This is a genomic window from Mesorhizobium yinganensis, from assembly GCF_040081985.1.
Taxonomy (GTDB): Bacteria; Pseudomonadota; Alphaproteobacteria; order Rhizobiales; family Rhizobiaceae; genus Kumtagia; species Kumtagia yinganensis.
This window is the reverse complement of the sequence record NZ_JBEBMH010000012.1, coordinates 1-54,782: the sequence shown is the minus strand read 5'-3', so window position 1 is coordinate 54,782 and position 54,782 is coordinate 1. Positions and strand designations below refer to the sequence as shown.

The window sequence follows — 54,782 nt, the reverse complement described above, 5'->3', positions numbered from 1 at the left end:
TTGCGGCGGTCACAGCGGTCTCGATGGCGGCCTCGGTGCCGGACTGACGGCCATCATTGGCCTTCTCCGATTCCTGCGCGCCTTCGATGCCGCCGGTTTTCCGTAGTCTTTCGCCGATCTCGCGAAAAGCGCTGCGCTCGACATTGGACAGTCCCTTTTCCGCGACCGGAGGCCTGTGCTCCGCAAGACGGATGATCTTGTCGCTGGAGCGGCGATCCAGCTTTGGCGCAATATTCAGCGCCGGTACTTCGCCCTGGAACGGATCGGTACTCGGGAGTTCTTCGGCCTTGGGTTCCGCGGGCCGCTCGACGGCCCTCGCAGTCGGTTGTGGTTTCGGAGCGGGTTCGTCGGGTGGAGCCGCCGAGCCGTGCGGCAATCCGACGGCGTCGAGGTTGACCACGCTGTCGGCCATTCGCGCCACGCCGAAACCGCGAAAACCTTCGAAACTGCGGTCGCGCGAATAGATCGGCAGGGCGGCGAGATCGACGGGAACTTTGAGGTCGCTGCCGGCGATCGGCCACAACACCGAGCGCCCGGACCAAGTGTCGCGGCGGTCCAGCAGGCCTGCGATCTCACCTTGCGGATCGAGCTTGAGCGCGTTCGAAACCTCTGAAAAGGGTTTTCCGATGATGTCGTCCGCCATAGCGCCAACCGCGGCGAGGAATTCCGGCGACACCGCGCTGAAACGGCCTGCCGCATCGGTCTTCCAGACGAAGCGGAGTGGCGCCGCGTTGCGGTTGACGGTCACCGTTCTGGCGATGGCGGGCACATGCGGTGGCATGCCTGGTGCGTCTTCAGGCTCGATCGCTACCTGCTCCGAAGCCGCCTCCACCCCAGCCATGACATCGGCCGGGGGCTCGTTCTCGGCCAACGGTTCTTCGGGAATCGCGTCGGCCAACCCGGCCGACGATTCCGAGTTCGAGTAATCTGCGTCGGCTTCGACCCTCGATGCCGTCAAATCCTGGTGTTCGACAGCGGCGGGCTTCTCCGCTGGGGCAGGTATATCCTGCGGTCCCCAGACATCCTCGATCGAAGGGACGGGATGCTCGTCTCCGTCGCTAGCTGCCACGCTTTCTAGCGTCGGGAGTTCTGCCGCCCCGGCACTCGTCTCCAATCCGTCCACCGCCGGTGCAGCCGCAATGATCTGCTCTACGGCCTCTGGGGCCATGGCGCGTGATTCGGCAGCCGCGGCCGCTACCGGAACGCTCTCGCCCCCGGACTGTATCTCGGCAGAAACAGCTTCGCCCGCGCCGGGCTCCATGCCAATAGGCGCGCGCTCTGCCGCATCGGCCGCTTCCGGAGCTTCTTCGCCATCGGCCGCCTGGCCCTCATCGATCATCACCAGGAGATGCCGCGCCGGATTGTCGCGCAACCGGGCGATCCCCGCGGGAAGGCGCGACGACCCAGTCGAGATGATCTTCTTGACGAGGCGATCGGTCTCTCCGGCGACTTCCGTCACCAGATCGGCCAGCACCTGCCTGGAAACATGGCGTACAAAAAAATCCGGCGACGCCGCCTCGACCACGCCATCGCCGTCGAGGAACGCGACGAGATGGCCGGGTTCGGTGAAGCCGCCGATGGCGCGCGCCGCGATTTCGGTTTCCGGTGCACCGGCAAGGCCGGCCGGCACGGCCAGCATGATCGCATTCTCGCCGTCGGGCAGGGAAATCGCGCTTGCCGAAAACCCCATGGCGCGGCTGTCCAGCCCTTGCGCGAGCCGCACCGTGATGGCCCGGTCGCGCCCAATGGCGGGAAAGCCCTTCGTTGCCATGATCTGTCTGCGCGCGGCAAAGCCCAGCCCGCTTTCGGCACCGACGATCCGCTCTATGTCGGCATGGCCGAACACTGCTGCGCCCGGCCCGTTGGCCCACACCACCTCGGCAAGATCGGTCGACAGGATGACGATCGCGTCGCCCGCGGCGAAGCGCTCTCGCACGCCGTCGAGGACGGCGACGTCGATGAACGAATAGGCGGCCGATGGCATGTTGGACTTTTGCCCCTCCGCGGCGCGGAACCCCTGACAGTTAATGCATCGTTAATAAAAGTTGGGCGCTTCCACGTCCACTGCGCCGCTATGGGAAGCCCGAATTTCTGGGCATTTGGTTAATCCCAGACAGGTTTCAACCGGAATTTCGCTTTCTGCACAGAGGCTTATGCTGCGTCGCAATATTTATGTTGCAATGCAGCATAAATCGCGCTATATGGTGCTTACACATGAATGAGACGGCAACTTCAGTCGTCCCCGAAATAGGATGGAAAAATGTCCAAGACCGCAACCAAGCCTGCTGAATTTCTCCAGAACGTCGAATTCCCTGCCTTCGATGCCTCCAAGGCCACCGACCAGTTCCGCGCCTTCGCGGAGAAGGGCGTCGAGCAGTCGAAAGAAGCATACGCCAAGCTGAAGTCCGGCGCCGAGAGCACCCAGAAGGCCGTTGAGACCACTGTCGAGACCGCCAAGGCCGCCGGCAGCGACCTGTCGCTGAAGACCATCGCCGCGCTGCGCACCAATGCCGAGCTTGGCTTCTCGCATCTCGAAGCGCTGGTCGGCGTCAAGTCGATCTCCGAACTGATCGAGTTGCAGACCGCTTTCGTCCGCAAGGGCGTCGAGACCGCCGTGGCCCAGGCCAAGGACCTTCAGACCGCCAGCACCAAGGCTGCCGAGGACGTCTCGAAGCCGCTGAAGGACGTGTTCGAGAAGGCCTTCAAGGAAATCAAGGTCGCCTGATTTCAGGCGACTGAAGTTACCCGCGGGGCGGTTCCTCCTCCCTCTGCCCTGTGGGATTTGCCGCCAGTACCTCCTCCCTCTGGCGCGACATAGGAAAAGGCCGGCACCTCCTCGCGCCGGCCTTTTCTTTTGCGGCTTGAAATGCCGCGCATTTGCTCTTATGCACACCCCGCAAGCGACGCTTCCCTGTCGATGAGCCGGGAACGTTGCGGAATGCCTTCGCGCAGCATGTGCGGTTGTAGCTCAGATGGTTAGAGCGCCGGATTGTGGATCCGGAGGTCCTCGGTTCGATCCCGAGCAACCGTACCATTTTTTCGCGATGAATTTTCAGGGTATTGGCGAGGCTTTTCCGATTCAAGCCGCGCCTTGCTGTGGCCTGGTGCTCCTGCTTCCCTGGGAATCCCCGTTGGCTCCCGGCCATTCATGCGGCGCAACTGCGTCATGAACGAATAGTCGTTGGCACGGTGGCGGCCCGTGCCATGGTCCAGGATATCCTCTACGTTGTCACGAAAGCCAAGCGGCTATCGTCAGCAGCGCGCCGTATAGATCGTGCCGTCCGGACGCTGGTAACGACAGTAGCGAGCGCTCTGGGGGGTGGATGCCGTGCCGACAACCGCCCCGAGCAGGGCTCCCGCGCCGGCCCCAACGACGGTGCTGGCCGTGTTGCGTCCAATGGCCTGTCCGGCCAACGCTCCCGCGCCGGCCCCTATCAGCGCGCCCGTTCCTGCCCGCTGTTCCTGTTCGGTGGCAGCGCAGCCGGCAAGGGCGGCGGCAAACAAGCAGCACGCGATTCCACGTGTCATGGCGTTCATATCATAACTCCTTTTCGGTGTGGTGATAGGTCGTGGTGCTTATCTGATTGCCGGGCGATGGTGACAACTCCTGCTTGCGTAACATCATGCCAAGCGACCTAAAATCTTTTTGCGTCCCCATGCGAAAGACTCAAAGAGTGCAGAATCCAAAACTTTGTCTATCCGTCCCGAATTCAAGGGCAGGCACTGACTTTTCTTCACATTTCGACCGATGAGGATTTGATGTCACGCAGGGCATGTCGACATGGGGAGACCGGTGCGCCCTTCCGAAGGCGATAGGGCGCCGCCTGTTCGGGAGCTTCGGGCAGGTGAGTTTTTCGGCATCCGATGGCATGGACGCTTGATGCCGGCGCCATTTCTCTCCACATCGGTTGCGATGATGGACCGGGTACGAGATCAACGCTGGCTATTCACGTGGGGCTTGTCCGCCTCCGTTGCCCTGCATCTGCTAGCCGCGGCGTTTTTGATGTTCGAACTGCCGGAATCACTCCAGGCGGCGCAGCAAGAGCAGGCGATAAAGGTTGACCTCGTGCCACCGCCCAAACCGCCGGAACAGACCAAGGTTGAACCTCCGCCGCCTGCGCAAAAACCCAAGCCCGAGGAACCCCGGCAAGCCAAAGCCGAGACGCCGCCTGTGGCAAGCAAGGACACCGCGCCGCCTCCGCCTTCGCCTGCCTTGAGGCCGGTCGTCCAGTTCGGCGAAAAGGACGCCGGTCCACGCGAGGCTCTTGATGGCAACAGTGCGGAGGATGGTTCATCGGCGCCGTCGGCACCACGCAACCCGGACAAAGAGGAACTTGCCGAGCCGCCGATTGTGACCGCGGCCGGCGCGCCGAACAAGGTTCCACCGCCTGGGACGCCCGGCGCGAAGGCGCCCGAGGTCGCAAAGCCGGTTGAGGCGCAAGAAAACCCAAAACTTCAGAAGGCTAAGAAGCTGTTCTCGCGAAATGCAGGTGGCGATCTGATCGCGACAACTGCGATGGGTGAGATGCCCCGCAGTGCCAGAGCAGGTGAGTTGTGCGCGACGGAACTCCGCCAGCAGTTGCTGAATGCTTCGCCGCCCTATCTTCCTGAATTCGTGCCGCGCTATGGTCTCAAGGACGGTACGGTAATCGAGTACCGTAGGGCGGCCTTCCGTAGCGGCGGGCAATGGTACAATTTGAGCTTTCGTTGCGAGGTGGATTCGGACGCGATGACGGTTGTGTCCTTCGCCTTCGGTGTTGGGGACTTGGTCCCGCGCAGCGAATGGAAGCGACGCGGGCTGCCTACGCAGTAGCGACTGAGACGTGAACCGCCAGAACTTCAAGGGGAGCTACCCTTGAGTCTGCGACGTAGCAACGACTTTGTTCGCACGGGATAGTCCCTCGAATGTTTGAGGGGTCTGTTGAGTGCGGACCGGAAATCCGCTTAGAGTTCCAGGCATAAGGGACGAATAATGATGCGAGCGAAGATTCTGTTCGGCGGCCTGGTCTGCCTGGCGCTGACGGCCTGTCAGTCCGTTTTGGGATATGAAACCACTCCCGCCGATGAGGTAATCACGGCGGACGGCCTCTACCGGGTGTTCGAGCATCCGAAGCGGGATCGCATCATGGTGAAGCCGAGCCCTGCCGGAATCGTGTCGGCCATGCCGGGGTATCCCTCATACACCTCCGACGAGGCAGGCAGACAGGCGGTCGCCGCCCGACGCTATCTCGACGATACCGGGCGTTCAAAGTGCCCGATCATATTCGCCAGGGAGATCTCCGGGCCTCAGTTCGAATTCAGGTTCAACTGCCCGGACGCATAAGCGATCGGTCTTCCTCTGCGACCGGCAAGGCGCTGATCCTGGGCGCGTCCTGCTCTAAAATAGTGAGCCTTGCCCGCCTGGCGCGGGCTTCTTGTCGGAAGCCTTGGTCCGCGCCGGCCTTGGCGCCGGAGGCGCCGATGTCGCCACGGCGTGCGCTTCGCCGTCGGCAAAGCGCAGCGACAGGGCCGCACCGGCCGAAATCTCGGCAGCGCGCTTGATCACCGCTCCCTCGTGGTCGAGCACCAGCGCATAGCCGCGGTCGAGAATCGCCTTGTCCGATAGCTGCAGCGTCGAAAGCAGTCTGTCGGCCTGTGTGAGGCGGGCGCGGGTTCGTTCAATTCGGTAATCGATCGCCTTGTCATGGCGGCTGGCCAGCGCGGAAAACGCCTGCCGTGCCAGCGCGTTGCGGCGTGTGATCGGCGCCAGCGTGCTGCGCGCCGCGGTCCGGGAAAAGTCGATCCGCCGCTGGCGGATCTTGCTGCGGAATGCGGCGAAAGCGCGAGCGAAATCGCGTTCCAGATGTTTTCGCGTTTCGCCGATCCGTCGCGACAGCGTCGCCGGCGTCAAACGGATGGCGGCAAGCCGCGCCCGCTTGCGGTCGGTGCTCACCGTCAGCGCCCGGCCGAGACGGGTGGTCGCCTCGTCGAAATGGCGGCGCGGCAGCGCCAGGAGCTGGTCGGGCGAGGGCAGGGCGCGCGCGGCGGCCCTCAGCGCCGTGCGCTTGCGCTCGGTGGAGCGCGAAACACAGGCCCGCAGCCGCGCCCCGAGATTGGCGAGCCGCGCGGCGAGTTCGTCGCTCACCGGCACGGCGATCTCGGCCGCACCCGTTGGCGTCGGCGCACGCACATCGGCCGCGAGGTCGATCAGCGTCCAGTCGGTTTCATGCCCGACGGCCGATATGACCGGCAGATCGGAAGCGGCCACGGCGCGCGCCAGTGCCTCGTCGTTGAAGCCCCAAAGGTCTTCCAGGCTGCCACCGCCACGCGCCACGATGATCAGGTCCGGACGCGGGATCGGTCCGCCTTCCGGCAGTGCGTTGAAACCCCGCACGGCGGCGGTCACCTCCGCCGCGCAGGTGTCGCCTTGCACGCGCACCGGCCAGACGACGACATGCAGCGGGAACCGGTCTTTTATGCGGTGGACGATGTCGCGGATCACCGCGCCGGTCGGCGACGTTATCACGCCGATGACACGTGGCATGAAGGGCAGAAGTTGCTTGCGCGCCGGATCGAACAGGCCTTCCGCCGCCAGCTGCCGCTTGCGTTCCTCGAGCAGCGCCATCAGCGCGCCGGCGCCCGCCGGCTCAAGATTGTCGATGACGATCTGGTATTTGGACGAACCGGGATAGGTGGTCAGCTTGCCGGTGGCGATCACCTCCATCCCTTCCTCGGGACGGAATTTCAGCCGGTTCATCGTGCCTTTCCAGATCACGGCTTCCAGCCGGGCTCGATCATCCTTCAGGCTGAAATAGGCGTGGCCCGAGGAGTGCGGCCCGCGATAGCCGGAAATCTCGCCGCGCACCCGCACATGACCGAAATTGTCCTCGACCGTACGCTTCAGCGCGTTCGAGATTTCGCTGACCGTGAATTCGGCGGCATTGGTCTTTGATTCGCTCAGGAGGTCGTCCATGCCCACATGATCCGCCACAGGTGTTTCCGGTCAAGACCGGGGCCGACTACCAACCAGCTATTACCTGACCTGCTTTCTGCTTCTTGACCCTGGCGAAGGCCAGGGCCGCGAAGTCGAACGAGCCGCCTTCCTCCATGGTCGGCACGGAGAGGTTGCCGAGGCTGTCGGTGATGTGGCGCGCCAGCGCTTCGACCAGCGCCGGGTGGTCGGTGTGGCCGCGCATGATGCCGATCTTGGTCTCCGGCAGTGCTCCAAACCCGTCAGCCTCGCCGAGCACGCGCATACCGGGACGCAGCGAGCATTCAGCGAGCACTGAAACCGCCAATCCCGACAGCACGGCCGAGATGATGACGGTCGCAGAGAAGCTGCTGATCAGTATGCGATAGTCCCGTCCCATGTGTTCCAGCACATCCATTCCCGCCCGCCTCCAGATGCAGGTGGGCCGTCCGAAGGCCACCGGCAGCGGCGTCTGTTCATGCACGGTGTGGTGTAACGAAGTCACCCACAGCAGCGGTTCTCGCCGCACGATCTCCGATGGCGCGACCTCCTCATTGTGCGTCACCAGGGCAATGTCGAGATTGCCGCGCCGGATGTGTTCGCGCAGCCGTCCCGTGTCCTCGCAGATGACGGAAAGTTCCACCCGCGGGTTCGAGCGTGAAAACCGCGCCATGATTTCGGGCAGGAACGGCTCGGCGTAGTCGTCGGGCACGCCGATGCGGACATGGCCCTTGAGGCTGGTCTCGTCGAAGGCGGCAAGCGTCTCGCGGTTCAGCCGGATCATGCGGCGTGCGAAGGCGAGCAGTTTTTCGCCGTCTTCGGTCAGCCTGTTGGTGCGTCCGTCCTTCTCGAACAGCGGCTTGCCGATGCGCTCCTCGAGCCGCCGCATCTGCATGGACACGGCCGATTGCGTGCGATGCACTTCGTTTGCCGTGCGGGTGAAGCTGCCGGTGTCGGCGATGGTCACGAAGGTCTGCAGTTGATCGAGATCGAGCGGCGCTTGCATGACACCATCCATCATTCGTGTTGATGATAAACATTAAAAACATTCGTTGGATTAATCAATCGCATTTTGGAATTGTGAGTGTGTCCAAGCAAGTGATCGCAACAAGCCGGGCGGGAATGGGTTCCGCCGGATCGATTGCGCGCGGACAAAGGAGAACTGTCATGGCCGCCCTTGATTTTGCCACCGAGACCACGCGCACCGCACGGCGTCCGGTTACCCAGGCGATCGGATTCACCATGATTTCCCAACTTTACACCGCCTGGCGAAACCGCCGCGCCTTCTACCGTCTCGGCGAGATGACGGATTCCGAACTCCGCGATATCGGCCTTACCCGCGCCGACCTGCATGTCGCAGTGGCGGTGCCGTTTGGCGTCGACCCGACGACCCGGCTGCGCACGCTCGTCGAAGCGCGGAGCGAGTTGCTCTGAGCCATCGATGAACGCCCTTCAGCAGGCGCTCCCCCACCCCGGCGCCCCCTGCCGGATGCCTGCACATTGCCCGGTCCCAACGGACCGGGCTTTTTCTTTGCTGCCAGTTGCTTCCTACCGCCCCCGGTCCATGCCCTTCTTGAACTGCTCGAAGATCGACTCGACGCCCTTCTGGTAGTCGTCGCGCTGTTTCGCGCCTGTCTCGAACATGTTTCCAAAAATATCGTCATAGGGGTTTCTCGGCCGCCCGCTCGGATTGGTGCGCGGCTGCGGCGTCGGATCCGGCTCTTGCGGCGATGTCTGCGGGCCCTGTGCACCCCCCAGCATGTCCTGAAGAATCTTGCCCCAGGGATTGTCGCCTATCGGGTTGGGTGCCTGAGGCTGCGACCGCGGTTGTTGCTGGCCGCCACCAAGCATGCCTTCCAGCATTTTTCCGAATGGATTGTCCATCGGGTTGGGCGCCTGCCCAGGTTGCGGCTGCTGGGCGCCGCCGCCGAACATGTCGTGCAACACCTTTCCGAACGGATTGTCGAATGGATTCTGTGGATTCGGCGCCTGGCGCGGCTGCGCTGTTCCGCCGGCTAGCCCGTCGCCCTGGCGCATCATCTGCTCGATGATCTCGCCGAGCGGGTTGCCGCCGCCGAAACCGCCGGCTTGCGCGCCAAGCTGGTTGGTGGATTGCTTGAACAGCCCGCCCATGACCATCGAGGCGATGACGGGAAGCATCTGCTTCAGCACGTCCTGGCCGATGCCGGTGGCCTGCGCGGCCTGCGCCGCCACGGCCCGCGAAAGGTCCTTGGAGCCGAAGAGTTGGCCAAGGATGTCATTGCCTTCAGCCATGCCTTGCGGCGTGAACGCAGCCTGCGGATTGTCGAAATATTTGGCGTTCTGGCTGTTTGCCAGCGCACTCATGAAGTTTGCTATGCCGTAGGGGTCGGAGGTATTGCGTTTCAATCCCTGGCTGAAAGCCGGCATCAGGGCCTCGACCGCCTGCTGCGCCTGCTGCTGGGAGAGGCCGAACTGGCGGGCGAGCTGGTCGATACCCTGGCCGTTCTGCGATTGGTTGAGCATGTCGAACAGGTTGAACATGGTCGTCCTCCAAGGGTGTCGCCGGGGAGCCTAGATCGTTTCCGTGGGCGATTGAAGGGATATTCGATGCTGGCGGATCGCGGTGAGCCGGATTGCAACCTTTCAAGAAAACAGGCATGCCTCGCGGAAAGGTTGAGGATGGCCATGGAAGAAACAGCCGAATCCAAAAAATCCGCCCGCAAGCGCGCCGACGAAATCCGCTCGTTTCGCTGCAAGAACCTAATCGCCGTCCTTGAGCGCCCGACCGATATCAAGAACATCGGAACGGTGGTCCGCAACGTGAATGCGCTGGGCGTGGAGAAGGTCTATGTCGTCGATCCCAGCCATTCCCTCCCCGACGACTGGCAGGACTTGCGCGAGAGACGATCGATCTCGAAAACCTCCGTTTCGGCGGTAAAATGGACGTTCGTGAGGCGCTTCGACAGTACTGACGCTTGTTTCGATCACCTCGAGAAGAAAGGCTTCAAGTCGATCGTCACGTCACCCCACGTGAAAGGCAAAACGAGTATTTTCCTTCACGAAGGCGACTATGCCGCCCACACCAAACTTGCGGTCTGGTTCGGCAGCGAGGCAACCGGCATCAGCGATCGCGCGGTGGAAAGAAGCGAGATGTGCGTCTCCATTCCGATGTTCGGAATGATCGAGAGCCTGAACCTCGGGACAAGCTCGGGGATCGTTCTGTACGAAGTCGCAAAACAGAGGCGCGAATATCAAAGCAAATACAGGTGGCGCAATAAAAAGGGCAAGCGCTCGAACCCGTTGCCGACCGTAATAGCCCCGGCAGCCCTGACCGACCAAAATCCGGTGCCAGTCGACCAAAATTCGGGGGCGGCCGAGAGCGTCTCGAATTCGGCAACCGGCGGGTCCTAATACGCATACTCCAGGAACGCCGGCTCGATCGAGCCGCCCCAGCGGGTGTGATAGGCGCTGAGCATTTCTTCCGCGCTGGTGGTGCCGCGCGCCACCACCTCGTCCAGCGTCGACAGGAACGTGCTCTCGTCATAGCCGTCGCGGTTTTTCCGCCCTCGGCTCTTCAGCCCCGCGCGCGAGATGTCCAGCACCTCGCGGCTGATATCGCGCAGGCTTTGACCCCGGAAGGTGGCGGCGATGCCTTCGGCCGGCACGGCGGCGCGTAGAGCGCGCACCTCCTCGAAACTCCAGTTGTCGGTCAGTGTCTCGGCGGCGTCGAGGGCGGCCTCGTCATAGAGCAGCCCCACCCAGAAGGCCGGCAGCGCGCAGATGCGCCGCCACGGGCCGCCGTCGGCGCCGCGCATTTCCAGGAAACGCTTCAGCCTGACGTCGGGGAACAGCGTCGACAGATGGTTCGCCCAGTCGCCCATGGTCGGCACGCCGTCGGGGATAGAATTGTGCGCGGCTCCGTCCATGAACTGGCGGAACGTGATGTGCGTCATGTCGTGGTAGCGGCCGTCGCGGATGACGAAATACATCGGCACATCGAGCGCCCATTCGACATAGTCGGCGAATCCAAAAGTTTCCGAAAAACAGATCGGCAGCAGGCCGGAGCGCTGGTTGTCGGTGTCGGTCCAGATCTCGCCGCGCCAGGATTTCAAGCCGTTCGGCCGGCCTTCGGTGAAGGGCGAGTTGGCGAACAGCGCGGTGGCCAGCGGCTGCAGCTTCAGCGACACCTGCATCTTGCGGCGCATGTCGGCTTCGCTTTCAAAGTCGAGGTTCACCTGGATGGTGCAGGTGCGGTACATCATGTCGAGACCTTTTGTACCGACCTTGGGCATGTAGCGGGTCATGATCTCGTAGCGCGATTTCGGCATCTTTGGCGTTTCGGCCAGCGACCATTTCGGGCTGCCGCCGAGGCCGAGGAAGCGGATGCCGAGCGGCTCGGCGATCTCGCGCAATTGCGCAAGGTGCGCGTTGCCCTCGCGGCAGGTCTGGTGGATGGTCTCCAGCGGCGCGCCGGAAAGCTCGAACTGGCCGCCCGGCTCCAGGCTGATGGCGCCCTGGCCGGTCGGCTCGACCAGGCCGATAATGCGGCCCTCGTCCATGATGGGATCCCAGCCCAGCGTCTTCTGCATGCCTTCGAGAATGGCGCGGATGCCGCGTTCGCCGCCATAGGGCACCGGGCCGTGGCCGTCGACATAGAACGGGAATTTTTCGTGCTCGGTGCCGATCCGCCATTTGTCGCGCGGCTTGTTGCCTGCCGCGAGATAGCCGACCAGTTCGTCCTTGCCTTCGATCGGGCGGAAGTCCGTTGTGTCGCGGGCCATGGTGGTCTTCTCCGGCGGCCGAATGGCCGCGCGGCTTGATGGCCGATATTGCCATGGCCGATCAAGCGAAAAATCCTGACGCATTTGTCAGGAGAGTTGATGCGGGTGTTCCGCCGCCGGTTGCCATGACGGAAATCCTTTCCGTCCGCCAACTGCATGCCACCAGTCGGAACTGCTTCGCCGGTGCGCCCCGGCCCGATCCTGGGGTCGGAAACATGCAGTTCGGTAACGGCTTTGCTGTCGCTTGCTGATAAGTGCCCGCCGCCAGTCCAGAAAAACGGAAACATACTTCCCAAGTAGAGAATAAATAATCTGTAGAGAATAAGGCCCTTGCATTTTTACAAGATAGGTATTTCTATATTTGAAATAGTTTGGGAGGAGGCGATGGGTGTGGAGTTGAAAGAGGTCTGCATCATCACGGTACCGAACGATCCGCCCTATCACGACGGCAACGATGCCATCGAGCAAAGCCACAACATGAGCGGCCTTATTTTTCTCGACCCTGACTGGTGCGTGATGGTGGCGGACGAGAAGCGAGGGGTTCATCGGCTGCGGGTGGTGCGCGACGCAAAGGGCATTCCCCATTTCCTGTACGATGCTGCCCTCGATCTGGTCTTACCGTCCGAGACTTTTCTCCAAAATCACGGGATCGGCGTCGAAGATATCGACAAGCTGGAACTGGATCTGGAGGCAGTGGCGCGGAACGGAGACGACATCCTGTTCGTCGGCTCGCACGCCAACAAACGCAAGCGCGGCCAGGTCAATCCGGCTTCGCATCTGGTCGCTATCGCGTCAGTGTCGGACCTGCGGTCGAAATCCGAAGTGCCGGCACGATGGGCGAGCCTGGACGGGCTTTTTGGCGCGATCAATGTCCTTCGTGACCGGCTGAACAAGCAGTTGCAGTGCGGCGGCCTCAACATCGAGGGTGCGACCGTATTCGGGAAGAATCTGCTGATTGGCCTGCGAAGCCCCACCCACGGCACAGACGGTAATGATTCAGGCGCCTATGTCATCTCGACCTCTGTCGAAAAGCTCGTCGATGAGGACTTTTACGGCGCCACACTGCATGTCCTGCCGACGGACCGGCCTTTCATCGGCATAAGGTCGATGGAAACGGTCCGCGACGCCGTTTTGGTGATCACGGGAGATGCGGGCGTCCCTGGCCTGGTCGACAAGCAAGGCAATCCCAAGGTGCCGGAATGTGGCTCGAACCTAAACGAGGAGGACGCCGGCCGTCCGTTTCAGCTTCGTGTCTGGAAGCCTTCGACGGGAGACGCCTTTGAACCGGATCCGATCGTTACCTTCAAGCCGGTCGTGGAGGACGATGCCGAGGGCAAGCCCTCTCTGGCAAAACTCGAGGCCATCGCCGACGATCCGGGCAGCCCGGGCGCATTTTTCATTCTCTACGACGGCAGCAACAAAGTGCGCCATCTGATGGGTCTGGAACTGCCCTGATTCTCGGCTTTGCCGATGCGACGCTCCGGCATCGATCTGCAAAACGTGCGATGAGCGGGCGGCTCCAGTTGGCACCTGCCGAAAGCGGGGCTACTCTCCGAAGCCGGAGGCGGTCAGGGGATCGACGTGCGGATCACGGAAGAACAGCGCAGGGCCTGGGAGCGAGACACGGCCCAAAGTCCGTTCAACATGTGGCTCAACGCTGAAGTCGCCGGCCCGGACGGGAGCTTCGACCTGGCGCGCCTTCACTCCGTCGCGCGGCAATACGGCATCGACCGCGAGCAGGCCTATGCCCATCTCAATCCCGGCCAACAGCGGATGAGCATCGGCAACATGCTGCGCTCGCGGGTTCCCCGGTCGCTCTATGAGACGCCAGCCGTCACGGCTGAGGCAAGGGACTTTCGAGCGGCCGGCACAGAGCGGCATGAGATTATCCGGGAGGCGGGCGTCCGCGAGCTCTTATCCCTTCACGCCCAGATCCTTGACGAATTGAGAGACCGTCAGATCGTCAGGACGTCCAATTCTCCGTTGGGCGACTATGCGGAACTGTTGTTTGCCAGCGCCTTCGGGTGGCAATTGAACGACAATTCCTCCGCCGGGCACGACGCGGTCGATGCGCAGGGCGTGCGCTATCAGATAAAGGCCCGGCGGGTGACGCCCAAAAACCCCTCGCGGCAGCTCAGCGCCATTCGACGCCTCCCCGATCGGACATTCGATGTTCTTGCCTGCGTGCTGTTCGATGCTGGCTATCAGGTGTTCAAGGCGCTTCTGCTGCCTTACGAGGTCGTGCAGGCAAGAGCCAGGCATGTCGAGCACACGAATAGCTGGCGCTTCATGGCCGACGACAAGCTGTGGCTTGTCGCCGGCGCGCAGGACGTGACCACCGACATTGCGCGTGTTGCGGAAACGATCTGAAGGCGACATATAATTCCCGATGATCGCGTGAGTTCGGCATAGGATCAGGCGCCGCGCCGCCCATCTTGCCGGGCGTCTGCTCTTGTATTCGGCCGCTCCGCCAGCTAAATGCGAACCACCAGACCGGGCCCCTCTGACAGTCTTCCAGGCTGTGATGTCGGACTGGAAGTCCAACCGGGGTCTGGTGTTCGTGGAATTTAGCTGACGACAGCCTTTGAAGTTCGGCCGGAAGCGTGAAAACGCTCCCGGTGCTGTGGTTTGCCGCATTCTGCCATGCCGGCACCCCCATTTGAAAAATGGGTGCCAAATGATGGAATATTTTACGCCGGAAGCGCTGTCCGCGCTTCTCCAGGTCATCATGATCGACCTGGTGCTGGCCGGCGACAATGCGATCGTCATCGGCCTTGCCGCGGCCGGCCTGCCGAAGGAGCAGCGGGCCAAGGCGATCCTGATCGGTATTATCGCCGCCACCGTGCTGCGCATCGGCTTCGCAGCGGCCACCACGCAGCTTCTGCAGATCGTCGGCTTGCTGCTGGCGGGCGGCGTGCTCTTGCTCTGGGTCTGCTGGAAAATGTGGCGCGAATTGCGCACCACGCATGCCGAGGAGGTCGAAGGCGCCGAGGCGCTGGAAAACCGGGACATCAACCAGGACGGCACCGTCGCCGGCGGCGCGCCGAAAAAGACGTTCGCGCAGGCCGCCTGGCAGATCGTCATTGCCGACGTCTCGATGTCGCTCGACAACGTGCTGGCGGTGGCGGGTGCCGCGCGCGACCATCCCGGCATCCTGGTATTCGGCCTGATCCTGTCGATCGCGCTGATGGGCATCGCTGCCAGCTTCATCGCGCGCATCCTCCAGCGCCACCGTTGGATCGCCTATGTCGGCCTCGCCGTCATACTCTACGTGTCGCTCGAAATGATCTGGCGCGGCGGCCACGAAGTGCTGGCGGTGATGAATCCTTGATACCAATCCCATGCGGCGGCTCCGACCGGGGCCGCCGCAAAGCTACCAGTCCCCGATCGTCGCCTGCACCAGTGCCAGCGCGGCCACTCCCGCCGTATCGGCCCGCAGGATGCGGGGGCCGAGCGGGATGGCGGTGACGAAGGGCAGGGCGCGCAGCGTCTTGCGTTCGTCGTCGGAAAAGCCGCCCTCCGGACCGATCAGCAGCCCAAGTTTTTGCTCCGAAATCGCCCGCAACGCCGGCAGCGGGTTGTCGGTGGAAGCGTCTTCGTCGCAGAAGATAAGGCGGCGGTCCTTGTCCCAGCCTGCCAGCAGACGGTCCAATCTCAGTGCCTCTGCGACCTCAGGCACCGCCAGCACGCCGCATTGCTCAGCCGCCTCCACGGCGTTGGCCCGCAAGCGGTCGATGCCCGGTTTCGTCACCTGCGTGTGCTGGGTGATCACCGGCTGCAAAAGCCCGGCCCCCATCTCCACGGCCTTCTGCACGAGATAGTCGAGCCGCCCCTGCTTCAGCGGCGCGAAACAATAGACCAGGTCCGGCTTTTTCGGCTGCGGCCGCGTCTGCTCGACGGGTCTCAGCCACGCCGCCTTTTTCGACCGCGCCTCGACCGCCGCCCGCCATTCGCCGTCGCGGCCGTTGAAGACCAGAACCTCGCCCTCGGCCATGCGCAGCACGTTGAGCAAATAGTGGCTGTGTTGCTGTCCGGCCTCGAACGCTCCGCCGGCCACGAGGTCGGCTTCCACGAAAAGCCGCTGCATTTTGTAGTTCGCGCGCATGGCCGAGCAATGCGGCAGCGCGGCAGGCGGGTCAAGGGAGCGCGCGCAGGGACACCACGGCCTGTCTGCCGGCGTTCTCCGGTTTGGACTGATCTCCGGCGTCGTCGTCTTGCACGCCTTTCCCGAGGCCATCGATGGCGAGAACCATCAGGCTTACGGCTGCCTCTTGGGGCAGCCCAGCCTCCTGACGCAGATATCGCCAGTTGAAAAACCGCAGCGTCAGGCCGAGCATGGCGCGCTGCCGGTCGTCCAGGCCGACCCCAAGGGCCTCCTTCCATTCCGCGAACGGCTTGGCGAACCGCAGCCTGCTGATCTCGCGCGTCAGAGCATGGTGCTCGGCATCGCGCAGCACCCGCGCCATCAGCGACGCATGGCGTTCGTACCAGTCGTAGATCGCCCGGATTCCGACGGTCAGCCTTTCACGTCGCTCCTCGATCTGGTGCCAGGGCGCGGCGTCCGGCATCGGATCGTCCTCGGCGACCTGGCCGGAGCAGGCCATAAGCAGGCTCCGCTCGTTCGGGAAATGCGCGTAAAGCGTATGCCGCTGCACGCCGGCGCGCTCGGCCACCATGCTGAATGTCGTATGCGCCGGGCCGGCGCTGCTATGGAGTTCTACCGCGGCGTCGACGATGCGCCGTCTGGTGTCGGCCTGCTGTTCTGCTCGCTTTTTTAAGGTGTAGGTTCGTGTCATAGTGATTTCACTGCACAGGCATATGTATTCATATTGACAGCTACCTCTCCTTTCGCTACACGCCATCGTATTCTGAAATAGTGGTAGCTGTCCATCGATTCCACATGAGCCCGCAGCGACAAAAGGTCGTCGCGGGATTGGTTGCGTGAACCGCAATCATTGAAATCGCGGAGTAATTCGACCGGCGATCCGCCTTCGAGCGAAGGGCGACGCGTCGGCCTCGCTTGGACGGTTGGCCATCAGCGCAACACGCAAAGGGCAACTTACATGGCTTTTTACAGTGGTACCGACAAATCAGAGGCTATTCCCGGCACGGACAGTGCCGACACACTGTTCGGCAATGGCGGCAACGACACCATCGCCGGCGGTTTCGACGACGATTTCCTTGACGGCGGTGCGGACAACGACACCGTTAAGGGCGGATTCCAGGACGACAGCGTCTATGGCGGGGCCGGAAACGACACTCTGGAGGGCGGCTCTGGCGACGACTACCTGATCGGTGGAGAAGGAACCGACACCATCCAGGGCGATCTCGGTGACGATACCATCCTGCTGGTGGACCTCGCGGACGGGGCCGGCGACAAGATCAATGGCGGCGTCGGCTTCGACAGCATCAGCTTCAGCTTCGAGGATGCCGCGGCCGGCGTGACCTTTGTCGCGCCGGATACGGCAAAGACCACCACCCTGCTCGGCATGCAGATCGTCGACGTCGAGCGCTTCACGGTTACCGGGACCGCATTTGTCGACAAGCTGACCGGCGGCATGTGGAGCGACTACCTGTCCGGCGGCGCGGGCAATGACGTGCTGAAGGGCGGCGGCGGGGCCGACTGGCTGCTCGGCGAGGATGGCAACGACACGGCCTATGGCGAGAATGGCGATGACGGCCTTGTCGGCGGCATCGGCAATGACATTCTCTATGGCGGCAACGGCCGCGACAATCTGTTCGGCGAAGCCGGCAACGACCAGTTGAACGGCGACGCCGGCAACGACTTCATCAGCGGCGGAGATGGGATCGACACCGCCAACGGCGGCGCCGGCGACGACAACATCTCCGGCGGCAGCGGCGACGACAAGCTGGACGGTGGCACTGGCAACGACATGATCGAGGGCGGAGCCGGCAAGGACACGCTTATCGGCGGCGCCAACGACGATACGATCACTGTATCGATCGGCAGCGGCCCCGACACGGTCGACGGCGGCACGGGCATCGACCGGCTGATCATCAACGGGCTCTCTGGGACGTTCACCGCCAAGGCGGCTAACGTTCAGAACACCCTGTCCGACGGCACCACCTTGATCAACATCGAGGCCTATACGATCACCGGTTCGAGCGCCAAGGACACCTTTACCGCTGGCGCCGGTAACGACGTGATGTCGGCCTATTCGGGCAGCGACGCGCTCTACGGCGGCGACGGCAACGACATGCTCGACGGTGGCGAGGGCAACGACCTTCTCGACGGCGGCAATGGCGACGATGTGCTGATCACCGGCAAGGGCAAGGACAGCGTGCGCGCCGGGGCCGGCATCGACCAGGTCGTCATCGACCGCGCCTACAACTTCGACCAGAACCTCACCTTCGCCATTGACGGGCGTTTCGGCAGGCTGTCGGACGGCTCGGTGATCGCCGATGCGGAGATCTTCACCATCACCACGAGCACCGGCAACGACGTGCTCGATGGACGCGGCGCAAAGCAGGTGACGTTCACTTCAGGGCACGGAAACGACCAGCTCACCGGTAGCAATGGCGACGATGTGTTCGACGCGGGTTATGGCGACGATGTCGTGGTCGGCGGCGCCGGCAACGACCGCATCCTTGATGCCGCCGGCAACAACACAATCGACGCCGGCGACGGCATCGATACCGTTCAGGTCGAGGTCGACTTCTTCCACGCGACCGGCGACAAGAACACGATCAAGCTCGGCGCCGGCGATGACAGCGTCTTTCTCAACACCGCCAGCGGCAGCATCTACGGCGTCTACAGTGTCAATGGCGGCACCGGCACCGACCTTGCCTGGATCAACCGATCTGGCGCCAGCACCGACCTGACGTTTACGCTGTCGGCCAACGCGCTGCTGGTCAACGGCAATGTGCGGCTGATCGACTTCGAACGCGTCCACATCCAGTCCGGCAGAGGCAATGACACGCTGACCGGCGGCAATCTTGCCGACGAACTCAATGGTTATGACGGCAACGACAAGCTGACCGGGCTCGGCGGCGACGACGAACTGATCGGCTGGAACGGCAAGGACACGCTGCTCGGCGGCGACGGCAACGACATTTTGTGGGCGACCGGCGGCGTCTCCGACAAGGACCGCGACGTGCTTGACGGCGGCGCCGGCAATGACGAACTGCACATCAATGCCGGCGACACCGCCACCGGCGGGGCAGGCTCGGATCGGGTCTTCCTCGATCTTTCGGATGTGACCTCGGCGATCAAGTTCACCTTCTCGACGGGCACGACGACGGTCGATGCGACCACGTCGTTCTCAAGCGTGGAAGCCTTGGACTTCGTCGGCGGCACGGCCGGCGATACGGTCACCGGCGGCGCCGGCGCGGATGTGCTTGACGGGCGGGCCGGCAATGACGTGCTGAACGGCGGGTCCGGCAATGACCAACTGCTCGACGGCGAAGGCAGCGACAAGCTGTCCGGCGGCATCGGCGACGATTCGTTCACCCGCACCAGCGGCGTCGGAACGGATGTGTTCGACGGCGGCACCGGCGACGACACGCTGTACTTCAATTTTCTCTCGGGCATGTCGGTCCGCGTCGATCTCGCCGACAACAGCCTGAATTCCGGAATGGCGAAGGGGCTGACGCTCACCAGCATCGAGCGCGTTTTCGGCGGCAATGCCGACGACGATATCCGCGGCACTGACGCCAACGAAGGTTTGTACGGCAATGAGGGCGGCGACAGGCTTGACGGCCGCGGCGGCAACGATCTGCTGCGCGGCGGCAAGGGCTCGGACATGCTGACCGGCGGCGCCGGCAAGGACACGTTCGTCTTCGGCTGGGACGGCACCGACACCGGCGACCTGATCACCGATTTCACACGGGGCTCGGACCTGCTGATGATCGAGCGGGAAGGGTTCGGACTTGCCGACAATTATGCACTCAAGCTTGTGCTCGGGACCGGCACGGTTGCTACGACGGCAGGCGCGCAGCTCCTGTTCGAGACCGACACCGGCCGGCTCTGGTTCGATGCCGACGGTAATGGCGGCGACTTTGAAAGCACACTGGTTGCCAAGCTGACCGGCCTCAGCACGCTGAGCGTCAGCGACTTCGTCCTCGTCTGACAAAGGTTTCCGGGTGGCGATGGCCTCGCCGCTCCTGTTTAAGGGACAAACCCGCCGGGCGCCCGACGCTCCGGCGGGTTTCTGTTTTCAGCAGGTTCCGCGTGCCGCGCGTTGAACGGCCCGTGGCTTGCCCCCGCCCGGTATTAACCGTCGCCTTCCAGAATCTTGAACAGTGTTCAATTTCTATCTTGAACAATGTTCACGGTCGTGTAGGCTGCCTCTTGTGAACAGTGTTCATAGGGAGATCGAACATGTGGAAACAACTTGTCGCGCTTGCCCGGGGGCACACGCACGAAGCCGGACAGGGTATCGTTGACCGCAACGCGCTGGTCATCCTGCGCCAGCAGATCAGGGACTGTGCCGAGGCGATCGCCACGGCGCGCAAGGCGATCGCAAACGCGGTCGCCCAGAACAGCCAGGAAGCCCAGCAATATGAAAGGCTGGCGGCGCGGATCGATGATCTCGAAACCCGCACCATCGCCGCGCTGGAGCAGGGCAGGAACGAACTCGCCCGCGAGGCGGCCGAAACGATCGGTCTTCTCGAGGCGGAGAAGGGCGCTTCAGAGCAGGCGCAAAAGAACTTCGAGGTCGAGATTGCACGCCTGAAGCGCACCGTCACCGCATCGGAGAAACGCCTGCGCGACCTGCAACGCGGTCAGCGCATCGCCTCGGCGACCGACACGACGCAGCGGCTGCGCGAGACCGGCGCCGGCACGACGCTTTCGACGCTGCGCGACGCCGAGAAGACGCTGTCGCGGCTGCGCGCGCGCCAGACCCGGATCGAAGCGGCGGCGAGCGCGCTCGAGGAAATGGAGCAGAGCGGCGACCCCGGCGCGCTGAGCGAGAAACTGGCGGCCGCCGGCTGCGGCGCGCCGCTCAAAACCAGCGCCGACGCCGTGCTCGAACGGCTGTCGAAACGCATGAACGGCGCGCAGTGATGCCGCGCCGGACTGACTAAAACTTCCCCGAACCGTCTGACCCACTAAACCGAGAAGGATCGAAGAAATGTCTGTCAATTCTTATACGCCAAAAGACTCCGGCGCCTGGAAGAGCTTCACCATGCTGAGTTTCGGCGTCGCGGCCGCGATGATGGCGGGCGGCATCTACTTCCTCGAAGCCAGTTTTGCCGCCAAGGGGTTTTATGCGATGGCCGCGATCATGCTGGTGCACACCTCGGTCACCATCACCAAGACACTGCGCGACGCGGAAGAGGCCTCCCGCTTCATCAACCGCGTCGAGGACGCCAAGACCGAGCGCCTGCTGATGGATATTCAGCGCGGCGATGGCGCGTAAGCGGTCGCTTTCCGAGCAAGCCACAATAGGGGTTTCGCTGCGTTGTGGCGGGATTTGATTTTTCTTCAAGCAGGAAAGACCGAGGCGTCAATCGCCGCGAAAAATCAGCGATTGATGGACGCCTGCGCCAGCCATCGCGCCGTCGCCGACCGCCAGCGCGACATTGCCTGCTCCGCGCGCCGCGTCGCCGGCGGCGAACACGCCGGGCACGGTGGTTTCCTTGACAGCGTCGGTGCGGATGAACTGTCCCATCGGCCCGTCGTCGAACGCGCAGCCCAGTTTCTCCGCCAGTGTTCCGGTAGGGCGGGTGCGGGTCGCCGTGAACAGGCCGGCGACGGGCACCACGCGGCCGTCGGCAAGTTCGACGTCCGCCCTGTCGCCGGAGATTGCGACGACCTTTTCGCGTTCGACGGATACGCCGCGCCGTTTCAGGTCATCCATGCGGTCGTCGTCCAGCGGAAAGGCGTCGGTGACGAACAGCGTCGTTCTGCCCCAGTCGGGCAGCATCAGCGCATGGTGAAGGGAGGCGGGTGAGACGCCGAGCACGCCGATCGGCCCGTCGCCGAGTTCATAGCAATGGCAATAAGGGCAGTGGAACACGCTTCTGCCCCAGCGCTCGGCCAGGCCGGGAATATCGGGCAATTCGTCGGTGACGCCGCCCGCCAGCAGCAGCCGCCTGGTCTCGAACGCCTGTTCGTCGGCGATGGCGACGGAAAAAGCCTTGTCCGAGGATGTGGCGGAGAGGGCGATGCCATCGAGCCAGCGTACGGTCGGATAAGCCAGCAATTGGGCGCGGGCGTCGGCCACGATGTCGCCGGACGCCCGGCCGTCCTGGCCGAGAAAACCGTGCGAGGTTTTTGCAAAACGGTTGCGGCGCTGGCCGCCGTCTATGACAAGCAGCTTTCGCCGCGCCCGCGCCAACTGCAAGGCGGCGGAGAGACCGGCGTAACTGCCGCCGACTATGATCGCGTCGAACATCAAGCTCATTCCTCTTTTCGAATGCGATGGGCGGCGGTGTTGCGCCGGAAATCATCCGCCAGCGCCGCCAGCGTCACCGTGCCCAGGCGGCTGATCAGCAGCGCCTCGGCCTCGGCGAAGGCCGGGGTCAGCGCCCGGTTGACCGCCTGCTCGACCAGACAGGACGGGCTTTCGATATGCACCCCGATCGCCAGCAGGGTCGGCGCGCCCAGGGCATCGTAGATGTCCCTCAGCGTCACAGCCGACAGGTCGCAGGCGATCTCCCAGCCGCCGCCATGGCCCTTTTCGGAACGCACGAAACCGGCCTCGCGCAGGCCCGCCATGGTGCGCCGCACCACCACCGGGTTGGTGCCCATGCAGGTGGCGAGTTCGCCGGAGGTCATCGGCAGATCCTGTTCGGCCATATGCAGCAACGCGTGAAGGGTGGCCGAAAGCCGGCTGTCGTGTCTCATGTAACTTCATATGATACATGAAAAGATCGACGTCAAGCCGAAGAGTCGGGGCCGCCGGCCTATCCGCTCATGGCACCCCACGCCGGCTGATATCCGTGCCGAAGCGCGGCCACCGTCGCCAGCGGCGTGAGCAGGCGGGGCGTGCCGAGCCTTTCAAGCGTGCCGGCGTCGGCATAACCCTCGAACGACCAGCGCAACGCCCGCCCACCGCGGAGTGCGTATGCGACGCGATCGTGGAAAACCATCGTGCCGTCCGGCAATTCTGCGGCCTCTTCCGGGGTCAATTGCCTGGGGATACTGCCCGACGACACGCGCTGCCCATGCAGAACCGCGTCGATCTCGGTCACTTTCGGCCCCAAAAACCCGTTCCCGGCGGCGAAACAGTCGGAAAACTGTGCCGCCCGCTCGCGCCGGCAATAAAAGCAGGGGCGGTGGCCAGCGGCCAACGCCGTCACCTCGTCGAGGAAGAAAAGCTCCGTCCACCCGGCATTGCCGGACGGCGCGTTGCGCCCCATGACCTCGCGCTTGCGGCCCCGAAAATCGCATTCGCAGATCAGCCACGCCTTGGTCGTCCAGCGGCGCTTGAGCAACGTCTTCGTCTCCGGGTCGTGGATGACGCCACGGTTTCCCGTGAATTGCCCGCGGGCCGCCACGGCATGGATTTCGCCGAACGGGTCGACGCGGTTCTGCAGCGGCATGGCAAGGTTCCGTTCTGGTCTATTCATTCCGATCGGGTCGCATGATATCGAACGCCAGCAGGGTTGCATTCCGAAACAGGCGGGTGAGCAATGTCCGACCAGATTGAACCACTCTGCCGGAGACGGTTTGGGCCAAGGTCGAGGGCTGCGTCGAATGGCCGTACCGGCGGTACGGTCGAGACGAAGCCCGAAGGATTTGGCCCTAACCGGCCCGGCAGAGTGGTTCAATCTGGTCGGACATTGCTCTGATGCGGGTTCTTGTCATCCAGAATTACGACGGCAGCGGGTTGGGCCAGGTGGCGACCGCGCTCGATGAGGCACGCGCGGAGATTGACCTGCGCATGGCGCATCGTGGTGACGCGCTGCCGGAGAATTCCGACGGCTACGATGCCGCCGTCATCCTCGGAGGCGGCCAGAACGCGCTTGCCGACGACGAATACCCCTACATCCCTTCCTTGCTCGACCTGGCCCGCGATTTCTCGGGCAAGGACAAGGCGGTGCTGGGCATCTGCCTCGGCAGCCAGCTTCTGGCCCGCGCTTTCGGCGGCAAAAACCAGATCGGCGGCGCCAGCGAATTCGGTTGGTGCTCGGTCAGCCTGACCGACGAGGGCACGGCCGACCCGGTGCTGCGCCACGCGCCGCGCGACTTTTCGATTTTTCAGTGGCACGACGACACCTTCTCCATTCCCGACGGCGCATTGCATCTTGCTTCGAGCGGCGTGGCCAGCAGCCAGGCGTTCCGGGTCGGCCGCGCCACCTATGGCGTGCAGTTCCATTTCGAAGCCGACCGGAAATTGGTGCGCGAATGGAACGCTGCCTTCGCCAAAACCATCGCCGAGAATCAGCCGGACTGGCTGGGGCGTTTCGAGGCCGAGGCCGCCCGCCATGGTCCCGGCGCCGACGCGGCGGGACTGGCATTGGCGCGCGCCTGGGTCGCGGCGATCCCGGCGCCGCAAGCTTAGGTCGCCATGCCCGCGGGATGCCCGTGGCATAAACGTCACGCTCGCCGGTTACTCTTCAGCAAACGTTAACTTTACGGTCGATTTACCCGGCGTCTCAGCCTAGAAGGCGGCGCCTTCATGGAACCACGGAGCCGATTCCGCGCTTATTCCTGCGGATTGGAAACACAATCGTAACCGTGCGCCCGTAAGACTTTAAGAGAATTCAACCGAGATCACCGCTGTGCGTTCCGCGCTTCTTTCCTTTGCCATGCTTGTCGCCATCGTCCTGTTCGGGATGGGCGTCTATTCGGTCGATGCCGGCAGCCAGCAGGTTGTCGTCGACGGCTACGGCGTGGTCGCCGCCACCCACTAATCGACTGCCAAGCCCGGTACTGCCGGGCGGCACTCTCCAAAAATCAGGCCTGCGCGGTCATCAGGCGCTTTTCAGCGCCCTCGATCACCAGCGCTGTGAGCACCCCGGAACGCCATGCGCCGGTGTCGACATTGACTCGATTGGCCAACACTTCCGGCTCGCGTGTGATCGTATGGCCATGCACCACGACCTTCGGATGAAGGTTCGGATGGTGCAGGAACTCGTTCCTGATCCAGATCAGATCGTCTGATATCTGCCGGTCGAGCGGTATGCCCGGCCGGATACCGGCATGGCAGAAGAAGAAGTCGCCGAACGAAACGCTGAACCTGCGGGAGCGGATGAAACCGACATGCTCCGGCGGAACCGCCTGCACCAGGTCGGCGTGAAAGCGGTCGAGATCGCGAAAGAACCGTCCGAACCGCACATCGTACGACGCCGCGGTCTCGATGCCGCCGAACTGCATGAACAGAGACTCCTTCGACGGCGCCACCAGGAAATCCAGAAACCCGATATCGTGATTGCCGGCGAGCGTGATCATCCGCTCGTCGCGCCGGCGGGCGGCGATCAGGAAGGCCAGAACGCCACGCGATGCCGGGCCTCTGTCGACATAGTCGCCGAGATGGATGATACGCCAGTCCGCCGGCCGGTCACGCTCGATCTCGCCAGCGATGCGCTCATGCATTTTTTCGAGCAGATCCAGCCGGCCGTGCACGTCGCCGATGGCGTAAAGGCGGACGCCGTCCGGCCCGCGCGCGTCGAGATAATGGATTCCGTCAGTCATGCCGCTTCGTTTGCCACAAGATTATTCGGTGCGCGAGCCATGAGCGCCGGGCATCGGATCCTAATCGACGTCGCCGGAATTGACGGCTGCTCCGACTTTTCCGGCGTGCGCTGCCCGATCGAACAGCCGTATGCACGCGCTCATTTCCCGGCCCGTCTGTCGCCGTCGAGCCGCTGCCGCAGCCTTAGCCGGGAAACACGCTGCCATTCGCCGGTGCGCTCGGCCTGTGCCATTGCCTGTTCGATGAAGGTGATGTGGTCCATCGCGGCCTGCCGCGCCGCCGCCGGGTAGCCGCCAACCACCGCCGCGTGGATTGCCCGATGCTGGGCGAGCAGTTTTTCGCGCGCGTCGGCCATGGTGAAGACGATCAGCCGGTTCTCGAACACCCCGTCCGAAAGCAGTTTGTAGCAGGCGCGCAGCGTGTGCAGCAGCACGATGTTGTGCGCGCATTCGCCGATCGCATGGTGGAACTCGACGTCTATCTCCGCCTGCTCCGAAAAATCGCCGCGCTCGTGCGCCTGGGTCATCCGAGCCATGATGCCGTCCAACAGCGCGCGATCGTCGTCGGTGATGCGCCGCGCCGCATATTCGGCGGCGATACCCTCGATCTCGCGGCGGTATTCAAGATAGTCCACCCGCGCCCTGGAGTGGCTGACGATCAGTTCCGCGACCGGTGGGGCGAAGACCTGGCCGACGACATCCGCGACATGCGTGCCGCCGCCATGCCGGGTGACGATCAGCCCGCGCGCCTCGACCGCCTTCAGTGCATCGCGCAGGATCGGCCGCGACACCTCGAACTGCCGTGCCAACTCGCGTTCACCGGGCAGCCGGTCACCGCTGCGTAGCACACCTTCGAGGATCAGGCTCTCGATCTGCTGCACGACCTCGTCGGCGGTCCGCGAGTGTTCGATCCTTGAGAAAAGTTCGTTCAAGCGGCTGTATCCGGTGACTCCATCGACCATAGGAGGATGCTCCACAATTGGTCAAATAAATTATCCACTCAGGCTTTGGTGGCTCCGCCACCGCCGTCGGAGATCGGGATTGCCCCATTGGGGCCTGTCTACGGCAAGGCAATGTCGTGCAGCGGCAATCCTGATGCGGCGGGCTGTTTTTCAGTAGCTTGCTGGAGGGACATAGATTGGAACATGTCTATGTTGCAGCGCGAAAGAAATATTGTGCGGCGCGAAATAAATTCGCCATTGGCTTGAAGGTCTCGTGGGCCGATAAGGAAGAGGTTGTAGGCGCACGGAGCAAACATCGTGGCTGCCGAGCCAATTCGACTGAACCTAGTCCCGCCTGTTACCGGCACGGTGATGGGTTTCGCCGCCCATGAGGGCCGCCCCGGCGCTATCGGCGAGGTCCATGCGCGTCCCCATCCGCTGATCGAAAAACCGCGCGTCCTCATACAGTTGTCCTTCATGACCGAGGCCGGTGGCAGCGTCGATCACGCGGTGCTCTCCGAACTGTCGCGCCGGCTCGGCATCGCCGCGCCCGACAGGCAGGCCCGCCATCACGCCATGAGATGGGGCAGGGGCACGCTGCGCTGGGAGCGGCATACCGAATTCTCGACCTATCTGTGGGAGGGACCGCTTGGCGAGCGCATGAGCGAGGATTCACCCTTCGGCAACGGTTTTTCGCCGCCTGGAACGGTGGTCTCCGGCATCCGGCTGGAAATTCGCGACTGGATCCCTTCCAACCAGGCGCTGATTGATTCCTTCGATGCCGAGAGCCTTTGTTATTCGCTGGCCGAGAATGGTCTGGCCGCCATCGTCACCGATTTTCGCCAGGACGGCGACGGATTGACCCGCATCCTGGTGCTCGACCGGGGACTGACCGCGTCGCGTCGCGGCGCGCTGGCCCAGCGCCTGATCGAGATCGAGACCTATAGGACGCTTGCCATGCTTGGCCTGCCGCTGGCGCAGTCGCTGTCGGGGCGGCTGCGCCGGATAGAGGACCGGCTTGCCGAGATCACCGGCGCCATGCGCGCCGCCGATCGCCGGGACAGCCAGGCGCTTCTGGCCGAACTTACTGAACTTGCTGCGGAATTGGAAGCCGACGCCGCCGCCAGTCTCTACCGTTTTGGCGCCAGCCGCGCCTATGACGGTATCGTGCAGGAGCGTCTGGCGGCGCTCGGCGAAGAGACTGTCGCGGGTTATGACACCTGGGCGGGATTTTTGCAGCGGCGTGTCGCGCCTGCCATGCGCACCTGCCAGTCGGTGGAAGGACGGCAAACCGGTCTTTCGCAAAAACTTAGCCGCGCTACGACGCTGCTGCGCACCTGGGTCGACGTCGAGGTCGAAAAGCAGAACCGTGATCTGCTTGCCTCCATGAACAACCGCGCCCGGCTGCAACTGCGCCTGCAGCAGACGGTCGAGGGCCTGTCCGTCGCCGCTGTCTCCTATTATGTCGTCGGCTTGGTTGGTTATCTGGCCAAGGGCTTTTCCATTTTCGGCCTCGAGGTGAAGCCGGAACTGGTCACTGCGGCTTCGGTGCCGCTGGCGATCCTCGCCGTGTGGTGGGGTGTACGCCGAATCCGCCGCTCGCACCGCGAACAGGACGGCGCCGCAAAACACTAAGTCCTTGAGATAGCTTCTAGATCGCACCGCTTGCGATTGCTTGCCGTGCTCCCCAATTGCTGGTAAAAGATTTTTACCACTCGCTCGCCAGGGCCGCGCAAAATGTCCGGACTAGCCATGCCGACCCCCGATGCCGCGACGTTGCGGCGGCGTGCGGAGATCGTCGCCGATATCAGGCGGATCGTTCCCGGCGAGGGCGTGGTCGACACCGTCAACGAGATGCGCGCCTTCGAGAGCGACGGGTTGACCGCCTATCGGCAACTGCCGCTGGTGGTCGTGCTGCCCGAGACGACGAAGCAGGTCTCGAAAATCCTCAAATATTGCGACGAGCGCAACATCCGCGTCGTTCCCCGCGGCTCGGGCACCTCGCTCTCCGGCGGCGCGCTGCCGCTGGAGGATGCGGTGCTGCTGGTGATGAGCCGCTTCAACGAGATTCTGGAGATCGACTATCTCAATCGCGTCGCGGTGGTGCAGCCGGGCGTGACCAATCTCGGCATAACGCGCGCCGTCGAGGACGAAGGCTTTTACTACGCACCGGACCCGTCCTCGCAGATCGCCTGCTCGATTGGCGGCAATGTCGCGGAAAACTCCGGCGGCGTGCACTGCCTGAAATACGGGCTGACCGCCAACAATGTGCTCGGCATCGAGATGGTGCTGATGAGTGGCGAGGTGGTGCGTCTCGGCGGAAAACATCTGGATGCGGAAGGTTACGACCTGCTCGGCGTCATGACCGGCTCCGAGGGGCTGCTAGGCGTCGTCACCGAGGTGACCGTGCGTATTTTGAAGAAGCCGGAGACGGCGCGCGCGCTGCTGATCGGCTTTCCGACCAGCGAGCAGGGCGGCCAATGCGTCGCCGATATCATTGGCGCCGGCATCATCCCCGGCGGCATGGAGATGATGGACCGGCCGGCGATCCGCGCCGCCGAGGATTTTGTCCATGCCGGCTACCCGCTGGAATGCGAGGCGCTGCTGATCGTCGAACTGGACGGGCCGGGCGTCGAGGTCGACCACCTGATCGGCCGGGTCGAAGCCATCGCCCACAGCAACGGTTCCACCACGTGCCGCATCTCGACTTCGGATCAGGAACGGCTTTCCTTCTGGGCGGGCCGTAAGGCGGCGTTCCCGGCCGTCGGTCGCATCTCGCCGGATTATTACTGCATGGACGGCACCATTCCGCGCAAGGAACTGCCGCGCGTGCTGGCCGGCATGCGCGAGCTGTCGGAGCAATACGGCCTGCGGGTCGCCAACGTCTTCCACGCGGGCGACGGCAACCTCCATCCGCTGATCCTCTACGATGCCAACAAGCCCGGGGAACTGGAAAAGGCGGAAGGCTTTGGCGCCGACATATTGCGGCTCTGCGTAAAAGTCGGCGGCGTCTTGACCGGCGAACACGGCGTGGGCGTCGAAAAGCGCGACCTGATGCCCGAAATGTTCAACGAGATCGATCTCGACCAGCAGATGCGCGTCAAATGCGCCTTCGATCCCAACCACCTGCTCAACCCCGGAAAAGTGTTCCCGCAACTGCGCCGCTGCGCTGAACTCGGCCGGATGCACATTTCCGGCGGAAAATTGCCGTTCCCGGACATTCCGCGATTTTGAGGATGAGCAACGGTTGTCGCCAATGGGCCAAGCGCTGATGAGGCGTTCGCAGGACTTGGATTCCTCGTGCTCGCGAAATGGGGGAGAGGTGGCTAGGATGAGGCGCGGCACTGTAAGAAGGGTGGGCGAAACGCCGAGCCGCGGGTGCCGCTCATGACTACTTTCACGCCCACATCTGCCGGCGAGGTCTTGTCCGTGGTCCAATGGGCGGTTGCGGAAAACGCGCCGCTGGAAGTGCTGGGCCATGGCTCCAAGCGCGGCATCGGCCGGCCGCCGCAGACGGAACACGCGCTCGACCTGTCAGGGCTCACGGGCGTCACGCTTTACGAGCCCGAGGAACTGGTTTTGTCCGCCAGAGCCGGTACGACGCTCTCCGAGATCGAGAACCTTCTGGTCGAACGCGGCCAGGAACTTGCCTTCGAGCCCATGGATTTCGGCCCGCTGCTGGGTAGCGCGGCAGGGCGCGGCACGATCGGCGGTGCGCTGGCGGCAAACCTTTCCGGGCCGAGGCGGATCAAGGCGGGGGCCGCGCGCGACCACATCCTTGGCATCCATGCGGTGTCGGGACGCGGCGAGGCCTTCAAGTCGGGCGGGCGCGTGGTCAAGAACGTCACCGGCTATGATCTTTCCAAGGCGATGGCCGGATCATGGGGCACGCTGGCTGTGGCCACCGATGTGACCTTCAAGGTGCTGCCGGCGGCCGAAACCGAGACGACGCTTGTGCTGCCGGGCCTGCTTGACGATGCGGCGGTCGCCGCGATGGCAGTGGCAATGGGCTCTTCGGCGGAGGTGTCGGGCGCCGCGCATCTGCCGGAGACGGCCGCCGGACGGGTCGGCGACGGTGCGTTCAAGGCGGCCGCGACATTGCTGCGCGTCGAGGGTTTCGGGCCGTCGGTGGACTACCGCGTAAACCATCTGCGCGACGTCTTCGGCGGCGGCGCTGGGTTCGAGGAGATTTCCGGCGGCGCCTCCAAGGCGATCTGGCGAGTGATCCGCGACTGCCTGCCCTTCGCCGACGGGAGCCAAAAACCGGTCTGGCGTGTGTCGATGGCGCCGAGCGAAACCCACAAGGCGGTGATGGCGTTGCGCATGGAGGCGGCGGTCGAGGCCTTTTACGACTGGGCCGGCGGGCTGGCCTGGTTGCGGATGGAAGGCGATCCCGACGCCGATCTTCTGCGCGGGCTTGTAAAAAAATTCGGCGGCGGCCATGCCACGCTGGTACGCGCCAGCGTAGCCGACCGCGCCGCCATCCCGGTCTTCGAGCCGCAAGCGCTGGCGCTGGCCGCACTGTCCCGGCGGCTGAAGGAGCAGTTCGACCCGCAAAACATCCTCAATCCGGGACGGATGGGCTGATGCAAACCACCTTCTCCCTCGCCCAACTCGCCGATCCGCATGTCGCGGAGTCGGAAAAGATCCTGCGCAAATGCGTGCATTGCGGCTTCTGCACCGCGACCTGCCCGACCTATGTGACGCTGGGCAATGAGCTCGACAGCCCGCGCGGACGAATTTACCTGGTCAAGGACATGCTGGAGAACGGCAGGCCGGCCGACAAGGAAATCGTCACCCATATAGACCGCTGCCTGTCCTGCCTGTCCTGCATGACGACCTGCCCGTCGGGCGTGAACTATATGCACCTGGTCGATCATGCCCGCGCCCATATCGAAGAGACCTACAAGCGGCCGCTGGCCGACCGGCTGATCCGGCAGGTGCTCGCCTTCACGCTGCCTTATCCCAAGCGGTTTCGCGCCGCGCTGTCGCTGGCGAAGCTCGGGCGGCCGTTCGCCGGCCTGCTGGCCGGCGTGCCGGCGCTGAAGCCGCTGACGGCGATGCTGAAGCTGGCACCCGCATCCGTACCGGCGGCCTCGCCGGTGTCGCGGCCCGGCCGCCATCGAGCCAGGGGCGAGAAGCGGGGCAGGGTGGCGCTGCTCACCGGCTGCGCGCAGTCGGTGCTGGAGCCCGGAATCAACGAGGCCACGGTGCGGCTGCTCACCCGGCTGGGCGTCGAGGTCGTGGTGCCGGAAGGCGAGGGGTGTTGCGGCGCGCTGGTCCATCATATGGGCAAGGAGGACGCGGCGCTCGCGGCGGCGCGCAAAAACGTCGACGCCTGGACGCGGCAGATCGAGCAGGGCGGGCTGGACGCGATCGTCATCACGGCCTCGGGCTGCGGCACGACGATCAAGGACTATGGCTTCATGCTGCGGCTCGACCCGGCCTATGCGGACAAGGCGGCAAAAGTCCCGGCGCTGGCCAGGGATGTCACCGAATATCTTGCGGCGCTCGAGCTGCCGGAGCCATCGGTCAGGCCGGGCCTGACGGTGGCCTATCACTCCGCCTGCTCGATGCAGCATGGCCAGAAGATCACGCGCCAGCCGAAGGAGTTGCTTGCCCGCGCCGGCTTCACCGTGAAGGAGCCGCGCGAGGGTCATTTGTGCTGCGGCTCGGCCGGCACCTACAACATTTTGCAGCCCGAGATTTCGGCAAGTCTGCGCGACCGCAAGGTGAAAAACATCGAGGCGACGGGCGCGGTACTCGTCGCCACCGGCAATATCGGCTGCATTACCCAGATCGCTTCCGCGGCGAAGCTGCCGGTGGTGCATACGGTGGCGCTGCTCGACTGGGCTTATGGGGGGCCGAAGCCGAAAGGCGTCTAGCCGGGGAGGTTGTGGAATGGGAGCGCTGTTTTATCTCCTGCTTCCGATCGCAATCGCGATCGCCATCTGGCTGGGGATCAGGTTTCGCAACTCGAGCCGCCCGTGGCTGGTCGGGCCGCTGTCAGGCTCCGTCGCGTCGAATGATCACGGTTTCGATTCCAGCACGTCCGGAGACGGCGGTGATGGAGGCGGGGGTGGCGGCGATTGACGGTCGATTGCCGAGCTGAAGAACGCCGCAGCTACTCCGCCGCCTGTTGCACACTTGGCTGCGGCCAGCGCTCCAGCGCAATCCGTCCGGCCTCGGTGAGGTCGTAGACGCCCCTTTCCGCCCGCAGGAACCAGCCATAGACATTGCGGCGCAGGATCGCGGCGGCCTTCGGCGCGCCGGGCTTGAGGTCGCGCGGCCGCTTCGGGCCTTCGGCGAGGGCGGCGGCGCAGGCCAGAGCCTGCTGGCGGTAAGCGGTCATGATCGGCGCGCGCGAACCGCCGCCGGTTGCCGGATCGCCCTGGCGGCGGCGGTGCTCGTCGACCAGCCGCGAGCGCCGGCGCGGATCGCGGCGCGGCGGCAAGGCGGCCGGGCTGAGCAGAAGCTGGACATCGCCGTCGGCGGTGACGCCGAGCAGGCCGAAGCCGAGGCGCCGGCATAGATTGCGGAAACGCCTGTCGGCCTCGCGCCCCTTGCCGCGCGCCGACAGACGCGCCGCCAGCCATACCTCGTCGCTGGCGGCGGCGCGGTCGACGCCTTGCAGCAGCAGTTCGAGGTTGAACTGCAGCTTCAATTCGCAGATGACGACCACCGGCGGCGTGTCGGGGCCGAGCGCCACCAGATCGCAGCCGCCAACCTCGCCCTTGACCGAATAGCCTAGGCTTTCGAGGAAATGTTTCACCGGCAGATAAAGGGCAGTTTCGAGCATCGCTGGCCACAGAGTGATATCAGCGAGATTCGCCGATTCGCCTGTGCGTGTCATCCTGAGCGGGTCTGTTCAGTTTCGTCATCCGACGATCGCCGAACCCTCTGACAATAGATATCGCCGCCGCGCGGCGGAAAATCCGCGCCGGCCATCGATTCCTCGGTGTCGAGTCGCACAGACGGCGTTGTCACGACGTGTCGGGCGACTGCAGCACCCAGCAGGCGAGCCCGTGCATGACGTCCAGAACCTCATGGACGTCATGGGTGGGTTTTCTGCGCCAGCCCGGCGGGCGGCCGGGTTTCAGCGGCCAGATTCGGCGAGCCCGGCCCGGCCTGGGAGGGTCTCCGCTCCGCGCTGTCGCCGCTTTGCGCATTCTGCGCCGCGCGCCGATCGCGGCGAGCATTTTGTCATGCTCGCTCATCGCATCGGGGTCTCCGTCCCCGACGGTCATCGCGTCGCGAATTTTCTTATCCTGCGCGCTTGCCGCGTCGCGCCGCGCCTGCCAGCGGGCAAAACGTTTGGCCTGACGCGGCAGGTCGTCGAGGGTCGCGGCCAGCGTCTGAAGGCGCAAGGCCAGCCGCGTCGCATCGACCGGGTCGTTCCGCGACGGAGGCGCCGCAACGGGAACCGGCTCGCCGAAACCGGCAATCGAGATGCGTGGCACGCCGCAGGGTGCCGGCCGCGAGGGCCGGCGGTTCCAGGGCGGCAGGGGATCGAACAGCGGCAGCGCCGGGACGCGGCGGTCTTCCGGCTGCCTGCCGATACGGCGGAATTTGCGCCGGCCGAGCTTCTTCGGCTTCGGCTTTCGCGGAGACGGCGGCGGCAAGACCAGCCCGCGCGCCGCCACGACGATCAGCCTGCGCGCCGCCGCCTCGGCCGGACGCAGCAGTTTGAGGATGGCCCGGTGGAGATGGCGGGGGAGGGTAAGTGCCGGGTTAAGTGCCGGGGACAGTTTACTTTTTTCCGCCAGCACCTGCCTTGAAGCGGCCGCGCCCTTCCGCGGAAACAAAGTAAACTGTCCCCCAGCGCCAAGGTCCCCAGCGCCAAGGTCCCCGGCGTCAGGCCCTCCGGCGCCAACGCCCCCAGCGGCAAGCCCAATACCGGCAGCCAGCCCGGCCATGCCGACAAGCATGGCAAGGATGCGCTTCAAAGCCTCCCGGTTCTTGTCGATCGCCGCATTCCAGTCCATCGCCGCTTCCTTCCAACACGCGGCGAGATTATCGCTGCGAAAGGGAAGGGCGGGGACAACTTTCCGGAAAACAATCCTGACGGATGCTGACAAGGGCGGCACCGAAGCGACGGCTGAGGACGAGCCGTCCGCTTGCGATCCCAGCGCCCGACATAGATCCGCTATTGTCCAACGGATCGCATTGAAGCGCGCCGGCTATCGGTCGGTGGAGCGAAGCCGCGCCCGTTTGGCAGCCAAATTTGAGGGGCCTAGCCCGCGTGCTTCAGCCGGCTTTGCGCAGGGTGGTGACCGTGCCCGCCTGGTAGGTCGAGCGATAGTGCTCCCGCTGGCGCTCGAGCGCCACCATGGTGTTGCGCAGCAGGATTGCGACGGTGACAGGTCCGACGCCGCCCGGCACCGGCGTGATCCAGGACGCGACTTCCTTGACGCTCTCGGTGTCGACGTCGCCGACGATGCGCGTACCGCCGTCGGCTGTGGTTTCGCTGTTGATACCGATGTCGATCACGGCGGCTCCCGGCTTGACCATGTCGGCCTTGATCAGCCGTGGCTTGCCAACGGCCACGAACAGCGCGTCGGCGCGGCGGGCGTGGGCGGCGACGGATCGTGTCATGTGGTGGCAGACCGTCACCGTGGCGCCTTCGCTCATCAGCAGGAAGGCAATCGGCTTGCCGACGATCTCGGAGTGGCCGACGACGACAACTTCGAGACCCCTGAGGTCGAGGCCCGTCGCCTTCAGCATCTCGACGGACGCCGCCGCCGTGCAAGGCGCGAGATCGAGTTCGTTGTAGACGATGTTGCCGATCGAAGCGGGATGCATGCCCTCCACGTCCTTGAGCGGATGGATCGCGCCCTGGATCGCCTTGATCGGAATATGGGCTGGCACCGGTCGCTGGATGATGATGCCGGTGACGCGCGGATCGAGGTTCATTCCGCTGATGGCGGCTTCCAACTGGCCGGCCGAGATGTCGGCGGGAAAGCGCCGCTCGTCGAAATCGATGCCGGCGGCTTCGGCCTTCGAACGCTGGTTGCGGACATAGACATCGACGGCGGCCACATCGCCGACGGTGATCGAGACCAGTTTCGGCCGGAACCCCTCGGCTGTGGCGCGTTCCGCCTGGGCGCGCACCTCCCCGAGGATGCGGGCCGCGACCGGCGCGCCCTTCAGGTATCGGTGATCGTCGGATGTCGGCATCTTATGCTCCGAGAGTGGGGGGCGTCACTGCCGGCGCCTGTCCGGCGGGCACGGCAAGGACGTGCCACGTCAATATAGCGTGGCGGGGCCGCTGGCCAGACATCTTTGGTGCAATGCGAAAGGGCAGCGCGGTCGCCCGCGCTGCCCTTGCCCCCCGGTAAGGGAAGCGGTCCCCCAACCGCTTCCCGGCGCCGCGCCGCCCCCGCGTGCGCGGCCTCCCCGGTCCAGCTAAATGACCACCACCCTGGTGCCGACGCCGACCCGTTCGTAGAGGTCGACCACGTCCTCGTTGCGCAGGCGGATGCAGCCCGACGACACATTGGTTCCGATGGTCCACGGCGCGTTGGTGCCATGGATGCGGTAGAGCGTGTCGCCGAGATAGAGGGCGCGCGCGCCGAGCGGATTTTCGGGGCCGCCGGCCATGTAGGTGGGCAGGTTGCGGCCCTTGGCGCGCTCGCGCACGATCATTTCGCCCGGCGGGCGCCAGTCCGGCCATTCCGCCTTGCGCGAGATCTTCTGCGTGCCGGTCCAGACCATGCCTTCCTGGCCGACGCCGACGCCGTAGCGCCGCGCCCTCCCGCCGGACTCGACGAGGTAGAGGAATTTCGAGCCGGTATCGATGACGATGGTGCCGGGCTTTTCCGATCCCGAATACTCGACCTGCTGCGGCAGATAGATCGGGTCCATCTGCGGCTGGATCTGCTTCCTGCGTGGCGCCGGAACGGCGGCGGTGCGGACCGGGTCCTGGCCGAACCAGTTGAAGCCCTGGTTGCGCGCGACGCGGCGCGTCTGCGGCGCGGGCTCGCCGCGCATCACGCGCCGCTGCTGCGTGCCAGGCTGGACACGGACACCGTAGTCGGCATTGCCGCGCACGATCTTGCGGCCGGGCTGGCTGCCGAGCTGCATGACCCATGGGGCCGACAGGTCGGGGCTGACGACGACCGGCGGACGCTGCGCGTAGCGGTCATTGGCGCTGGCCGGCGCCATGGTGAGGCCGACAAACAAGGCCGAGGTTAAAAGAAGAATGCTGCTTTTCATCTTGCGCGTACTCGTCAACACACAATTCGCGAAACGGTGGCACGGCGGTGCGCTCTCGCTCCGTCATGTCAGGAGCGTGACGGCAATCGGAAACCGAAAAGTGAATCGGGTTGCTTAAAAAGCCGGGATTTCCGTAAACCTTTCAGTGTGGTTACCGGCGCGTTCAGCGATTTGGTAAAGGCGCGGTCAACAGGCCAATAGGCCCGTTAACCAAGGGTTTCGGCAGGAGCGACGGCATGACGGGATTGATCGAGGGTTCGGACGGCTTGATCCGCTGCGCCTGGGCGGGTGATCTGGCGGACTACAGGCATTATCACGACAACGAATGGGGCCGCCCGGTCACCGACGACCGCCGGCTGTTCGAAAAGATTTGCCTGGAGGGTTTCCAGTCGGGCCTGTCGTGGCTGACGATCCTGCGCAAGCGCGAAAATTTTCGCGCAGCCTTTGCCGGTTTCGACTTCGACAAGGTGGCCGAATTCGGCGCGGCGGATGTCGAGCGGCTGCTCAAGGATGCCGGCATCATCCGCCATCGCGGCAAGATCGAATCGACCATCAACAATGCGCGGCGCGCCAGGGAATTGATTGCCGAGGCGGGGTCGCTGGCGGCCTGGTTCTGGCAGTTCGAGCCGCGGGCCGGCGAGCGGCCGTCGACGGTGGATCATGCGGCGGTGGTCGTCATGCCGAAGACCGAGGTGTCGGCAAAAATCTCGAAGGAGCTGAAGAAACGCGGCTGGAGTTTTGTCGGCCCGACGACGGTCTACGCCTTCATGCAGGCGATGGGGCTGGTCAACGACCATATCGAGGGCTGCCATTGCCGCGCCCCGATCGAAGAGGCGAGGGCGGCTTTCAGGCGGCCGACGCTGCGCGGCAAGCCCGAATTCTGACGTTCAGCCTTCGATGCCTTGCCGCCCGGTGACCGTCATCATCGTGCCGGTCATGGTGGCGATGAGTTTTGCCTCGCCGTCGGCGGCGAAGGCATAGGCCTGGCCGTCGGCGACGATGATGGTGCGGCCGGGTTTCGTGACGGACCCGCGGAACAGGAAACGCTCGCCCTTGCCGGGCGCGAGCAGGTTGACCTTGAACTCGATGGTGAGCACGGCGGCGTTTTCCGGCATCAGCGAGAAGGCGGCATAGCCGCAGGCGGAATCGAGCGCGGCCGAGATGATGCCGGCATGCAGGAAACCATGCTGCTGTGTCAGCGCATCCGAAAACGGCATTTCGATCTCGACGATGCCCGGCGTCACGCTGGTGAGTTCGGCGCCCAGTGTCGTCATCACGTTCTGGCGCGCGAACGAGCTGCGGACGCGCTCCTCGAAATCCACGCTGGGCACAATCTTTGCCGACATCGCTTTTTGCCTCCGATCGTCGCTTATGACAAAGCCCGAAGCCGCAGGCAATGCAATTTGCTGCATTGCAAAAACAACGGTCAGTTGAGGGCAAACAGCGAGGCGTTAAGCAGCGTCGCGAAGGCCACCCAGGCGAGATAAGGAATGAACAGCCATGCCGCGATGGGGTCACGACGCCAAGCCATCACGACGAAGCTCGCAATCAGAACCAGCAGGACAAGGATCACGGGGAGGGCAAGGCCGATGCTGTGCAGACTGAAAAAAATGGGTGACCACGCAAAGTTCACAACGAGCTGGGCAAACCAGAGCTTGGTGAGGATTCCATCGCGCTCAACGCGCCAAATGCGCCAGCCGGCAATGGCGATCAGGATGTAGAGCACCGTCCAGACCGGGCCGAAAACCCAAGGCGGCGGATTGAAGGCCGGTTTCTGGAGTGTGTCGTACCAAGGGCCGGGAGCCGTTGCCAAGCCGATCGCCGTCCCGCCGCCGACGGTCAGCAGGAGAAACCATAACAGCGTCACGCGCCCGGCCATTCCCTGTCCTTTGCTAAGCATCCTCTGCCCTGCAAATCTGGAGCGCGCGGCGGGCCTATCAAGCCGGGCTAAGTTCGTCAGTTGCGGCGCAGGGCCGCGAAGTAAAAACCGTCCGTGCCGCTGCGCAGCGGCGACAGCACGATGCCGCCGTCCTTTTCGATGCGCGCGGCGTCCGTCTTGCCGGGAAAGCGCTGTTCGAACAGCACATGGTGGTCGGCGGGCGAAAACGCCGGGTTGGCGTCGAGGAAGCGCGCGACCTGATCGTGGTTCTCGTCGCGAAACACCGAGCATGTGACGTAGGCGATCAGCCCGCCGGGCTTCACAAAAACCTTGGCGTCCTCGAGGATGCGCGCCTGCTCGCCCTTGCGCACGTCGAGCTGCCGCGTGGTCAGCCGCCACTTGGCGTCGGGCCTGCGCCGCCATGTGCCGCTGCCGGTGCAGGGGGCATCGATGAGGACGATGTCCATCTGGCCGGCGAGCTTTTCGACTTCCGGCAACTTCGACAGGACCTGGATGTTGCGGGCGCCGGCGCGGCGGACGCGGTCGAAGATCGGCGCCAGCCGCGCCTTCTCGGCGTCGTAGGCGAATATCTGGCCCCTGTTCTCCATCGCGGCGGACAGCGCCAGCGTCTTGCCCCCGGCGCCTGCGCAGAAGTCGAGCACCTGCATGCCGGGCCTTGCCCCGGCGAGTGCGGCGGCCACCTGCGAGCCTTCGTCCTGCACCTCGAACCAGCCCTTCTGGAAAGCCGGCTCGGCCTGCACATTGGGATGGCGGCCGTCGGCGGCGATCGGCGGAATGCGGATGCCTTGGGGCGCGAGCGCGGTCGGGGCGGCGCCCGTCTGCTCCAGTTCGGCGAGCACGCGAGCGCGGTCCGACATCAGCGTGTTGACGCGCAGATCGAGCGGCGGCCGGCCGGCCAGCGCGCGCCCTTCCTCGGCCCAGTTTTCGCCGAACGTCCGTTCCAGCAGCGGTTCGCACCAGTCCGGGCTGTCGGCGCGGACGATGGCCGGCGCGTCGTTGAGGCGGTTGGCGGCCAGTGCATCAAGCTCACCTTCATCCAGCGGCGCGGGTGCAAAACGGTCGCCGTCCAGCACGCGGTTGATGCTCTCCGGCGTCTCCGTCCATTCCAGCAGAAGCGCGCCGAAGGCCAGCGCGCGCGACGTATCGGCGCCGAACAGCCACGCCGCCGAGCGTTTTCGGCGCAAGGCGTCATAGACGATGTTGCCGATCGCCGCCCGGTCTCCGGCACCGGCGAAACGGTGCGACAGGCCCCAATCCTTCAAGGCGTCCGCAGCCGGGCGATGGCGCCGCCCGATATCGTCGAGCACTTCGATGGCCGCCGCCAGCCGTCCGCCCAGTCTCATGGTGGTAATCCCGCTTCGGTTGCCCGTTCAGGGCCTTGCTACAGGGCCTAACAGGATTGGGCAACGGGTGGTCGGCCGGCAGTGTCGCGTGGGCTCGAAATCGTGTACGTCTGGTATAGCAATAGTGCTATAAAATACTTGAATGATAGAGCCTTAAAGCGCTATACTGCGACACTGAAATGGAGCATCGGATTTGATCACGGCGGGACAGATGCGGGCGGCGCGAGCCCTTCTCGAAATTGACCAGGCGCGGCTGGCCGAACTGTCCGGTGTCTCGCTCGCGACCATCCAGAGAATGGAGGCGAGCGAGGGCACCGTACGCGGCGTGGTCGATACGCTGACGAAGGTCGTGGAGGCTCTGGCCGTGGCGGGTATCGAACTGATCGGCGACAACCAGCGCAGCGACGTTGGCGGCCGTGGTGTTCGGCTTCGCGCTCCCGGCGGCCCGACGCGGCCGGGAGCGGGCTGACCGGTCGGCTGCGACAACCGCGACGACGGCATCGAAGGGTCTTGATTACTTTTCCTAAGAGCACGGCAGATGGCGCATACATCCGATCATTTCACGCGGGAGCATCGGCCTGGCTTCCGGGAGATGTTCACGCCCAAACTGCTGACCGTGCTGCGCGAAGGTTATGGCCGCGAGCGGCTGCGGCATGATCTCGTCTCCGGCCTCACCGTGGCGATCGTGGCCCTGCCGCTGTCGATGGCGATTGCCATCGCCTCCGGCGTATCGCCGGATCGCGGGCTCTATACGGCAATCGTCGGCGGCTTCCTCGTATCCCTGCTGGGCGGCAGCCGGTTCCAGATCGGCGGCCCGGCGGGCGCCTTCATCGTCCTGGTCTCAGCCACCGTGCAGGCGCACGGCGTCGACGGGCTGATCCTGGCGACGATGATGTCCGGCGTGATGCTTGCGGCGATCGGCTACGCCCGTCTCGGCACCTTCGTCAAATTCATCCCCTATCCCGTAACCGTGGGGTTCACCGCCGGCATCGCGGTCATCATCTTTTCCAGCCAGATCGGCGAATTGTTCGGACTGACCCTGTCCGGCCCCGAGCCCGGCCCATTCGTGCCGAAACTGATGGCGCTGGCCAGCGTCGCCTCGACGGCAAACATCGCGACGATCGGCGTCTCTGCGCTTACCATTGCAGCAATACTGCTGATCAGACGGTTCCGCCCGCAATGGCCGGGCCTGCTGATCGCCGTGCTGCTGGCGTCGGTCGCCGCCGCGATGCTGGGGCTGCCGGTCGAGACCATCGGCACAAAATTCGGCGGCATTCCGCGCACGCTGCCGGCGCCGGCCCTGCCGCCATTCTCGCTCGACAAGGTCATGGCCGTTCTGCCTTCCGCCATCTCCTTCACGCTTCTGGGAGCGATCGAATCGCTGCTCTCGGCCGTCGTTGCCGACGGGATGACCGGCCGCCGCCACCGCTCCAATTGCGAATTGGTGGCTCAAGGTTTCGCCAATATCGGGGCCGCCCTTTTCGGCGGCATATGCGTTACCGGAACCATTGCGCGCACGGCGACCAACGTACGCTCGGGCGCCGAAAGCCCGGTGGCGGGGATGGCCCACTCGGTCTTCCTGCTGGCCTTCATGCTGCTGGCCGCGCCGCTCGCCAGCTACATACCGCTCTCCGCCCTGGCCGGTGTGCTGGCGGTGGTGGCCTTCAACATGGTCGAGCGCGACGCCTTCGTCGCCCTCCTGCGCTCGTCCTGGGGCGACGCGATCGTGCTTCTCGTCACATTCGGGCTGGTTGTCTTCCGCGACTTGACCGAGGGCATCGTCGTCGGCTTCGCGCTCGGTGCGCTGCTGTTCATCGACCGCATGTCCAGGAGCGTGGCCTTCGAGGCGCAGACACCGCTTGGCGTGCAGGACATCGCCGACAGCGAGAACGGCGACCGGAAACCTTATCATGCCGAGGCGGAGGGCAGCCCGGACCTGGTGATCTACCGCCTCTCCGGCGCGTTCTTCTTCGGCGCAGCCTCGATGGTCGGGACGACGCTCGACCGCATAGCCGATACGCATAGCAGCTTCATTCTCGATTTCTCAGCGGTTCCCGTCCTCGACTCGACAGCCGCCAACATTATCGAGCAGTCGGCGCGCAAGGCCGAGAGGCGCGGCATCCGCTTCTTCATCACCGGCGCTTCGCCGGCTGTCCGGCGTATGCTTCTGACCCATGGCGTGCGGCCGCCGCACGTCCACTACGCCGCGACCATCGCCGATGCGCGGGCGGAACTGAGCGCCACGCCGGCCGCCGAGCGCGCATAGCGGCATTCAAACGAAAAGCCGGGACGATAATGGACCGTTCCAGTGAACTTCAGTTCGGCTGCTCGTAAGGATTGAAGAGTTTGACCCCGGTCGGTTCAAAGTGCCGGACATTGCGGGTGACGAGCGTCAGGTCGTGCTCGATCGCGGTGGCGGCGATGAGCAGGTCCGGGTCCGTTCGCTTCATATCGAACGTCAACGGCCCCCAGCGCCGCGCAATATCGAGAGTGACCGGCAATATCTGTGTCGCATACTGATGAAGTGTTGCCTCCAGCCAGCTTCGATGTCGTGACGCCGGCTTCCCCTCCTGTCTTTCAAGCTTGTGTATCCCTCGCTGGATTTCACCGATCGTCACAACGCTGATGAATATGTGCTGCAGTTCGATCGTATGCAGCCAGTCCAAGACCGAGGAAGCGGCCCTTGCCTTCGACCGCTCGGACAAGACCATCGTGTCGATCAGGTACACGGATCAATCCAGGTCGATGTCACGATATGAGGACGGATATTGGTCGCGGTCGTCGAAAATATCCTCCATCCCCTCCGGTAGTTTCGGAAAGTCGAGAATATGCTGGACGAAGGTTTTCCTGGGCTTCGTGTCCAGTTTCGTCAGCCGCTCGTACTCTTCCGCTGACAACACCACCACCGCATCGATGCCGCGCTTGGTGACATGTTGCGGCTCGCCGCGCTGCGCGGCCTCGACCACGGCGGAAAACTTGTTCTTGGCGTCCTGAAGTGTCCAGACCTTGCCCATGGAAATCTCCATCAGGCTAGATTGTAGGCTAGCCGGATGGCCGCTTCAAGGCTGGCTCCAAAGCAGAAAGGCCGGGAATTTGTCCCGGCCTTTCCATTCGATCGACCCGCGTTTCGGCGGTGGCCGGACTATGCGGCTTCCCGCAGCGATTCGCTGCCGAGGTCGAAGCGGTCGGCGTTCATCACCTTGGTCCAGGCCGCCACGAAATCCCTGGCGAACTTTTCCTTGGAATCGGCCGTCGCATAGACTTCGGCGTAGGCGCGAAGCTGCGAATGCGATCCGAAGATCAGGTCGATGCGCGTACCCGTCCACTTGACCTCGCCGGTCTTGCGGTCGCGGCCTTCATAGACGCCGTGCGAACCGGACTGCGGCTGCCACTGCGTGCCCATGTCGAGCAGGTTGACGAAGAAGTCGTTGGTGAGCTTCTCCGGCTGCTTGGTGAAGACGCCGTGCTTCGAGCCGCCATGGTTCGCGCCGAGAACACGCAGTCCGCCAAGGAGAACCGTCAGCTCGGGTCCGGTCAGCGTCAGCAACTGAGCCTTGTCCACAAGCGCTTCCTCGGGCTTCATGAACTGCAGCTTCTTGCCGTTGGTATAGTTGCGGAAGCCGTCGGCGCGAGGTTCCAGCGGGGCGAAGGACTGGACGTCCGTCTGCTCCTGCGAGGCGTCGGCGCGGCCCGGCGTGAAGGGCACCTTCACGTCGATGCCGGCATCCTTGGCGGCCTTCTCCACGGCGACCGAACCGGCAAGCACGATCAAGTCGGCGAGCGACACCTTCTTGGCGAACTCCTTCTGGATTGCCTCCAGCTTTGCAACCACGGCCTGGGCCGGCTGGTTGACCTCCCAATCCTTCTGCGGAGCCAGGCGGATGCGGGCGCCGTTTGCGCCGCCGCGCTTGTCGGAACGGCGGAAGGTCGAAGCCGATGCCCAGGCGGTCGAGACCAGTTGCGACACCGACAGGCCGGAGGCAAGGATCTTCTCCTTGAGCGCGGCGATGTCCTGTCCGCTGATCAACTCATGTTCGACGGCGGGGATCGGATCCTGCCAGATCAGCGTCTCCTTGGGCACGAGCGGGCCGAGGTAGCGGACACGCGGACCCATGTCGCGGTGGGTGAGCTTGAACCAGGCGCGGGCGAAGGCGTCGGCGAACTGGTCCGGGTTCTCGTAGAAGCGCCGCGAGATCTTTTCGTATTCCGGATCGAAGCGCAGAGACAGGTCGGTGGTCAGCATGGTCGGCACGTGCTTCTTCGAGGAATCGAAGGCATCCGGGATCGACTTCTCGCCGCTCTTGGCCTTCCACTGCTTCGCGCCGGCGGGGCTCTCGGTCAGTTCCCATTCGTTCTCGAACAGGTTCTTGAAGAACAGGTTGCTCCACTTGGTCGGCGTCTGCGTCCACGTGACTTCCGGACCGCCGGTGATGGCGTCGGCGCCGATGCCGGTGCCATGCGTGCTCTTCCAGCCGAGGCCCTGGTCTTCGACATCAGCGCCTTCCGGGTCGGCGCCGACCAGCGACGGGTCGCCGGCGCCGTGCGTCTTGCCGAAGGAGTGGCCGCCGGCGATCAGCGCGACGGTCTCCTCATCGTTCATGGCCATGCGGAAGAAGGTCTCGCGGATGTCCTTGGCCGCCGCGATCGGGTCGGGATTGCCGTTCGGGCCCTGCGGGTTGACGTAGATCAGGCCCATCTGCACCGCGCCGAGCGGTTCCGCGAGCTGGCGTTCGCCGCTGTAGCGCTCATCGCCCAGCCAGGTGCCTTCCGGTCCCCAATAGAGCTCTTCCGGCTCCCACACGTCGGCGCGTCCGCCGGCGAAGCCGAAGGTCTTGAAGCCCATGGATTCCAGGGCGACGTTGCCGGTGAGGATCATCAGGTCGGCCCATGAAATCTTGCGGCCGTATTTCTGCTTGATCGGCCAGAGCAGCCGGCGTGCCTTGTCGAGGTTGGCATTGTCCGGCCACGAATTGAGCGGGGCGAAACGCTGCTGGCCGGCGCCTGCGCCGCCGCGGCCGTCGGTGATGCGATAGGTGCCAGCGCTATGCCAGGCCATGCGGATGAACAGGCCGCCGTAATGGCCGAAGTCGGCCGGCCACCAGTCCTGCGAATCCGTCATCAGCGCGTGCAGGTCCTTGATGACCGCGTCGAGGTCGAGGCTCTCGAACTCCTTGGCGTAGTCGAATTCCCCGCCCATGGGATCGGACAGGGTCGAATTGGTATGCAGCACCTGGATGTCCAGATGCTCCGGCCACCAGTCGCGATTTTTCCGTCCGGCCGGTGCGTGTGCGACCGGGCATTTGCCCGCGCTCTTGTCGTCCGTCTTGGCGTCCATGGCTTTCTCCTGCCTCCCTCGTCTCGGTGGGTTCTTGCTGAAATGATCGACCAGACGCCTGGCGGGGAAGGCCGAGCAATCTGGAACGATTCCAGACTAGGCGTTTCCGTCGATAATGACAAATTGCCTTTCCTGATTTTTCCGATAATTTCTGCTTATGACAAACCTCACTATCCGCCAGATGCTGTATTTCGACGCGCTGGCGCAGACGCTGCATTTCGGCCGCGCCGCCGAGCTTGCCGGGGTGACGCAGCCGGCGCTGTCCTCGCAGATTGCCGAACTGGAGGAGCGGCTGGGCTGCCGGCTGTTCGAGCGTGGCGGCCGCTCCGTGCAACTGACCGAGGAGGCGGCGGCCCTGCAGCCGCGCATCGAGTCCATCCTGGCGCAGATCCGCGAGGTCGAGACGCTGGCGCGGCGTGGCCGGCGCACCATGCAAGGGCGGTTCCGTCTGGGCATGATCCCGACGGTGGCGCCTTATCTGCTGCCGCAGGTGCTACCGGAGCTCAAGGCACGCTTTCCGGAGCTTCAGTTGGAACTGCGCGAGGCGGTGACCATGTCGCTGGTATCGGAAACCGCCGCCGGCCGCATCGACGGTTTTGTCGCCGCCCTGCCGCTCGACCATCCCGGCCTGGTGACGGAGAGGCTTTTCGACGACCGGTTTTTTCTCGCCGTACCGGAGCAGGACGCGGATTTCGTCGCGCCGCCGGTGCCGCCGGAAAGCCCCGCGCTGGAGCGGCTGATGCTGTTGGAAGAGGGCCACTGCCTGCGCGACCAGGCGCTGAAGATCTGCGGCAGCGTCAGGCCGGCGGCACTTTCGAATTACGGGGCGACCAGCCTCACTACGCTGTTGCAGATGGTTGGGCACGGTCTCGGCGTCACCCTCATTCCGGAAATGGCGGCCGAATCCAGCCGCGTCATCCGGGATCTGAAGATCGTGCCGTTTGCCGAACCGGTGCCGTCGCGCGAGATCGCGCTGGCTTGGCGCAGGAACAGCCCCCGGCAGGAGGAATGCCGCGAGCTTGCCGGCATTTTGCGCGGGCTGCGCGAGACGGTGATGGCGTGAGCGAGTAGGCGCAGGGGACAGTTCACTTTCTTTCGGCAGAAAGGCGCGGCCGCTTCAAGGCTTGCGCGAGCCGAAAAAAGTAAACTGTCCCCGGCAGTTAACCTACTCTCGCTCTCATCTTCCCAACAATCTCCGCCAGCGCCGCCTGGTCCGCCGCACCGCGTTCGCGCCGCGCGGCGACGAGGCAGGCCTGTGAGCGCAGGATGACGCCGTCGGACAGGATTTTCAGGTGGTTGGCGCGCAAGGTCGAGCCGGTCGAGGTGATGTCGACGATGACGTCGGCTGAGCCTGCGGCGGGTGCGCCTTCGGTGGCGCCGAGGCTTTCGACGATGCGGTAGACCTGGATGCCGTGTTTTTGCGAGAAGAACTGCTGCGTCAGCCGCCAGTATTTCGTGGCGATGCGCAGCCGCCGCCCGTGGCGCTGGCGGAAATCGGCGGCGACGTCGTCGAGGTCCGCCATTGTGTCGACGTCGAGCCAGACTTCGGGGATCGCGACCACCACATCGGCGTGGCCGAAACCCAGCCTCGCCGCGACCTCCATGCGCGCATCCCAGTCGGCGCGGCTTTCGCGCAGAAGATCCTCGCCGGTGACGCCGAGATCGACATTGCCCTGGCCGAGTTCGCCGGCGATCTCGGAGGCCGACAGGAAGGCGATTTCCACGTCGTCGCGGCCTTCGATATGCGCCCGGTATTTGCGCTCGTCGCCGGGCAGGCTGACCGGCAGGCCGGCGGCTGCCAACAAATCAAGCGTCTGCTCGCGCAGCCGGCCTTTTGAAGGGATGGCAAGCGTGAGCGTCATGCCGTACCCCCACGCAAGGCCTCGATGCGGTCGAGCCAGACTGAAAAACCGACGCCCGGAATAGGGTCTTTCGCGCCGAGCAGGGTCAGCAGGCGGTCGTAGCGCCCGCCGCCGGCCAGCGGCTGGGACGCGCCGGACGCGGCGATCTCGAACACCATGCCGGTGTAATAGTCGAGCGGACGGCCGAAGCCGGCGTCATAGGTCACGTAACCGATCGCCTTGTCACCGACCGCCTCGGCCCGCGCCTTGAACAGGTCGAGCGCCGTGTCGAGGTAAAGCTCGGCCTCGTCTGCGAAACGCGTCAGCGCCTCGGCGGCCTCGCCAAGCGGCACGCGGATCGCCAAGAACTGCTTCAGCGCGGCAAAAGCCTCGTCGGAGAGGCGCACGGCGCCGAGTTCGGCCTTCTCGATCAGACGCCGCGCGATATCCTCCGGCGTTCGGCCGGCAGACGGCGTCAGCCCCTGATCCTCCATCGTCCGGCCGATATGGGCGGCGAGCGCCTCGCGGTCGCGCGCCGCCACGAGCCGGGCGGCCGGCTGGCCGAGACCTCGCTTGCGCTGCGGGTTGGCGAGGTCGTCGAGCGCTGCGGCAAGCTGTTCGGGCGCACCGAAGGCACGCGCCAACCGCTTCTGCCAGCCACGCGGCAGGCCGAGCGCCGCCAGCACCGCCTCGAACACCGACTGGTCGCCGAGCGTTAGGGCAAGCGGCGTTTTCGGCAACGCCAGCGTCAGCAGCGCATGTGCGTCGGCGATCAGCCTCGCGTCGGCGGACGCGATATCCGTGTCGCCAAGATCCTCGATGCCGGCCTGGAAGAACTCCGCCCGGCCCTCGCGTCGCTGGCGGAAAACCTCGCCGAGATAAGCGTAGCGGCGCGGCGTGCCGGATTGCGTGCGGATGTGGTCGAGGCAGACGGGGATGGTGAATTCCGGGCGCAGGCAAAGCTGCTCGCCGGTCTCGCTCTCGGTGAGGAAAATGCGGCGGCGAAGGTCTTCACCGGCCATGTCGAGGAATGGATCGGCGGGCTGCAGGATCGCCATGTCGACGAGGTCGGCGGAGCGCGCGGCGAACAGCGCGCGGATGTCGGAGGGGAGGGTGGTCATGGCGCAGAGGCCTCGATCGAGGCACCCCCTTCTGGCCTGCCGGCCATCTCCCCCTCAAGGGGGGAGATTGGCAGTTCCAGCCGCACCGCGCATTCGGCAACGCCGGAGATTGGCGAAACCAAAGCGGCCGTCGAATCTCCCCCCTTGAGGGGGAGATGGCCGGCAGGCCAGAGGGGGGTGTTCATGCGTCGGCCTTCGCGCGTTCGCCGGCCTGCGCATCGAGCACTTTTCGCACCGCCTCGACCAACTCGCCTTCCGTCACCGAAAACTGCGCCGGGCGGCCCTCGCGCCAGGCGGCATTGTCGGTGATTTTCTTGGACAGTTGCTCGCCGAGCGCCATGTCCTTGATCTGCACTTCCCCCTTGGCGCGCTCGTCGCCGCCCTGGATGACGACACAGGGCGCACTTCTGCGGTCGGCGTATTTCATCTGCGGCTTCATGCCGGAGCCGCCGAGATACATCTCCGCCCTTATGCCGGCCTGGCGCAGCGAGGCGACCATCTTCTGGTAGCGGCCGAGGCTTTCCGTGTCGCGGTCCATGACCAGCACGACCACCGGACCGACGACGTTGGAGGTATCCAGCTTTCCGAGATTCTTCAGCGCCGTCATCAGGCGCGACACGCCGATGGAAAAGCCCGTCGCCGGCACCGCCTCACCGCGGAAACGCGACACCAGCCCGTCATAACGCCCGCCGCCGCCGACCGACCCGAAGCGCACGATCTGGCCTTCGTCATTGGGGATTTCGGCCAGCAGTTCGGCCTCGTAGACCGGCCCGGTGTAGTATTCGAGGCCGCGCACGACGGAGGGATCGATGCGGATGCGGTCTTCGCCGTAGCCAGCGACCCGTACCAAGCTTCTTATCCGATTTAGCTCGTAAAATCCTTCGTGGAGAGTCTTTGGTTCACTCGGAAAAATGCGGAGTCCGGATACGGCTGCGATATTTAAGTCCCCTTCCTCAAAACTAAGACCGAGGGACTCAACAACGGTATCTATCTGTCCCTCATCCAGCTCTGCGCCCTTCGTAAAGTCGCCTTCGCCTTGCTTGCCGCCGTCCCAGCGCCCCTTGCCAAGCAGCAACCTCACTCCCTGGGGACCGAACTTGTCCAGCTTGTCGATAGCACGCAGCACGGTCAGCCGCCGGCCGGCATTCTCGGGGCCGCCCAGCCCGATCGCTTCCAGCACGCCGTCCAGCACCTTCCGGTTGTTGACGCGGATGACGTATTGGCCGCGCGGGATGCCGAGCGCTTCCAGCACGTCGGCCATCATCATCGCCATCTCGGCGTCGGCGGCCACCCCAGGCGTGCCGACCGTGTCGGCGTCGAACTGCATGAACTGGCGGAAGCGCCCCGGCCCTGGCTTCTCGTTGCGGAACACCCAGCCGGAGCGGTAGCTGCGAAACGGCTTCGGCAGCTTTTCGAAATTCTCGGCGACGAAACGCGCCATCGGCGCGGTGAGGTCGTAGCGCAGCGACAGCCATTGCTCGTCGTCGTCCTGGAAGGAAAAAACGCCCTCGTTCGGCCGGTCCTGGTCAGGCAGGAATTTGCCGAGCGCATCGGTGTATTCGATCAGCGGCTGGTCGGCGGGCTCAAAACCGTAGAGTTCGTAGACGGCGCGGATTTTCGCCATCATCGTTTCCACCGCACGGATGTCGTCCGGAAAACGGTCGGCAAACCCGCGCGGCAGGCGCGCCTTCGTCTTTTCCGAGTTCGTCATGGTCGTTCGCTTTGTGCTGAGGGTCGTTCGCGGCGCCGCCGTCCTAGCGGAAGGCGCAAGGGGCGGCAAGGGTTTGGGGCGGCGGTCAGCGCCCGGGGACAGTTTACTTTTATCCGCCCGAGTGAGCTTGCCAAGGCTTCGCCCTTTCCGCGGATAAAAGTAAACTGTCCCCTGCATGCAACCGCCCCCGTCACCACGCTGCGGAACTCCGCCCTGGCCATTGAGAAGAGTTCGGGAAGACGGGCGGCCGTAAGCTCGCTCATCTAATAAACTATCTGCGACCTTCCGGCCGCCCGTCCGGCGCATGTTTTCACCATCCCATTCCGCTACGCTAACCATCGCCTTACGGCTTGCACCTGCAATGTCGTTGCGTACTGGCAGACATACTCCAGCTTGTGTATGTGGGAACTCTGGGACAGCCCCCGGCCTTCACGGCCACGTTAGCCGCTATCTCCGGGACGCCGGCTCCTCCCCGCAAATCACCGTCATGACCGGCGTTCCCGCGAGAGGAACAGCGCTTAGTATGAGGCAGGTTTTCGGGAGGGGGACGAGGATCGTGCGCGGCGGGATTTTCGCTCCGGGCGGGAAAAGAAAGAATGAGCAAAAACAAGGGCCGGCAATCGAAACAGGCTCAATCCAAAAAAAGTTCTCTCGGTTTGGCGAAAGAGCTATCCCCTTTTTTCGTTAACCATTGCGGCGCGGATGCCGCGATCATTCCGCCCGGCTGCCACAAACCGGCCCTTATTTCGCGCCTGAGCCGAAACTATATCGAAACATGGGCGCGGGGTGTGCGGCATGAGCCGGATACCGGCGCCTGTCAAAACCGCCGCAATCCCAGAACCTGAAAGCCAAGACCATGTCCGCCCTCGTCAGAAACACCCCGGCACCGTCGAGCCCCGTGGCTTCGGCGGGACGTGCGCGCAGGGTGGCCGAGAAGTGCGGCATCGGCGGTTTTGGCATCGGCGGAGAAGGCGATGCCGGCGGCAATCTCGGCGGCGCGGCGCTCACCGTGCTGCTGGTGATTTATCCCGCCGTGGCCTCGGTGGCGGTGGTGCTGGCGGCTTTCATGCTGTCGGGAGCCGCGCCGGCCGTCTGACCGGCCGCTTCCCCCTCCGGATGGCTTTGCTGCCCGATAGCCGTGGCTCGCAGGGCAGTCGCATGAAGGAATTACCCCCAGCCCTAACCCCACAAGGGACTGTCTTGTCTCTCCGCCAGAGGCCGATCGTCGCTGGTTACGCTCGCCATGACAGCCGCGAAGTGTCCCGGTGGTGGGGTGGGTAATTTCTTCAAGCTAATGCCCAGACGTGGGCCGTTGCTTTTTGCCCCGTCGCCGACAACAGTCGGCTCGGAAAAAATTCCGATTCACATAACGGCGCTTGAGGGGGCGGCGACATGATCGAGACGATCGCAGGCAAAAAACTGCTGTTCGCCATGGCGGCGGACGCCGAATACGGGCCGCATCTGAGACGCCTGTTCAAGCCGCTGATGACCGGCGTCGGCCCGGTCGAGGCGGCACTCGCCATGGGCGTGGCGCTGGCCCGGCTGGAGGCGCAAGGTGCGCTGCCGGACCTCGTGGTTTCGCTTGGCTCGGCCGGCAGCCGCTCGCTGGAGCAAACGGAGGTCTATCAGGCGGTCTCCGTGAGCTATCGCGACATGGACGCCTCGCCCCTGGGGTTCGAAAAGGGCGCCACGCCTTTCCTTGACCTGCCGGCGACAGTGCCGCTGCCGCATAGGATTCCCGGCATCCGCGAGGCGACGCTGTCGACCGGCGGCATGATCATTTCCGGCGCGGCCTATGATTCGGTCGCCGAGGACATGGTGGAGATGGAGACGTTTGCCGTGCTGCGCGCCTGCCAGATGTTTTCGCTGCCGCTGGTGGCGCTGCGCGGCATTTCCGACGGCAAGGACGAACTGCGCCATGTCGGCGACTGGACGGAATATCTGCATGTCATCGACGAGAAACTGGCCGAAGCGGTCGGCCGGCTCGAACAGGCCATCGTGGACCGGACCGTCTCCATATGAGTCGTCGCTGGGCCTAGCGCGGCAGGTTGCGGGAGTTGCCGAACTCGATCGCAGCGATATCCGCCCTTGGAGTGCCGCCGCCGTCGAGATAGGCGATCGACCCCTGCCGGTGGTCGAGCTTCCAGGTGCCGCTCGGGCCGTCGGTCCAGTCGACCGCGTAGCCGTCGTCGAGCAGCCGCCATTTACCGCTGTAGGCGACGCCGTCCGGCAAAAGCATATGGGCGTCGCTCTCGCTCTGGTAATAGATGATCGCCTGCTTGCCGCCCATGTCGAGCACGTGGGTGGTGCCGGCCATGATGATTGCGAGCGTGTCTTTTCCGAGGATGGACATTTTTTGCTCCGTGTTGGGAAATCTCTCGACCACTGTCGGTTGGTCAAGTAGCTTGACTATATAGGATTAAGGCATATGGTCAAGACGCTTGACGAAAATTCGAAAGGCCTGCCGGACCATGTCGGCTGGAGGCTTTGGAACGCCAGCCGCGCCTGGCAGGCCGAATTTGCCGCCGCGATGCGCGGGGCCGGACACCCCTGGTTCACAGAGGCGCGCGCCACGCTTCTCGGCCATCTCGCCCGGAAGGGCACGCGCCAGTCCGCGCTGATCGACAGGATGGCGATCAGCAAGCAGGCCGTGCAGCAATTGCTCGACGGACTGGAAGCCGAAGGCGTGGTCGAGCGCCTGCCCGATCCGCGCGATGGGCGCGGCAAGCTGGTATGTTATACAGAGAAGGGCCTTGCTGCGCTGCGCGACGGCGACCGCATCAAACGCGAGATCGAGCGGCGCTATGTTGCGCGCCTGGGCGAAGCGCGTTTTGCCACGCTGATGGACGCCTTACGGGCGCTGGACGAAGGCCAGCCGGATTCAAAACGTGAAGAAGCGGATTCTTCGCATGAACGAGCGGAATCGAACTGACAGCGCCGCGCGCCAACCCATTGCACCGACTCGACTTCTTCTCTAAATGCCCGCCATGAAAAATACCGCCACCGTCCTCATCGTCGATTTCGGCAGCCAGGTCACCCAGCTTATCGCGCGCCGGGTGCGCGAGGCGGGCGTGCATTCGGAGGTCGTGCCGTTCCAGTCGGCGGAAGCCGCGTTCAGGCGCATCAATCCGCAAGCGGTGATCCTTTCCGGCGGACCGGCTTCGACGCATGAAGCGGGTTCACCGCGCGCGCCACAAATCGTCTTCGAGGCGGGCATTCCGGTGCTCGGCATCTGCTACGGCCAGATGGCGATGTGCGTGCAGATGGGCGGCGTGGCGGAAGCCTCCGACCATCGCGAGTTCGGCCGCGCCTTCGTCGAGGTCGAGAAGGACTGTCCGCTGTTCGAGGGACTGTGGGCGACCGGCCAGCGCCACCAGGTATGGATGAGCCATGGTGACCGGGTGATCTCGCTGCCCGAAGGATTCCAGATCTATGGGCGCTCGGAAGGCGCGCCGTTTGCCGTGTTCGGCAATGTCGAGAAGAAGATGTACGGGCTGATGTTCCACCCCGAAGTGGTGCATACGCCGGACGGGGCAAAATTGCTGCGCAATTTCGTGCATCGGGTCGCCGGCATCGAGAGCGACTGGACGATGTCGGCCTATCGCGAGAAGGCGGTGGCCGACATCCGCGAAAAGGTCGGCAAGGGAAAAGTGATCTGCGCGCTGTCGGGCGGCGTCGATTCCTCCGTAGCCGCGCTGCTGATCCACGAGGCGGTCGGCGACCAGCTGACCTGCATCCTCGTCGACCACGGGCTGATGCGCAAGGACGAGGCGAAGAACGTCGTTTCGATGTTCCGCGAGCACTACAATCTGCCGCTGATCCTGGTCGACGCCGCCGACCGTTTTATCTCGGCGTTGGAAGGCGAGGCCGACCCGGAGAAGAAGCGAAAAACCATCGGCCGGCTGTTCATCGAGGTGTTCGAGGAAGAGGCGAAGAAACTGGGCGGCGCCGATTTCCTGGCGCAGGGCACGCTCTATCCCGACGTGATCGAGAGCGTGTCGTTCTCCGGCGGCCCCTCGGTCACCATCAAGTCGCATCACAATGTCGGCGGCTTGCCGGACCGTATGAACATGAAGCTGGTCGAGCCGCTGCGCGAACTGTTCAAGGACGAGGTGCGGGCGCTGGGCAAGGAACTGGGCCTGCCCGAGCATTTCATCGGCCGCCACCCGTTCCCCGGTCCGGGCCTTGCCATCCGCTGCCCCGGCGGCGTGACCCGCGAAAAGCTGGACATATTGCGCGACGCCGACGCGATCTATCTCGACGAGATCCGCAAGGCCGGCCTCTACGACGCCATATGGCAGGCCTTCGCCGTACTGCTGCCGGTGCAGACGGTGGGCGTCATGGGCGACGGCCGCACCTACGAATTCGTCTGCGCGCTGCGGGCCGTGACCTCGGTCGACGGCATGACCGCCGATTTCTATCATTACGACATGGGTTTCCTCGGAGCGACCGCGACGCGCATCATCAACGAGGTGCGCGGCATTAACCGGGTGGTCTACGACGTCACCAGCAAGCCGCCCGGGACGATCGAGTGGGAGTGACCCGGCGTCCTTCTGGGCGTTTCGCGGTCAATCGCTAAACTAACCTATCTCATTGAAAATAAAATATAAAGGTCTCGCCATCTATCGCGGCCTATCGCCCCAAAGCGCGACCATTTGACGGTATTGCTGGCGGTATTTGGATTTTCGTCAACGAGCCGCTTTCCAAATACCGTCAGCGCTACAATTCCAAGCGGCACGTCGATTTTGCAGCTAACGTTCTGATATTGAAGTGAAATAATATTCGGTTGACGGTATTTCGCGTGACGGTAAAAATAGGCCATTCGACGGGGGTGCTTGACGTCGAAAGGCCTCTACGATGCTGCCTGTTGATTTCCACTGAGAAGTGACCCAGTCGACGGAGGTTTTTCCATCGAGAATTGACCCATGTTTGAAGCTCCTCCCACACGGATTGTGTGGGGGACATCGGAGTGATCGACATGGAGTTATTGAGCGTCATCCGACGCTGGCACTACCGAGACCATCTTTCGATCCGCGACATCTCGCGCCGAACCGGAC

The 54,782-nt window shown here is 64.2% G+C and carries 55 protein-coding genes and 1 tRNA gene (1 of these 56 running past the window's edge); 29 read left to right on the top strand and 27 right to left on the bottom strand.

The window, feature by feature from the left end; genetic code table 11:
* Window positions 1-1,984, bottom strand: partial view of an ATP-binding protein gene (locus ABMA59_RS21005; protein WP_349007344.1) — the beginning only. It extends 2,462 nt beyond the left edge of the window; 1,984 of the gene's 4,446 nt are visible here — the first part of the coding sequence; it begins with the start codon at window positions 1,982-1,984; its stop codon lies beyond the left edge, outside the window.
* 276 nt (window positions 1,985-2,260) lie between these two features.
* Here ABMA59_RS21005 and ABMA59_RS21000 point away from each other — a divergent pair, with 276 nt between their 5' ends.
* Both ABMA59_RS21000 and ABMA59_RS20995 read left to right on the top strand, forming a co-directional pair.
* Window positions 2,261-2,725 carry a phasin gene (locus ABMA59_RS21000; protein ID WP_349007343.1) on the top strand — a complete coding sequence of 155 codons (465 nt, stop codon included), beginning with the start codon at window positions 2,261-2,263 and terminating at the stop codon, window positions 2,723-2,725.
* Between the two features lie 232 nt (window positions 2,726-2,957).
* Window positions 2,958-3,034: transfer RNA gene (locus ABMA59_RS20995), tRNA-His, on the top strand.
* A gap of 218 nt (window positions 3,035-3,252) precedes the next feature.
* Here the strand turns inward: ABMA59_RS20995 and ABMA59_RS20990 are convergent.
* Complete coding sequence (locus ABMA59_RS20990) at window positions 3,253-3,528, bottom strand: glycine zipper 2TM domain-containing protein (protein WP_349007443.1); 276 nt, start codon at window positions 3,526-3,528, stop codon at window positions 3,253-3,255.
* A 352-nt stretch (window positions 3,529-3,880) separates the two neighbouring features.
* On the opposite strand from ABMA59_RS20990, the gene ABMA59_RS20985 reads away from it, so the two are divergent.
* A complete protein-coding gene (locus ABMA59_RS20985) occupies window positions 3,881-4,813 on the top strand; it encodes a DUF930 domain-containing protein (RefSeq protein ID WP_349007342.1) in 933 nt (310 codons plus the stop codon).
* Window positions 4,814-4,975: 162 nt separating this feature from the next.
* Window positions 4,976-5,323, top strand: a complete 348-nt coding sequence (locus ABMA59_RS20980; RefSeq protein ID WP_349007341.1) for a hypothetical protein — start codon at window positions 4,976-4,978, stop codon at window positions 5,321-5,323.
* Between the two features lie 54 nt (window positions 5,324-5,377).
* Here ABMA59_RS20980 and xseA read toward each other — a convergent pair whose 3' ends face one another.
* On the bottom strand, window positions 5,378-6,952 hold the full coding sequence (gene xseA / locus ABMA59_RS20975) for an exodeoxyribonuclease VII large subunit (RefSeq protein ID WP_349007340.1): 1,575 nt from the start codon (window positions 6,950-6,952) through the stop codon (window positions 5,378-5,380).
* A 46-nt stretch (window positions 6,953-6,998) separates the two neighbouring features.
* A complete protein-coding gene (locus ABMA59_RS20970; protein WP_349007339.1) occupies window positions 6,999-7,955 on the bottom strand; it encodes a LysR substrate-binding domain-containing protein in 957 nt (318 codons plus the stop codon).
* Between the two features lie 161 nt (window positions 7,956-8,116).
* Here ABMA59_RS20970 and ABMA59_RS20965 point away from each other — a divergent pair, with 161 nt between their 5' ends.
* Window positions 8,117-8,383, top strand: a complete 267-nt coding sequence (locus ABMA59_RS20965) for a DUF1127 domain-containing protein (RefSeq protein WP_349007338.1) — start codon at window positions 8,117-8,119, stop codon at window positions 8,381-8,383.
* A gap of 114 nt (window positions 8,384-8,497) precedes the next feature.
* Here the strand turns inward: ABMA59_RS20965 and ABMA59_RS20960 are convergent, their stop codons facing one another.
* Entirely contained in the window at window positions 8,498-9,472 is a 975-nt protein-coding gene (locus tag ABMA59_RS20960; RefSeq protein ID WP_349007337.1) for a DUF937 domain-containing protein, read from the bottom strand.
* A gap of 138 nt (window positions 9,473-9,610) precedes the next feature.
* Here ABMA59_RS20960 and ABMA59_RS20955 point away from each other — a divergent pair, with 138 nt between their 5' ends.
* Window positions 9,611-10,342: a TrmH family RNA methyltransferase gene (locus ABMA59_RS20955; protein WP_349007336.1), complete on the top strand. Its 732-nt coding sequence runs from the start codon at window positions 9,611-9,613 to the stop codon at window positions 10,340-10,342.
* On the opposite strand, the gene ABMA59_RS20950 is transcribed toward ABMA59_RS20955, so the two are convergent.
* The gene (locus tag ABMA59_RS20950; protein ID WP_349007335.1) at window positions 10,339-11,712 is read right to left on the bottom strand and encodes a glutamate--cysteine ligase; all 1,374 of its coding nucleotides are present in this window, start codon (window positions 11,710-11,712) and stop codon (window positions 10,339-10,341) included. The two genes, ABMA59_RS20955 and ABMA59_RS20950, sit on opposite strands and share 4 nt — an antisense overlap.
* Window positions 11,713-11,750: 38 nt before the next feature.
* Between ABMA59_RS20950 and ABMA59_RS20945 the strand changes: the two genes are divergently transcribed.
* The 4 genes from ABMA59_RS20945 (at window position 11,751) to ABMA59_RS20930 (ending at window position 15,043) form a co-directional block, all read left to right on the top strand.
* Window positions 11,751-11,963, top strand: coding sequence for a hypothetical protein (locus ABMA59_RS20945; protein ID WP_349007334.1), 213 nt, complete (start codon window positions 11,751-11,753; stop codon window positions 11,961-11,963).
* A gap of 133 nt (window positions 11,964-12,096) precedes the next feature.
* Complete coding sequence (locus tag ABMA59_RS20940) at window positions 12,097-13,167, top strand: DUF3616 domain-containing protein (RefSeq protein WP_349007333.1); 1,071 nt, start codon at window positions 12,097-12,099, stop codon at window positions 13,165-13,167.
* Window positions 13,168-13,293: 126 nt separating this feature from the next.
* Entirely contained in the window at window positions 13,294-14,082 is a 789-nt protein-coding gene (locus ABMA59_RS20935; protein WP_349007332.1) for a hypothetical protein, read from the top strand.
* A 307-nt stretch (window positions 14,083-14,389) separates the two neighbouring features.
* A complete protein-coding gene (locus ABMA59_RS20930) occupies window positions 14,390-15,043 on the top strand; it encodes a TerC family protein (protein ID WP_349007331.1) in 654 nt (217 codons plus the stop codon).
* Between the two features lie 42 nt (window positions 15,044-15,085).
* Here the strand turns inward: ABMA59_RS20930 and ABMA59_RS20925 are convergent, their stop codons facing one another.
* Both ABMA59_RS20925 and ABMA59_RS20920 read right to left on the bottom strand, forming a co-directional pair.
* Window positions 15,086-15,817, bottom strand: coding sequence for a 16S rRNA (uracil(1498)-N(3))-methyltransferase (locus ABMA59_RS20925; RefSeq protein WP_349007330.1), 732 nt, complete (start codon window positions 15,815-15,817; stop codon window positions 15,086-15,088).
* A 31-nt stretch (window positions 15,818-15,848) separates the two neighbouring features.
* Window positions 15,849-16,508: a TetR/AcrR family transcriptional regulator gene (locus tag ABMA59_RS20920; RefSeq protein WP_349007329.1), complete on the bottom strand. Its 660-nt coding sequence runs from the start codon at window positions 16,506-16,508 to the stop codon at window positions 15,849-15,851.
* A 267-nt stretch (window positions 16,509-16,775) separates the two neighbouring features.
* Here ABMA59_RS20920 and ABMA59_RS20915 point away from each other — a divergent pair, with 267 nt between their 5' ends.
* From ABMA59_RS20915 to ABMA59_RS20905, 3 genes are all read left to right on the top strand, one after another.
* Entirely contained in the window at window positions 16,776-19,802 is a 3,027-nt protein-coding gene (locus ABMA59_RS20915) for a calcium-binding protein (RefSeq protein WP_349007328.1), read from the top strand.
* A gap of 251 nt (window positions 19,803-20,053) precedes the next feature.
* Window positions 20,054-20,740, top strand: coding sequence for a PspA/IM30 family protein (locus tag ABMA59_RS20910; protein WP_349007327.1), 687 nt, complete (start codon window positions 20,054-20,056; stop codon window positions 20,738-20,740).
* A gap of 67 nt (window positions 20,741-20,807) precedes the next feature.
* A complete protein-coding gene (locus tag ABMA59_RS20905) occupies window positions 20,808-21,095 on the top strand; it encodes a YiaA/YiaB family inner membrane protein (protein ID WP_349007326.1) in 288 nt (95 codons plus the stop codon).
* An 87-nt stretch (window positions 21,096-21,182) separates the two neighbouring features.
* Here ABMA59_RS20905 and ABMA59_RS20900 read toward each other — a convergent pair whose 3' ends face one another.
* Genes ABMA59_RS20900 through ABMA59_RS20890 form a run of 3 tightly spaced genes read right to left on the bottom strand, consistent with a single transcriptional unit; the run spans window position 21,183 to window position 23,223 of the window.
* Window positions 21,183-22,076 carry an NAD(P)/FAD-dependent oxidoreductase gene (locus ABMA59_RS20900; RefSeq protein WP_349007442.1) on the bottom strand — a complete coding sequence of 298 codons (894 nt, stop codon included), beginning with the start codon at window positions 22,074-22,076 and terminating at the stop codon, window positions 21,183-21,185.
* 2 nt (window positions 22,077-22,078) lie between these two features.
* On the bottom strand, window positions 22,079-22,525 hold the full coding sequence (locus ABMA59_RS20895; RefSeq protein ID WP_349007325.1) for an Rrf2 family transcriptional regulator: 447 nt from the start codon (window positions 22,523-22,525) through the stop codon (window positions 22,079-22,081).
* 59 nt (window positions 22,526-22,584) lie between these two features.
* Complete coding sequence (locus ABMA59_RS20890; RefSeq protein WP_349007324.1) at window positions 22,585-23,223, bottom strand: hypothetical protein; 639 nt, start codon at window positions 23,221-23,223, stop codon at window positions 22,585-22,587.
* 248 nt (window positions 23,224-23,471) lie between these two features.
* On the opposite strand from ABMA59_RS20890, the gene ABMA59_RS20885 reads away from it, so the two are divergent.
* Complete coding sequence (locus ABMA59_RS20885; protein ID WP_349007323.1) at window positions 23,472-24,185, top strand: type 1 glutamine amidotransferase; 714 nt, start codon at window positions 23,472-23,474, stop codon at window positions 24,183-24,185.
* 220 nt (window positions 24,186-24,405) lie between these two features.
* Window positions 24,406-24,537: a hypothetical protein gene (locus tag ABMA59_RS20880; protein WP_349007322.1), complete on the top strand. Its 132-nt coding sequence runs from the start codon at window positions 24,406-24,408 to the stop codon at window positions 24,535-24,537.
* A gap of 43 nt (window positions 24,538-24,580) precedes the next feature.
* On the opposite strand, the gene ABMA59_RS20875 is transcribed toward ABMA59_RS20880, so the two are convergent.
* Entirely contained in the window at window positions 24,581-25,318 is a 738-nt protein-coding gene (locus ABMA59_RS20875) for a metallophosphoesterase (RefSeq protein ID WP_349007321.1), read from the bottom strand.
* 140 nt (window positions 25,319-25,458) lie between these two features.
* A complete protein-coding gene (locus tag ABMA59_RS20870) occupies window positions 25,459-26,250 on the bottom strand; it encodes an FCD domain-containing protein (RefSeq protein ID WP_349007320.1) in 792 nt (263 codons plus the stop codon).
* 381 nt (window positions 26,251-26,631) lie between these two features.
* Here ABMA59_RS20870 and ABMA59_RS20865 point away from each other — a divergent pair, with 381 nt between their 5' ends.
* The 5 genes from ABMA59_RS20865 to ABMA59_RS20845 all read left to right on the top strand — a co-directional run bounded on the left by ABMA59_RS20865 (window position 26,632) and on the right by ABMA59_RS20845 (window position 32,352).
* Window positions 26,632-27,894, top strand: a complete 1,263-nt coding sequence (locus tag ABMA59_RS20865; protein ID WP_349007441.1) for a DUF3422 family protein — start codon at window positions 26,632-26,634, stop codon at window positions 27,892-27,894.
* 102 nt (window positions 27,895-27,996) lie between these two features.
* The gene (locus ABMA59_RS20860; protein WP_349007319.1) at window positions 27,997-29,493 is read left to right on the top strand and encodes an FAD-linked oxidase C-terminal domain-containing protein; all 1,497 of its coding nucleotides are present in this window, start codon (window positions 27,997-27,999) and stop codon (window positions 29,491-29,493) included.
* Between the two features lie 153 nt (window positions 29,494-29,646).
* On the top strand, window positions 29,647-30,846 hold the full coding sequence (locus ABMA59_RS20855) for an FAD-binding protein (protein WP_349007318.1): 1,200 nt from the start codon (window positions 29,647-29,649) through the stop codon (window positions 30,844-30,846).
* Window positions 30,846-32,144: a glycolate oxidase subunit GlcF gene (gene glcF, locus ABMA59_RS20850; RefSeq protein ID WP_349007317.1), complete on the top strand. Its 1,299-nt coding sequence runs from the start codon at window positions 30,846-30,848 to the stop codon at window positions 32,142-32,144. Before ABMA59_RS20855 ends, glcF begins: the two co-directional genes overlap by 1 nt.
* A 16-nt stretch (window positions 32,145-32,160) precedes the next feature.
* A complete protein-coding gene (locus ABMA59_RS20845; RefSeq protein ID WP_349007316.1) occupies window positions 32,161-32,352 on the top strand; it encodes a hypothetical protein in 192 nt (63 codons plus the stop codon).
* Window positions 32,353-32,383: 31 nt separating this feature from the next.
* Here ABMA59_RS20845 and ABMA59_RS20840 read toward each other — a convergent pair whose 3' ends face one another.
* From ABMA59_RS20840 to ABMA59_RS20825, 4 genes are all read right to left on the bottom strand, one after another.
* Window positions 32,384-33,058, bottom strand: a complete 675-nt coding sequence (locus tag ABMA59_RS20840) for a DUF2161 domain-containing phosphodiesterase (protein WP_349007315.1) — start codon at window positions 33,056-33,058, stop codon at window positions 32,384-32,386.
* Between the two features lie 184 nt (window positions 33,059-33,242).
* The gene (locus tag ABMA59_RS20835; protein WP_349007314.1) at window positions 33,243-34,244 is read right to left on the bottom strand and encodes a hypothetical protein; all 1,002 of its coding nucleotides are present in this window, start codon (window positions 34,242-34,244) and stop codon (window positions 33,243-33,245) included.
* Window positions 34,245-34,506: 262 nt separating this feature from the next.
* Window positions 34,507-35,436, bottom strand: coding sequence for a bifunctional 5,10-methylenetetrahydrofolate dehydrogenase/5,10-methenyltetrahydrofolate cyclohydrolase (locus ABMA59_RS20830; protein ID WP_349007313.1), 930 nt, complete (start codon window positions 35,434-35,436; stop codon window positions 34,507-34,509).
* A gap of 228 nt (window positions 35,437-35,664) precedes the next feature.
* Entirely contained in the window at window positions 35,665-36,474 is an 810-nt protein-coding gene (locus ABMA59_RS20825; RefSeq protein ID WP_349007312.1) for a L,D-transpeptidase, read from the bottom strand.
* Window positions 36,475-36,710: 236 nt separating this feature from the next.
* Here ABMA59_RS20825 and ABMA59_RS20820 point away from each other — a divergent pair, with 236 nt between their 5' ends.
* Window positions 36,711-37,358, top strand: a complete 648-nt coding sequence (locus ABMA59_RS20820; RefSeq protein WP_349007311.1) for a DNA-3-methyladenine glycosylase I — start codon at window positions 36,711-36,713, stop codon at window positions 37,356-37,358.
* A 3-nt stretch (window positions 37,359-37,361) separates the two neighbouring features.
* Here ABMA59_RS20820 and ABMA59_RS20815 read toward each other — a convergent pair whose 3' ends face one another.
* From ABMA59_RS20815 to ABMA59_RS20805, 3 genes are all read right to left on the bottom strand, one after another.
* On the bottom strand, window positions 37,362-37,820 hold the full coding sequence (locus tag ABMA59_RS20815) for a PaaI family thioesterase (protein WP_349007310.1): 459 nt from the start codon (window positions 37,818-37,820) through the stop codon (window positions 37,362-37,364).
* A gap of 80 nt (window positions 37,821-37,900) precedes the next feature.
* Window positions 37,901-38,353 carry a TspO/MBR family protein gene (locus tag ABMA59_RS20810; RefSeq protein ID WP_349007309.1) on the bottom strand — a complete coding sequence of 151 codons (453 nt, stop codon included), beginning with the start codon at window positions 38,351-38,353 and terminating at the stop codon, window positions 37,901-37,903.
* Between the two features lie 77 nt (window positions 38,354-38,430).
* On the bottom strand, window positions 38,431-39,717 hold the full coding sequence (locus ABMA59_RS20805; protein ID WP_349007308.1) for an RsmB/NOP family class I SAM-dependent RNA methyltransferase: 1,287 nt from the start codon (window positions 39,715-39,717) through the stop codon (window positions 38,431-38,433).
* Between the two features lie 193 nt (window positions 39,718-39,910).
* Here ABMA59_RS20805 and ABMA59_RS20800 point away from each other — a divergent pair, with 193 nt between their 5' ends.
* Both ABMA59_RS20800 and ABMA59_RS20795 read left to right on the top strand, forming a co-directional pair.
* Complete coding sequence (locus tag ABMA59_RS20800) at window positions 39,911-40,186, top strand: helix-turn-helix domain-containing protein (RefSeq protein ID WP_349007307.1); 276 nt, start codon at window positions 39,911-39,913, stop codon at window positions 40,184-40,186.
* 69 nt (window positions 40,187-40,255) lie between these two features.
* Window positions 40,256-41,983, top strand: a complete 1,728-nt coding sequence (locus ABMA59_RS20795) for a SulP family inorganic anion transporter (RefSeq protein WP_349007306.1) — start codon at window positions 40,256-40,258, stop codon at window positions 41,981-41,983.
* A 49-nt stretch (window positions 41,984-42,032) separates the two neighbouring features.
* Here ABMA59_RS20795 and ABMA59_RS20790 read toward each other — a convergent pair whose 3' ends face one another.
* The 3 genes from ABMA59_RS20790 to katG form a co-directional block, all read right to left on the bottom strand.
* Window positions 42,033-42,446 carry a type II toxin-antitoxin system VapC family toxin gene (locus tag ABMA59_RS20790; RefSeq protein WP_349007305.1) on the bottom strand — a complete coding sequence of 138 codons (414 nt, stop codon included), beginning with the start codon at window positions 42,444-42,446 and terminating at the stop codon, window positions 42,033-42,035.
* Window positions 42,447-42,449: 3 nt separating this feature from the next.
* Window positions 42,450-42,731: a type II toxin-antitoxin system Phd/YefM family antitoxin gene (locus ABMA59_RS20785; protein WP_349007304.1), complete on the bottom strand. Its 282-nt coding sequence runs from the start codon at window positions 42,729-42,731 to the stop codon at window positions 42,450-42,452.
* Window positions 42,732-42,859: 128 nt separating this feature from the next.
* Window positions 42,860-45,052, bottom strand: a complete 2,193-nt coding sequence (gene katG, locus ABMA59_RS20780) for a catalase/peroxidase HPI (protein WP_349007303.1) — start codon at window positions 45,050-45,052, stop codon at window positions 42,860-42,862.
* Between the two features lie 157 nt (window positions 45,053-45,209).
* Between katG and ABMA59_RS20775 the strand changes: the two genes are divergently transcribed.
* Complete coding sequence (locus tag ABMA59_RS20775) at window positions 45,210-46,115, top strand: hydrogen peroxide-inducible genes activator (protein ID WP_349007302.1); 906 nt, start codon at window positions 45,210-45,212, stop codon at window positions 46,113-46,115.
* Window positions 46,116-46,212: 97 nt separating this feature from the next.
* On the opposite strand, the gene hisG is transcribed toward ABMA59_RS20775, so the two are convergent.
* The 3 genes from hisG to hisS form a co-directional block, all read right to left on the bottom strand.
* A complete protein-coding gene (gene hisG, locus ABMA59_RS20770; RefSeq protein ID WP_349007301.1) occupies window positions 46,213-46,914 on the bottom strand; it encodes an ATP phosphoribosyltransferase in 702 nt (233 codons plus the stop codon).
* Window positions 46,911-48,014: an ATP phosphoribosyltransferase regulatory subunit gene (locus ABMA59_RS20765; RefSeq protein WP_349007300.1), complete on the bottom strand. Its 1,104-nt coding sequence runs from the start codon at window positions 48,012-48,014 to the stop codon at window positions 46,911-46,913. Before ABMA59_RS20765 ends, hisG begins: the two co-directional genes overlap by 4 nt.
* 181 nt (window positions 48,015-48,195) lie before the next feature.
* Complete coding sequence (hisS, locus tag ABMA59_RS20760; protein ID WP_349007299.1) at window positions 48,196-49,725, bottom strand: histidine--tRNA ligase; 1,530 nt, start codon at window positions 49,723-49,725, stop codon at window positions 48,196-48,198.
* A 596-nt stretch (window positions 49,726-50,321) separates the two neighbouring features.
* Between hisS and ABMA59_RS20755 the strand changes: the two genes are divergently transcribed.
* The 3 genes from ABMA59_RS20755 to ABMA59_RS20745 all read left to right on the top strand — a co-directional run bounded on the left by ABMA59_RS20755 (window position 50,322) and on the right by ABMA59_RS20745 (window position 51,747).
* A complete protein-coding gene (locus ABMA59_RS20755; protein WP_349007298.1) occupies window positions 50,322-50,570 on the top strand; it encodes a hypothetical protein in 249 nt (82 codons plus the stop codon).
* Window positions 50,571-50,581: 11 nt separating this feature from the next.
* The gene (locus ABMA59_RS20750) at window positions 50,582-50,821 is read left to right on the top strand and encodes a hypothetical protein (protein ID WP_349007297.1); all 240 of its coding nucleotides are present in this window, start codon (window positions 50,582-50,584) and stop codon (window positions 50,819-50,821) included.
* A gap of 296 nt (window positions 50,822-51,117) precedes the next feature.
* A complete protein-coding gene (locus ABMA59_RS20745; RefSeq protein WP_349007296.1) occupies window positions 51,118-51,747 on the top strand; it encodes a 5'-methylthioadenosine/S-adenosylhomocysteine nucleosidase in 630 nt (209 codons plus the stop codon).
* 13 nt (window positions 51,748-51,760) lie between these two features.
* Here ABMA59_RS20745 and ABMA59_RS20740 read toward each other — a convergent pair whose 3' ends face one another.
* Window positions 51,761-52,078, bottom strand: a complete 318-nt coding sequence (locus ABMA59_RS20740; RefSeq protein ID WP_349007295.1) for a hypothetical protein — start codon at window positions 52,076-52,078, stop codon at window positions 51,761-51,763.
* Between the two features lie 75 nt (window positions 52,079-52,153).
* On the opposite strand from ABMA59_RS20740, the gene ABMA59_RS20735 reads away from it, so the two are divergent.
* Complete coding sequence (locus ABMA59_RS20735) at window positions 52,154-52,657, top strand: MarR family winged helix-turn-helix transcriptional regulator (protein WP_349007294.1); 504 nt, start codon at window positions 52,154-52,156, stop codon at window positions 52,655-52,657.
* 55 nt (window positions 52,658-52,712) lie between these two features.
* Window positions 52,713-54,266: a glutamine-hydrolyzing GMP synthase gene (guaA, locus tag ABMA59_RS20730; RefSeq protein ID WP_349007293.1), complete on the top strand. Its 1,554-nt coding sequence runs from the start codon at window positions 52,713-52,715 to the stop codon at window positions 54,264-54,266.
* Window positions 54,267-54,782: the final 516 nt, after the last annotated feature.

Bases quoted from the DNA above. Each gene is read 5' to 3' on its own strand.
- glcF (WP_349007317.1), top strand. From the start codon at position 30,846: ATGCAAACCACCTTCTCCCTCGCCCAACTCGCCGATCCGCATGTCGCG.
- ABMA59_RS20960 (WP_349007337.1), bottom strand. From the start codon at position 9,472: ATGTTCAACCTGTTCGACATGCTCAACCAATCGCAGAACGGCCAGGGT.
- ABMA59_RS20945 (WP_349007334.1), top strand. From the start codon at position 11,751: ATGGCCGATATTGCCATGGCCGATCAAGCGAAAAATCCTGACGCATTT.
- ABMA59_RS20875 (WP_349007321.1), bottom strand. From the start codon at position 25,318: ATGACTGACGGAATCCATTATCTCGACGCGCGCGGGCCGGACGGCGTC.
- ABMA59_RS20745 (WP_349007296.1), top strand. From the start codon at position 51,118: ATGATCGAGACGATCGCAGGCAAAAAACTGCTGTTCGCCATGGCGGCG.
- ABMA59_RS20990 (WP_349007443.1), bottom strand. From the start codon at position 3,528: ATGACACGTGGAATCGCGTGCTGCTTGTTTGCCGCCGCCCTTGCCGGC.
- ABMA59_RS20865 (WP_349007441.1), top strand. From the start codon at position 26,632: ATGGGTTTCGCCGCCCATGAGGGCCGCCCCGGCGCTATCGGCGAGGTC.
- ABMA59_RS21000 (WP_349007343.1), top strand. From the start codon at position 2,261: ATGTCCAAGACCGCAACCAAGCCTGCTGAATTTCTCCAGAACGTCGAA.
- guaA (WP_349007293.1), top strand. From the start codon at position 52,713: ATGAAAAATACCGCCACCGTCCTCATCGTCGATTTCGGCAGCCAGGTC.
- ABMA59_RS20840 (WP_349007315.1), bottom strand. From the start codon at position 33,058: ATGCTCGAAACTGCCCTTTATCTGCCGGTGAAACATTTCCTCGAAAGC.
- ABMA59_RS20785 (WP_349007304.1), bottom strand. From the start codon at position 42,731: ATGGGCAAGGTCTGGACACTTCAGGACGCCAAGAACAAGTTTTCCGCC.
- ABMA59_RS20825 (WP_349007312.1), bottom strand. From the start codon at position 36,474: ATGAAAAGCAGCATTCTTCTTTTAACCTCGGCCTTGTTTGTCGGCCTC.
- ABMA59_RS20910 (WP_349007327.1), top strand. From the start codon at position 20,054: ATGTGGAAACAACTTGTCGCGCTTGCCCGGGGGCACACGCACGAAGCC.
- ABMA59_RS20805 (WP_349007308.1), bottom strand. From the start codon at position 39,717: ATGAGACTGGGCGGACGGCTGGCGGCGGCCATCGAAGTGCTCGACGAT.
- ABMA59_RS20815 (WP_349007310.1), bottom strand. From the start codon at position 37,820: ATGTCGGCAAAGATTGTGCCCAGCGTGGATTTCGAGGAGCGCGTCCGC.
- ABMA59_RS20855 (WP_349007318.1), top strand. From the start codon at position 29,647: ATGACTACTTTCACGCCCACATCTGCCGGCGAGGTCTTGTCCGTGGTC.
- ABMA59_RS20885 (WP_349007323.1), top strand. From the start codon at position 23,472: ATGCGGGTTCTTGTCATCCAGAATTACGACGGCAGCGGGTTGGGCCAG.
- katG (WP_349007303.1), bottom strand. From the start codon at position 45,052: ATGGACGCCAAGACGGACGACAAGAGCGCGGGCAAATGCCCGGTCGCA.
- ABMA59_RS20925 (WP_349007330.1), bottom strand. From the start codon at position 15,817: ATGCGCGCGAACTACAAAATGCAGCGGCTTTTCGTGGAAGCCGACCTC.
- ABMA59_RS20920 (WP_349007329.1), bottom strand. From the start codon at position 16,508: ATGACACGAACCTACACCTTAAAAAAGCGAGCAGAACAGCAGGCCGAC.
- ABMA59_RS20970 (WP_349007339.1), bottom strand. From the start codon at position 7,955: ATGCAAGCGCCGCTCGATCTCGATCAACTGCAGACCTTCGTGACCATC.
- ABMA59_RS20955 (WP_349007336.1), top strand. From the start codon at position 9,611: ATGGCCATGGAAGAAACAGCCGAATCCAAAAAATCCGCCCGCAAGCGC.
- ABMA59_RS20735 (WP_349007294.1), top strand. From the start codon at position 52,154: ATGGTCAAGACGCTTGACGAAAATTCGAAAGGCCTGCCGGACCATGTC.
- ABMA59_RS20950 (WP_349007335.1), bottom strand. From the start codon at position 11,712: ATGGCCCGCGACACAACGGACTTCCGCCCGATCGAAGGCAAGGACGAA.
- ABMA59_RS20740 (WP_349007295.1), bottom strand. From the start codon at position 52,078: ATGTCCATCCTCGGAAAAGACACGCTCGCAATCATCATGGCCGGCACC.
- ABMA59_RS20845 (WP_349007316.1), top strand. From the start codon at position 32,161: ATGGGAGCGCTGTTTTATCTCCTGCTTCCGATCGCAATCGCGATCGCC.
- ABMA59_RS20915 (WP_349007328.1), top strand. From the start codon at position 16,776: ATGGCTTTTTACAGTGGTACCGACAAATCAGAGGCTATTCCCGGCACG.
- xseA (WP_349007340.1), bottom strand. From the start codon at position 6,952: ATGGACGACCTCCTGAGCGAATCAAAGACCAATGCCGCCGAATTCACG.
- ABMA59_RS20860 (WP_349007319.1), top strand. From the start codon at position 27,997: ATGTCCGGACTAGCCATGCCGACCCCCGATGCCGCGACGTTGCGGCGG.
- ABMA59_RS20835 (WP_349007314.1), bottom strand. From the start codon at position 34,244: ATGGACTGGAATGCGGCGATCGACAAGAACCGGGAGGCTTTGAAGCGC.
- ABMA59_RS20895 (WP_349007325.1), bottom strand. From the start codon at position 22,525: ATGAGACACGACAGCCGGCTTTCGGCCACCCTTCACGCGTTGCTGCAT.
- ABMA59_RS20750 (WP_349007297.1), top strand. From the start codon at position 50,582: ATGTCCGCCCTCGTCAGAAACACCCCGGCACCGTCGAGCCCCGTGGCT.
- ABMA59_RS20775 (WP_349007302.1), top strand. From the start codon at position 45,210: ATGACAAACCTCACTATCCGCCAGATGCTGTATTTCGACGCGCTGGCG.
- ABMA59_RS20890 (WP_349007324.1), bottom strand. From the start codon at position 23,223: ATGCCGCTGCAGAACCGCGTCGACCCGTTCGGCGAAATCCATGCCGTG.
- ABMA59_RS20980 (WP_349007341.1), top strand. From the start codon at position 4,976: ATGCGAGCGAAGATTCTGTTCGGCGGCCTGGTCTGCCTGGCGCTGACG.
- ABMA59_RS20905 (WP_349007326.1), top strand. From the start codon at position 20,808: ATGTCTGTCAATTCTTATACGCCAAAAGACTCCGGCGCCTGGAAGAGC.
- ABMA59_RS20810 (WP_349007309.1), bottom strand. From the start codon at position 38,353: ATGGCCGGGCGCGTGACGCTGTTATGGTTTCTCCTGCTGACCGTCGGC.
- hisS (WP_349007299.1), bottom strand. From the start codon at position 49,725: ATGACGAACTCGGAAAAGACGAAGGCGCGCCTGCCGCGCGGGTTTGCC.
- ABMA59_RS20930 (WP_349007331.1), top strand. From the start codon at position 14,390: ATGATGGAATATTTTACGCCGGAAGCGCTGTCCGCGCTTCTCCAGGTC.
- ABMA59_RS20965 (WP_349007338.1), top strand. From the start codon at position 8,117: ATGGCCGCCCTTGATTTTGCCACCGAGACCACGCGCACCGCACGGCGT.
- ABMA59_RS20830 (WP_349007313.1), bottom strand. From the start codon at position 35,436: ATGCCGACATCCGACGATCACCGATACCTGAAGGGCGCGCCGGTCGCG.
- ABMA59_RS20795 (WP_349007306.1), top strand. From the start codon at position 40,256: ATGGCGCATACATCCGATCATTTCACGCGGGAGCATCGGCCTGGCTTC.
- ABMA59_RS20940 (WP_349007333.1), top strand. From the start codon at position 12,097: ATGGGTGTGGAGTTGAAAGAGGTCTGCATCATCACGGTACCGAACGAT.
- ABMA59_RS20985 (WP_349007342.1), top strand. From the start codon at position 3,881: ATGCCGGCGCCATTTCTCTCCACATCGGTTGCGATGATGGACCGGGTA.
- ABMA59_RS20755 (WP_349007298.1), top strand. From the start codon at position 50,322: ATGAGCAAAAACAAGGGCCGGCAATCGAAACAGGCTCAATCCAAAAAA.
- ABMA59_RS20820 (WP_349007311.1), top strand. From the start codon at position 36,711: ATGACGGGATTGATCGAGGGTTCGGACGGCTTGATCCGCTGCGCCTGG.
- ABMA59_RS20765 (WP_349007300.1), bottom strand. From the start codon at position 48,014: ATGACCACCCTCCCCTCCGACATCCGCGCGCTGTTCGCCGCGCGCTCC.
- hisG (WP_349007301.1), bottom strand. From the start codon at position 46,914: ATGACGCTCACGCTTGCCATCCCTTCAAAAGGCCGGCTGCGCGAGCAG.